The following is a 43,721-nucleotide window of genomic DNA, read 5'->3' on the forward strand; positions in this document are numbered from 1 at the left end:
CCACTGTCTAATAATAAAATCATTACAGACAATGGCTGCTTAACCTTGCAATAAGTACAGTTAGTATGACTACGTCAATACTTATTTAGGCAATAAAACTTTATCGATCACGTGCACAACACCATTGTTGGCAGCAATATCAGTTTTTACAATATTGGTTGTACGACCGTTTTCATCTTTCAATTGGCCTTGATCCGTTACCATCAATGTGTCTTTACTAAGCATAGCGATCGCACCTGGCTGTACATCTTCAGCATATACTGGTGCAGCGCCGTTAATCACATGATAACCCAATATTTTGGTCAGCAATGGCTTGTTGGCAAACAATTGATCTTTTGTCATACCTGTTTCTTGCAATACTTGTGCAAATGCTTCATTGGTTGGTGCAAAGATAGTGAAATTAGCATTAGGATTAGACAGTGGTGCAGCGAAACCTGCTGCTTCTACTGCTTCAACCAGTAATGAGAAGTCAGCATTGCTTTGTGCAATCTGTACCACGTTCATATCCGACACAGCTTGGCTACTTGTAGGGGTTTGAGTTGACGCATCTTCACTGCTACTTGGTGTCATATTATTACAAGCACTCAGTCCTGCAATTGAAAGTGCCAATGTACCCATAGTAGCAATTTTAGTAAGTTTCATAGTTATATCCTTAAGTATTGATGATTGAGTATTCTCAAATGATGGTAATGTCATCTTAATGGTTAATTTGCATTTCGTAGACAACCATTACGTCGATTAAAACGGCTTTAGTAAAAGCGATTAACACTCATTAGTAAGTATTACTTACGAAATGCTAATTCTTCTGAAATCAAATTAGCATCTCAAAAAAGTTTATCAAGATACCTTTACGCTGTTTTTGTAGTGGCGGTGTAAGTTCTGTCTGACTTTTAAGTGTCATGTTTGTCGTTAGTTTATACAAGCAAAGCTTTATGTAATTTTTGAGTGAATAATGATTCATTTATACCTATTTTTTTGTGCAACAAACTCTCATACCATATTCGAAATATAGACAGCATATTAAGGTATGTCCACAATCTAATCGGTAGTCATTTAGATGAATTGAAAATAGCTAACTCTTACCAAACAGTGCTAAACGATGTCGAATAACTGACTAATAATTCGATATTATTTGCGCTATCTTGCTTATTCAACTGCCATCTCTCTCATTTTTATGACCATTTATAAAATGAGGACATGCCCTAGTGATATTGCCAAAGCGGAATAAGCACGACACCATGTGATGTGTGATTTTCATGCTAAAATAGTGCTACTTTTTTATAAAAACCACACCCTACTTGTTATTCCTTCCTTTTATAACCTTGACGATATAAGCAGCGCTCCTATGACCCAAGCAACTGACTCACAAATCGATGCAACTTCTAGCCCATCACAATCTGCCGATGACTTTGTCCTGACGCCACCTGCCGTATTTCCTTATAAAGAGCAACAAATAACGGCACGGACACGTATCACCGAACAAATGGCGTCGCGCATTTTGATGCTAGATGGAGCGATGGGTACACAGATTCAGACCTATAAACTAGAAGAAGCTGATTATCGTGGTGAGCGTTTTGCAGATATTAGCCTAGACGTACGCGGTAATAACGACCTGCTGGTGCTCTCACAACCACAGATGATTAAAGAGATTCATGATGATCATCTTGGTGCTGGTGCAGATATCATCGAAACCAATAGCTTTAATGGTACACGCCTGTCGATGGCCGATTACGATATGCAGTATCTGGTGCCTGAGCTAAACAAAGAAGCGGCCAGACTGGCACGCGAGGCAGCCGATGCCTTTACTGCAAAAACACCAGACAAGCCGCGTTTTGTCGCGGGTGTGGTTGGCCCCACTTCACGTACCTGCTCGATATCACCGGATGTCAATGATCCTGCGTTTCGTAACATTACCTTTGATGAGCTAGTACTTAATTACCGTGAAGCGACATTGGCCTTGATTGAAGGTGGTGTCGACCTTATTCTGATCGAGACCATCTTTGATACGCTCAATGCCAAAGCAGCGATATTTGCGATCACTGGCGTGTTTGATGATATTGGTTTTGAATTACCCATTATGATATCGGGTACGATTACTGATGCCTCAGGTCGCACGCTATCAGGGCAAACGGCTGAAGCGTTTTATAACTCGGTTCGCCATGCCAAACCTTTATCAGTCGGCTTCAACTGCGCACTTGGTGCCGATGCGCTGCGCCCACATATTCAAACCTTATCCAATATCGCTGACACTTATGTCTCAGCCCATCCAAACGCTGGTCTGCCCAATGAGTTCGGTGAGTATGATGAAACGGCTGAAGAAACGGCAGCATTGCTAGAAGGCTTTGCCAAAGCAGGTATCTTAAACATCGTCGGCGGCTGCTGCGGTACTAGGCCAGAACACATCCGCCAAATTGCTAACATGGTAAAAAACTATGCACCGCGCGTGATTCCCGAAATCGCGCCTGCCTGCCGCTTGTCTGGACTTGAACCATTTACCATCGATACTGATAGCTTGTTTGTCAATGTCGGTGAACGTACCAACGTGACAGGTTCTAAAAAATTCCTACGCTTGATCAAAACCGAAGCCTACACCGAGGCGCTTGATGTCGCCCGTGATCAAGTAGAGGGCGGCGCACAAATCGTCGACATCAATATGGATGAGGGCATGCTCGACTCCAAGCAGGCGATGATTCACTTTGTCAATCTTGTATCAGGTGAGCCAGATATCAGCCGTGTACCGCTGATGATTGACTCCTCTAAATGGGACATCATCGAAGAAGGGCTAAAGCGCACGCAGGGTAAATCTGTCGTCAACTCTATCTCACTCAAAGAAGGTCATGATGAGTTTGTCGAAAAAGCCAAACTGTGTATGCGTTACGGTGCCGCTATTATCGTGATGGCCTTTGACGAAGACGGTCAGGCCGATACTTACGAGCGCAAAACTGAAATCTGCCAGCGCAGCTATGATGTACTGGTCAATGAAGTTGGTTTCCCATCCGAAGACATTATTTTTGACCCTAATATCTTTGCCGTCGCAACCGGTATCACCGAGCACAACAACTACGGTGCTGACTTTATTAATGCGACTAAATGGATCACTGAAAACCTGCCTAATGCCATGGTATCGGGCGGTGTGTCTAACGTATCGTTTAGTTTCCGTGGTAACCCAATCCGTGAAGCCATCAACTCGGTATTTTTATTTCACGCGATCAAAAACGGCCTGACCATGGGTATCGTCAACCCTGCCATGCTTGAGTTATATGATGATATTCCAAAGGAAGCGCGTGACGCTATCGAAGACGTCATGCTCAACCGCAATCAAGGCGAGACTGGTCAAGATGCCACCGAGCGTCTGATGACCATCGCTGAAAACTATCAAGATGGCGGTAAGAAAAAAGACAGTACAGTCGATATGAGCTGGCGTGAAGGTACAGTAGAAGAGCGCATCGCCCATGCTCTAGTCAAAGGCATTACTACATTTATCGAAGCGGACACTAAAGAAGCGTGGGAGAAATACCCCAAACCACTAGAAGTCATCGAAGGCCCATTAATGGACGGTATGAATATCGTCGGTGATTTATTTGGTGCAGGTAAAATGTTCCTACCGCAAGTGGTCAAATCTGCCCGCGTAATGAAGCAGTCAGTCGCTTGGCTCAACCCGTATATCGAAGCCGAAAAGGTCGAAGGCGAAGTCAAAGGTAAAATCCTCATGGCGACCGTCAAAGGCGACGTGCATGATATCGGTAAAAACATCGTCGGCGTGGTGCTCGGCTGTAATGGCTACGACATCATTGACCTCGGCGTGATGGTGCCTTGTGAGACTATCCTCGATACCGCGATTAAAGAAAAAGTCGATATCATCGGTCTGTCTGGTCTAATTACCCCAAGTCTCGATGAGATGGTCTATGTGGCCAAGCAAATGCAAGAGCGCGACATGACCCTACCGCTTATGATTGGCGGTGCGACCACTTCTAAAGCGCATACCGCGGTTAAGGTGGAGCCGCAATATCAAAACGATGGCGTCATCTATGTCACTGATGCCTCGCGCTCAGTCGGTGTGGTGACCAAGCTGCTCTCAAAAGAGCATCGTCAAGCGCTGATCGATGAGACCCGCGAAGAGTATACCAAGGTACGTGAGCGTCTGGCCAAGCGTAAGCCAAAAGCGGCAAAAATCACCTATGCTGAGTCGATTAAAATGGGCTTTAAAGGTGACTGGGACAATTATGTGCCACCAGTGCCTAATAAACTGGGCCAAGTGATATTGAATGACTACCCTATCAGCAACTTGCTACCGTATATTGATTGGACGCCTTTCTTTATCTCTTGGGGACTGGCAGGTAAATATCCAAAAATCTTGCAAGATGATGTGGTCGGTGAAGCGGCTCGTGACCTGTTTAATAATGCCAATGAGCTGATGCAAAAGATGATTGATGAAAAATCAATCGTCGCTAAAGGGGTATTTAAACTCATGCCCGCTCGCCGTACTGATGCAGATACCGTGACGGTCTATGACAATGCGCCTAATGATGGTGGCAGCCCAACCTATCAGTTCGAGCATTTACGTCAACAGAGCGATAAAGCAAGTGGCAAGCCGAACTTTAGCTTGGCTGACTTTATCTCACCATCAGAGACACATACCGATCACTTGGGCGGCTTTACTGTCTCTATCGTCGGTACAGAAGCACTCGCTGAGCAATATAAAGCGGCAGGCGATGACTATAATGCCATCATGGTACAGGCATTGTCTGATCGCCTAGCAGAAGCATTCGCTGAGCATCTGCATGAGCTAATCCGTAAAGAGTATTGGGGCTATCAGCCAACCGAGTCACTCACCAATGATGAGATGATTAAAGAAAAGTATGTCGGTATCCGCCCTGCGCCTGGTTACCCTGCTTGCCCTGAGCATACGGAAAAAGGCAAATTGTTTGATTGGCTGGGTACGGTCGATGCTATCGGTACGACGCTAACCGAAAGCTATGCGATGTGGCCTGCGTCGTCGGTCAGCGGATTCTATTACTCTCATCCTGAGAGTGAGTACTTCAATGTCGGTAAGATTAGCCGTGATCAGTTAGAGAGTTATGCTGAGCGTAAAGGCTGGAATATGAAGACTGCTGAGAAGTGGTTAAATCCGAATTTGTAATCGATTGGCTAATCAACTTATAGAAAATTAATAGTAATTTTTTGGCTTATTCATTTAATATGAGTAAGCCATTTTTTATGGCACTTTCTTTATTTGTCATCAGCAAACTTATCGCTACGTTCATAGCAAAATACTTTTATCATTTACTAGCAATAACCATGCTAGATTATTGTCTATTCTATTATTTTTATCTTTGTGAGATAGGCTATGAATCAGATTGCATTACTTTCTAGTTGGATTGGCAAAACCTTTGCAATCTGGGCATTGGTCAGTGCTGTTTTAGGATTTATTTTTCCTACATTTTTTGCCTCATTGGCTTTTTTGATTGTGCCGATACTTGGCATTATTATGTTTGGTATGGGTATGACGCTCAAAACGGAAGATTTCCTAGAGATTGTCAAACGCCCCAAACCTGTACTAGTAGGACTGTTGGCACAGTTTACGCTCATGCCCTTGATCGCTTACCTATTAACCGTCATCTTTAACCTTGACCCTTTAATCGCGGTCGGTGTCATTTTGGTCGGGTGTTGCCCTGGCGGTACGTCTAGTAACGTAATTACGTTCTTAGCCAAAGGTGATGTGGCATTGAGTGTGGCTATTACTTCTATCTCTACCTTACTAGCACCTTTTTTGACCCCTATTCTATTAAATGTGTTTGCCGGTCAGCTCATCGATATCGACCTAGCCAGTATGATGATGACTATTACCAAAATCGTTATCCTACCCATCTTATTGGGTATTATTTTTCATAAATTTTTGGGTAAAAAGACCGAGTTCGTCACCGAGGTATTGCCGATGGTGTCGGTATTGGGTATCTCTATTATCATCGCGGCAGTGGTTGCCGTATCTAAAGCGACTATATTGGATAGTGGTGCTATCGTATTTATCGTGGTGGCCTTACATAATATGCTGGGTTATAGCTTGGGATATGTGCTCGCGCGCTTGTCTGGATTTACGGAGAGACAACGCCGCGCCATCATGGTGGAAGTGGGTATGCAAAACTCTGGTCTAGGCGCTGCCCTTGCGGCAACTTATTTCAACCCTGTCGCTGCCCTGCCGAGTGCGATATTTAGCGTGTGGCATAACTTTAGTGGCGCACTGGTTGCGAATATTTTTGCGAAGAGAGATGCAAATTAGTCTGTAGTAAATGCATTCAAAATTATGGCTGACTATAGGTATGTGATTATAAAAAATCACACACCTTTTTATTAGAGACAGTTTTCTATTGAATTTTGACTAAAATCACTGCCTTATACTTTCATTTCGTTGTACTTTCCTTATCCTTCCCACGCCGACACCGCTCAGAACAATACACCACCTGCTCCCAATCTTTCTCCCACTTCTTACGCCACGTAAATGGGCGCTGGCAGACGGGGCATGTTTTTTGCGGTAGGTTTACTTTTTTATGTGCCATCGTCTGCTCCCTTATCTTTATCTTTTCAAATTTTTATGACTAAACCTGAACTTTATTTCTGATGCTCGACACCCTCATACTTCTTAACTCGGCGGCACTGGTCTGAGCAATAAACCATATTGTCCCAGTTTTTGTCCAACTTCTTTGTCCAGCTAAACTCGCGCTCACAAACTGGACATTCTTTTTTGCGGACGTTCTTCTTTTTGTGCGCCATAACTTTCTCATTGGTTTGTTTATTACATTAGTCACTGGTCACTATAGTCTACTAATCATAATCGTCAAATATCTTATTTAGGCGATTGAGACTGTTGACAATTAGCTTGCCAGATTGATCAGTACTGGTATCAATCGCCAGCTTCTCATCCATACGCATCGTCAATGGCGCCAGTGCTTCTTTGAGAGCATTTACCATCAGTGCAGTCTGCTGCTGCACATCAGGTATATCGCTCTCTGCTAGCTGGTTGTCATTTAGCTGATTGTCATTATTGCCAACCAAGCTGTCTGCCATTTTTTGCGCTAGTTGCTCTACCGCATTGACCAGCTGCACCATGAGCTGTTTTTGTACATATTGGTTTTGCTTGAGATGCTCGCCTTCAGCTTTATGATCATGCTTATAGATTTGTATCAGCTGGCTCATACTCTTCTCAAAGCCATTGTCGATGCTGTCGCTGACCACTTTGGCATTGTTCATGAGGCTATCGGCGAGGACTTTTTGTGCTTCTATCTGCGCCTCAATCTGAGTGTCTAACTGCGCTTGTTGTCCTGCTTCGCGTAAGCGAGCGATTTTCTCTGGATCATTTTTGGATAAGTAGGTTTCAAACTGGCTACTGATGGCATTGAAGCCACTGGCCAAGTCAACCAGTTGGGCGACGATACGCGCACCTGTATCACCATTTTCACCGCCCATTGCTTTGTTACGTAAGAAGTCCGCTTTGATCTGCTCCCAACGTGCTTTTTCTTCTTCGCTCAAGGTGCCGCGCATCTCACCAAGTTTGAGTAAGTTGCTCTCCGCGCCTTGGGTCAATAGCTGCGACTCGCCCAGATAGTGATCATCTATTAGCTGGTTCAGCTCACTTTCATTCATGACCGCCGACAGCTTTTCGGTCACCTTATTCATATTACGATAACTGCCTTGCAGCTTAAATATCGGCTCAACACGGTATTTATCATCTTGTGAAGCAGAGGCGATATAGGCCTGATTGACGTCCAAAATAACCGATTGCACAGCAAACATATGACGCAAGATCGCGACAATTTCATTAATCTCTGAAGTACTATACGGATAGGTCAACTCGCTACTTTGTGCTTGGGCAAGGTTAGCATTGTCCGCTTTTGCCATTTTAATCAAACGATGTACATCGCTTAAATCACGGTTGGCCATTGGTGCAAGTACCGTATTAGAAGTCAGCGAGTTTTCGATATAACTGAGGGCAAACACCTCTTCCATACCGCTCATGATATCGCCTAAGTTGTAGATATCGGCACGGTTGGCCAGCATATCAGGCACTTTAAATGCCTCGCCGCTTTCGGTGTATGGGTTACCTGCCATGACCACGCAGAATTTTTTGCCACGCATGTCATAGGTTTTGGTTTTACCTTGCCAGACGCCATCGATACGGCGTGTGCCATCACCCAATGAGATGAATTTTTGCAAAAACTCCGCATGCGTATGCTGAATATCATCGAGATAGAGCATGACGTTATTGCCCATCTCAAAGGCTAAGTTGATTTTATTTAGCTCTTCTCGGGCGGTCGCATTTGGCGCTTTTTCGGGATCTAACGAGGTGACATCATGACCGAGCGATGGACAGTTAATCTTCATAAAGATTAAGCCCAAACGGTTTGCCACGTATTCCATCAATGTCGTTTTACCATACCCTGGTGGCGATATCATCATCAGGATACCCATCAAATCGGTACGTTTATCTTCACCGACCGTACCCATCTGCTTAGCGAGGTTGTCACCGATAAGTGGCAGATAGCTCTCATTAATCAGGCGGTTACGTACAAATGAGGACAACGGACGCGGCATAAACTCGTCGAGTCGTAACGTCTCTTTTGAGTCATGCAGTATCTCTGAGCGCATGGCCAGATAACGTCTATAAGCAGGAATGACTTGGGTATCATGATGGTGTAGACGATTGAGAAAATCATCAACGGCAAAGGTTAAGGTCTGCTGATGAATACGTGGATGCTCACCCAACAGGTTATTGACTTGTATTTCAAGCGATACCTTGCCCGTACTGCGCTCAAAGCTTTGCACTTGATTGAGCGGATTATTGATACTGGTCAATGACGTGATCGATGAGGTGGCTGATGAAAATGACAAGGCCGATGGTGTAGCATTCACACCTTGATTATCTATTTTTTTACTACCTTGCCTTTTATTAAAAGCCCCTTTATCAAAGCTGACACCTGAGTCAATCAGTCGCTGCACCAAAGCTTCACGTTGGGCATCGTTCAGTTGAGTGAGTAAAACAGCAATCGCCTCTGGCACATAATGACGGCCACTCTCTAGCTGCTGCTTGCGTAGCGCTTCTTTTTCTGCGGTTTCGGCCAGCTGCTCTTCACTGAGCTCGCCGTCTTCATCGGTACCATCAGCTGCTGCATTGGCCGAGTCAGTATCACCGTAAGTTTTATCAAGTAACGCATGAAACCATGTGCTCAATAGCTCATAGGCTGATTTTGGCTGAAAGCCAAGCTTGCCGATTGAGAATTGTAATTGATCAAAACTAGCAGTCGCTTGCATACTAGCTGATGAAGCGCTTAGTGTTTGGCTTAGCTGCTCACACAACTGCTGCGCTTGTTGGCTGGTTTGCCAGTGTATTTTATGTGTACTGGCATTCGGGGTAACGGCTTGCATTGACTGCCCCATGACACTAACCAGATACTCACAGGCCAGTTGCACATAGCCTAGTTTAAAGATACTAGCACTGTGATCGTCACTTATATTTTCATCTGTGTCTACAGTTGACTCTTTAACAGCTTCATCACTACTGTCGTCGTTATAGGTGCTCACAAAATCACGCATCACTTGAGCCATGTCTTCGACCAATAGCGATTTGGCCTTATCACTACCCAATGCACGGCGTAGCTGCTCGGCAGTCGCGGCTCGATCCGTCCAGTTACTCGCGCGCGTTAGCACAGATTCATTTAACCAAGCGTCATAACCGAACTGACGTAAGCTGTCTAAGCCAAGCGCTTGTACGATATTGAGCTGCCAATAAAACAACTGCGCCAATGCTCGTACTTGCGGGGTATAAATCAGCAGCCCTGCCTCACGTAGCGTCGGCAATATCTGCATCAGTAATAACGTCGCATCATGATCATGAATGCCTTTATCATAACCTAGCTGATAGCGAGGGGTGGCATACGCTTTGACCAATTTGGATAACGGGCTGTCATCATCAATATCACCATTAACATCGAGAGTAATGATGGTCGCATCGTATGCTTGATATAGACGCTCTTCGGTTAGGCCGTCCTGACTGTTTTTGGCGCTCTCAATGATGCTGTAGGCCAAATACTCAGCGCGGTACACCTTGTCAGACTCAGAAGCGATATTCATGTCCCAATACGGGCGCAAGGCGTTCAGCTCAGTATTATTGAGCACTTCATAATAGTCTGTGCCCGTTAGATGCAGGTTTAATACACGTGTGCCATCTGACTGCTGACGGCTCAATAAAGTCAAATCCAATGGCTGAGTATTGACCGAAAAACGGTGCTTGCCTAGTTTTATGATCTGACCACCATCTTCAAACAAGTCCGACTTGTCTTTTAGACTCTTATAACTCTCGATTTGAATGGCTTTTAGGCGAGCGTCGATGTCATCTGCTTTGACGCTAAAGTCCATCGCTTGTAACTCTTTTGCGATGTTACGGACTTTTTGCACCAGACCATCAGCCGCAAAATACGTATTGAGCGCTTCTTCCTCGGTAAATCCTGTGACACCAGTGCTTTGTGTCCGCTTCTTGATACTTTCGAGCATTCGCAGCGCGCCATCACCTAAGTTTTGCGCTTTACGGTTACGAGCATCGAGCAATTGCTGCTTGTGATTTTCAAAGGTCTCGTAAATCTCTTCACGCTTACTGATGATATCGGCTAAAAACTGATCGCCGCTGTTGGTCTCTGGATCAGCGAACTGGCTTTCTAATTCTTCTAACTGTACTAGCAACTTTGCCATTTGCTCATCTGATTTCTCAGGGGTATTGGCAATAGATAACGCATTGGCAATCGACTGCCCAAACAGCTTAAACTGCGCACCAAATTGCGCCACAGCCTCAGCCGAGCCTAAGTTTTTACGCTTATGATTAAGCTTGGCTTTGCTCTGGTTTAGACTGGCATAAATGGTCGATATGTCGTCGATAATTTGCGTACGCACCGTGGCATCGGCTACATCTAACGTGCCCAGCAGCTCAGTTAGTAGATCCAAACCTTGCGCGGTCTCATCGATTTTCTCTAGTACTGGCTTTAGCTCCGCATTGGTTTCAGCGGTATTTAAGCGCTCACTGACATCGACTAATATACCTTCGTAGCTTGATAGTGCCTCTTCACCACTCAAAAACAGTACGGTCTTTTCAGCCAACTCGCTCTCGGCTTCTTCTAACTGCGTCTGCAATGCTTGTAGTTTATCGGCATCTAAATAACGCAAATCCTCCAAACTAACCAAGCGGCCTTTTTGGCGTCTTAATGCGGACAACTGATCGACATAATCACTGGCAGACTCAAAGCTAGTGATGCGTATCTGCCGCAAAATCTCACTTTGCTGCGTATCGGCATCGCTTAATGCGGTTTGGGTTTGCTTTTGGATGCTTTGTACTTTAGCGAACTCGTCAATGACCAGCTCAGCCGTGGCCGTGACTTCTTTAATACTGCTGGCGACTTCGCTCAGCTCAGGCTCAGACAACCAGTAATAGCTGTCAAAGAGTCGGCTAGTATTATTGGTCAGCTCTTCATAGAGCTTCTGTGACACGCTTTGATTATCAATCAGGCGCGTGATGCTATATAGATCGGAGATGCCGCGTACCAGTTCTTTATTACCAATTTTGCCATAAAAACTGGTGCTCTCAGGCAACTCACTCACATATTCGTGTGAGGCATAAGGCGTGTGCCATATCTGCATCGGATGAATGCGAGATGGCTCACTTTGGTCGCTAAACAGTACCAAACGCCCATCCTCTGCCAACGCCATACCGTTACAGTAAATAGGGTTTGCCAATTGCTTTTTAATCAAATTATAAGGAAACAGGCCTGTAACGCCCAAGTCTCTGTCATAGAATAAGAATAGTACGTCTTCTCCATTTGGCGATACAATTTTACGCTTAAAGCGCAGGTCGGTAGCGCCAACATTATTCGCCTCAAACAGCTTATACTCACCGGTCTGTAGGTAATAACCACCCGGAAACATAATGCCATGGTCTTCTGGTAGCTGAACACACGACTGTCCAATCGCATCCAACCGCATAACCGCTTCGGTCAAAGTGTTATAAACAAAATAACGGTAGTCCTCTTCGCGATAAGGCAGTATTTTGAGCAGTATTAGACTGCCGACTTTGGCATAAGCAATCTCAGCATCAGTCAGCGATTGGGTGCGATCATTGACCGGTTCGCTATAAATCCCCTGGCCGGACTGCGTATTGTCCTCAATTTTTATGGTCAGATCGCCACCGACCGTTTCCACAAATATCGTATCTAAGATATTCATATGTGGGTATTTGCCATTGATCATCTGATCACGGGTGGTCTCAATCCAGTCGAAATCATAGGCAGGCGGCAACTCGATATCACGCTCACCTCGATTATCCACATAAGCGACTTGCGCCGACTCTGGCGTACCTTGACTAAAATCTAGCGCAAAACGGAACACTCGAATATCAGTGATGCGCTCACCAATCTGAAACGCCAACAGTAGCTTACTGTCTTTGACTGTTATTTGAATCAGGCGCGTTTGCTTGTAATAGCGATATAGCTCATTGAAGTCTTGGACAAAAGCATCTTGATCTAAAAAAGCACCCTTTAAATCGACTTCTTCGAGCTGATATTCTTCTTCGTTACCAGCTGGCTCGTTCAGACGATATAGCGACAATACATCCTTAATATTGCTCGCACGCTTGAGTCCCATAAAGACGTTATAACCAAATAACAGATAATCACCAACCTGCACCATATCCTGCGCCACACAATTGTGCTCGGTACGAATACGAGTACGGGCGATGACTTGCATCTGGGTGCTGCCAAACTCTTCGAGACGCGCGTTATTTAGCGTCGCAGTCTGCTGCTCTAAACGGCCGCCTTGTTCCGTCAGACGTTTTTTGATTAGCTCATAAGCATTGCCTGAAGCAACTGCCTGATCGGTTTGGTTTGCTTGATTAGCATTATTATTCTCGTTGCTATTATCGTTGCTATCTGAGTTCTTTGAAGTTTGCGTATCCGCCATCGTTGCTCGTCCGTTTCTGTTTTTACATAATAAGAGAATGTTGGGCAATAAGGGAAATAAGGCATTTAGGGCTTGTTGAATATGCCCTAATAAGTAGCACTTGGCTAATCTAAGAAAACGAAACATCACTGCTGTTTTTTTAGATTAGCCAACTCATCGTTATTCGTCGTTTTGAATCACCCTGAGTTAGCCAAAAAAATCTGCCGCCTAAACGACAGATTTTGAATTGCAGAGAATATTACTTATTCATACTGTTTGATAAAAACTTACTCATTAGTATTTGCCTGCTAATACCTGCCTATTAATACTTGTCTGCTAATAACAGGCAGTCAGTCCCTATTAATAAGTCGTTTTATCGTCATTTTGCTGGTTGGTTTTCATAGCTTGACTGGCCATCACACCGTTGATGATACCGCTCAATGTGTCTGACTTACCCGCTAAGCCATCAATGGCTTTACCGATAGACAGTGACTTGGCAAAGTTGTCAAAGAAATGCGCTTCGCCGCCAACAATATCAATTTTGGCTTTCTGTAGCGCCACTGCCAATACTTCAGCATTTTCTTTGGCAATCTCTTTACCAGCGTCAATAGAAGCAAGCGCTTCTTGCAAGGCAGTTTCAAGCCCCATGCGGAACTCTTCGTGCTCACGCGCTTCTTTATTCATACTACCCATAGCATTGAATTTTTCGACCAGACCATCTGCTTCGGCTTGGAAGTGCGCGCGAGTAACTTCGGCTTTTGCCAATCCAACTTCGCGTTCTGCTTTGGCACTAGACTCACCGCGAGCCGCGATGATTTCAGCATCGACCATGCCTTTTTCACGCTCAGCTCTGGCGGTAGATTCGCCGCGAGCCGCGATAACTTCGGCATCTGCCATGCCTTTTTCACGTTCTGATTGCGCTTCGGCTTGTCCTGTCGCTTTGATGATGTTGGCTTTAGCGATGCCTTCTTTTTCAAGCGATGAAGCCTTGGCTTCTTGAATAGCGGCTTCGGCGAAACCATGTGCCGACTTTTCTGCTTTGATACCTTCGGCCATTTTAATTTTGGCTTCTGAATCTTTGGCTGATGCTTCAAGATTAGCGGCAGCAAGCGTCGTAATTTCAACAGCTTTGTGCTTAGCAGACAACTCTTCTGCTTCTGCTTTTTTGACCTGACGTACTTTGAGCTCTTCGGCATCGGCTTCGGCTGCTAAGACGCGAGTTTGCTTATCTCGATCCGCTTCACTAACTTCACGAACCTCTTTGATGCGCTCTTCTTCTTGTGCCACAGTTTTGTCTACCGCGATACGCTCACGAATCACATTGGCGATTTCTTTTTTCTCAAGCTCAATGGCACGTTCTGCTTCGATACGTTGCAGATCAACTTCACGTTCACGAGAGACGACTTCTAAATCACGAGCACGCGTGACTTTCTCTTCTTCGATAACGACGGCGCGCAAACGATTTTGGCCAGCCACTTCGATCTCACGCTGCTGATTTTCACGCTGAATCGCCAAGTCTTGCTCAACCGTGATAATCGCGGTTTCAGACTTTTTGCGCTCTTCTTCTTCAATTTTGCGAGTTTCGGCCGTTTCTCGAGCTATCACTGACGAGATTTCGCGCTTCTGCTTGGCTTCCGCATCAGCTTGTTGACGCTCAAGCTCTAGCATCGCCTCTCTGGTTTCAACGTTCTTTTTCTTGACCGCTAGCTCTTCGTCACGCTCAAGCTCATTGGTAATAACATTTTGCGTGGCAGTTAACTGGGTAATCTTTTTGATACCTTCAGAATCCAAGATATTACTTGAATCTAATGACATTTTTGGCGTTTGCTCTAGATAATCAATCGCGACATCTTCTAGGACATAGCCGTTTAGATCGTTACCAATTTCTTGAACGATACTGTCACGAAACTCACTGCGATTTTCGAACAGTTTGACGAAGTCTATTTGCTTACCAACGGTTTTTAGTGCTTCAGAAAACTTGGCATTAAACAGCTCATTAACAGCGACTTTGTCTGAAGCTCTCTCAACTCCGACTGATTTGGCAACTTTTAGTACATCTTCTTCGGTTTCATTGACGCGTAAATAAAATGCCACAGTGATATCAGCACGCATGTTGTCTGCGCAAATCAAGCCTTCTTTACCACGTCTATCTACCTCTAACGTGATGAGCGAGATTCTCATCAGCTCTTTTTTATTGATAACTGGCCAAACAAAGCCACCATCAAAACGTACGGCTATTTTGCTCACACCATTGATAATTAGCGCTTTGCCCTGCTCAACCTTGAAGTAAAAGGCTTTGAGCATTAATAGTGCTGCCATCACGAAAACAAACGCCAGCACCACAACCACGCCGACGATAATGAGTATGTCCATGTTTATTCCTTTAATTAAAACATTCTATAATCAGTTCTATATCCATCAAATGCTCAGTAAAGCTTGCTCAATCTACTCCATGTAGTAGCTTCACTTGCCTTTCTCATATCTGGACTAATTGAACCGATAATGACCAAATTTAAAACCGTTCTTATGATGTAAAAAACAGAAACTTTTTAGCTAACTTGCTGTTTATTGTTCATCATCGCTTATCCAATTTTCGAGTCTACTCTATGCTAAAAGCGATGATAAAAAGTCGTGTCGATTAAATAATTTATAATTATTTGTCTTTAATAGGAGCGACTCGATAGGTGTTTGCTTCTTCTAGGTACTCTACCAACATCACTCTATCGCCCTTTTTGAATAAGCTGGTACTATTATCTGAACGAACCTTAAGTATCAACCCTGCACCGCCATCATTCAATTCTGCCTCACCGTGTTTGTCCGTCACACTAAGTGTGCGTACAATCGCGATTTTACCGATATTATTAGCAGAGTTACGTTTAGGGATTCTGGCAATGTTTTTTCGGATGGGTGAAATAATAATACCTGTTAGCCACATAGAAATGACCAATACGAATATCAGTGCCCCTGTGCCAAAGATATAATACAGAACACCAGAGTCGAAGTTTTGATGTAAGAAACTGGTATACAAATAGCTCAGTAGCCAACCGATTAAACTAATAAGACTTAATATAATGATTAACGGTACACCGTAAAGACCAAACTTCAGCATGAGGCCTGTAAAAAAACCGGTCGACGATAAATCAGAAACCGCAGCATCGCTACCTGGCTCCCCAAAATCCACACTATCCATATCTGCCATGCCGAGCAAAGATACCACCCAATATAAGGTAACGAACATCACAAGACCGGTGAAAACAATCGTCGGATATAAACTTATTTTGGTGATAAACACTAAAAAAGCCTCTTGCATTATGCGGGTTCTCCCTTTATCAACCTAATCTGCGATTTGTAGTAACCTACTACAAAAGCTCGTACTCATCGCTTAATTTTTATAAACTTATGTTCTTTTACAAACAAGTATATATACATATCACGGCATAAGACATATTTCTCTAACGGCCCCATATCGGTGACCGTACGACTTCACCATTCTGACCGCTAATAGCATAGCTGGTATTGCCTGACAATGAGTGAATAACCAAACTGCTACTACTTTGGCCTGCGACTTGCCCGCCTACATTTAAACGACGAGTTGGATAGACAGCATAATTGCCAGAGGGAGATAAACGTGCAGGCTCATCAAGTCCTGTTTCCGCCAAGTTGACCACCTGTCCAGTTGTCAAAGTCATGATAGCCGCCTTACGACCATTTAGATAAGCCATACGCTCACCATCCAAGCTAAGCTGCGGACTGGCCACATAGCCATTTGTTAATATAGGTGTCGCATTGCCCGTAGCAAAGTCATAACGATAAATTCTCGGTCGTCCAGCACGGACTTTATCACTGGTATAGACAAAGCTCTGGCCATCCGCAGCATAACTTGGCTGTACCTCTGTACTAGGTAGGGTCGTTAACTGCTGGATATTCCCATCACTCAGGCGCATTTTATAGATGTCAGCATTACCACCGACAGTAGAGCTATAAAGCAAATCTTGACCATCGGGTGAGAATGACGCCGACATATTGCTACCTTCAGCATTCACTACTAGGTTGCGCGTATCGCTACTACGATCATAGATATAGATTTTGGGATGCTCACGTGGGGCTTGTTTGCTATAGGCAAGTAGTTGTCCTTCTGCCGACCATGCTGGCGCATAGATATAGCCATTAAGCTGATCGATGAGCTGACGATCGCTACCATCAGGACGAATACTATAAAGTGTTGATACTTTTGCCGTCCCTACACCCTGCTCTTCTATATAGGCAATGTGTCCTTGGCGATCAATCACAGGCATACGTGCCGTCAGCGGATTGGTTTCGACTGTGCTGACAGATGTACTGACTGGTTTGTTGGGTAATGTCTGGCAACCGGTTAGCGCAGCAAATACAACGATGGCAATAGGTGCTTTTATCATCAAACTATCTATAATCGCTCTAGATAGGTTTTCTTCACATATGGTTGTTTTATTTGTGGCAGTTTTTAGCATAGCGTCATACCCAACAGAGTTTGATGATAAAAGTGTGATAAATATCTAAAAAGACGGTCGGTATCGATACAAACTCGAAACCACCACCCAACGATTTAAAACCTAAAGATATTACAGAAACACTACACTAGTGTATCTTAAATTGGACTAAGTTTTAGATAAAAAAATGCCCCACTTATTAGTGAGGCATTTTGTCTTTTAAGAAGCGACATTTCAATTGAACAACTTCAACCGATTGATTTCACGAACCAATCCAAAATTTTTACTCGATCATTACGCTATTTAGAAATAGCTTTAAAATAAGCGACTTGATCATCATTTTTAATGGTCAAAATAGGCACATTGTTGGCATTCTTGCTAAGGCTATACTTACCTTGTACAGTGGCCAGTGCAGCTGTATCAAAGCTGGCTTGCGGTTCAGGACATGCCATCATAGTACTAATGCCGTTTTTAATCTCTATCTCACCATTTGTGACACTATATCCAGCACCCATGCTATTGCAGGTATTTATGAATGCCACGTAATCTCTACCGTTATCATTCATAAAATTCAACGTTAGAGGCTTTTCTGGGTCAAAAAACAGCTGAGTTACTTTATCACCATTGCTACGTTTGGCATCAACGAGCTGCCAGTTATGTGCCTGCAAGACATCTGCAGTGATTGGTTGGCTGACTGGCGCAGGCAAATTCGTCGTCTGACAACCCGCAGCAAGCGTACCAACTGCCAATGTCGCGGCCATCATTACTTTAGTCATATTCTTCATATCAACTCCTCGCTTTATTGCATCCGTTACTTTTACTAAACATACTATCTGTATGAGCCATTAGCTCTAATAGACAATCGGTAAGCTCTAATAAACATAGTAAAAGTTCAGACTTATTATGATTCATTTATTGTTTTATTTGATACTCTAAACAATTGCACTATTGTGCATGAATCATAGTGAGGTGTCATCATAAACTGGGTAGTTATTCGGAATGCACTTTGTACGTGCAGATATCTGACTACTTGCTCTTGCCAGTACCAAGATGATCTGCTGACTACATACCGCTAACGCTATCCATCCATATCAACGATAACTATTGATGATAACTATTGATCACTACTGACGATAATTATGGATTATTCACAGCTTGCTGTCGTTGCAATGCTGCATAACCATCTAGACGCTTACGCTCAGTATCGTTAAATAATTGCTGTTCCAGCTGATTGATTTGAATTTGCGTTTGGGCTGCATCGACACTTTGGCTCAATAAGCGATTTTTTTGAGTTTCATACTGGGTGAAGCGTTGATCAAAATTAGCGTCTTCTTGGTCTACTTGTGCCAGCCTTTTTGCTGCTGGTGCGCCTACTAGCTCTCGGCGCATATTATATAGCTCCTCAGGCGTTGCACCGCGAGCTTTCATCTGTTCGGTGCGAGTTATCAATTCGCTAATATTGGCTTGTTGCATGATATTGGCTTTAGTAGCACTCTCTGGCAATCGACTGATATATTCCTGACGGGCAGCTTGTTTTTGCACGTCAGACATCTGCTTATCTTGGTCAATTCTGACCATTTCTATACTATAATTATCGTAATCATCTTCTGCGCCAAAGAACGCTGTAATCGTTGGCTTATCAAAGTACTGCTGACGTAGATTAGCGATATCTTGTTTTTGCTGAGCAACTGCGTTCAAATCCAGCTTACCACTTTTGGTCGCTTGTAGTTGCAGATTACCGTAGCGCTTTTCTATCTCAGGAAGTGCTTTAAGATAGGCAACATATTGATTAAAAATAGTGACCGCTTGGCTAGCGGCAGGCTCTGGTGTTTGATGGCGAATATAACTTTCCACACGTGCAAATATAGTAGCTTCTTCTTCCTCACCTAATGCTGATAAAAAATAATCAAACAAACGCCGCAGACCTTCAGTAACGACTAACTGTTTATTTTCATCGATAATAATTTCACCATCGATTTGAGTGCCCTGTAATGAGCGTGGTAAATTTTCCAATCCTGTGACAAATTGAGACTGGCTAGGTGTCGTTATAGCTTTTACGACTTGTCCCGCAGCCAACTCAGTTGTCACTAACTCACTATTCTCATTATCGGAGACAGAGGGCTTGGTCGAAGCTGAATTTATATCATTACTATCAGGTTTGAACCACAAAATAACCGCCGCTGTGGCTATGACAACCACAGCGATGATAGCAACTGTTACATAGATTTGACGGCGGTTATGTGACATAAACGATATTTCTCAATCAATGAGTATTCTTATTTTGCGGTTCAGCTTATAGGTTAGCGTTTTTCAGGCGGTTTACCTGAGTACGATAGATAGATTTTGGCTCAGACTCTCCCCATGCCGTCAGACCCAAGACTTGATCAGCGGAATCCAAATGGTTCATTCTATAGTTATCACGAATCACATAACCAAGACGACTTGAGCAGGCAGATACCAGTCCATCGTTAGACTCACCTACAAACGGTACGCCCGTTGCGACCAATAGATAATCGCTAGGGTCAAGTGCGCTTGTTATTTGCCCAACGCCACTAAATGAATAATACTTGATGCCATTAACCGCAGTATTGGTCGGCTGACCACAGTAGTTTTTTGGCATTGCTGCAGGAAATTTGGCATTAAATGTAGCGGCACCATCGGTCGATAGAGCCACGAGCGCTTGCCAGCCATCTTGTTGTTGAATTTGATTAAAACTGATACCCGACCCAATATCTGTAAAACCACCGATCAGATTAAACACACCTGATACTAACTGGGTGGTGACATTGGATGGTTCTCCCGAAGTATTATTTGGCTCAAGGACACTTTTAACAAAATCAGCGGTTTTTGATCCTTGCTCTGGACTTGATACTGCGGTTACCGAAGCCACGTACTTTGGCGCGACGCCAGCGACATAACGGATATCTATACCGCCCTGACTGTGACCAAATAAATTGACTTTAGACTCACCTGAAATCGCAGCAATGGTCTTGACCTGTTGAAGCAGTTGCTCACCTCGGACTTCGCTGTTATTGACCGCTGATGTTTTGGTGGTATATACCTCTGAACCACCTTTCATCAAGTCTCCAGGAATTCCGTTGAAGTAATCAATGACCCCGAACAGTGTCGTAAAGCCGCCAAGACCGTGTGCTAAGACGACTGGATACTGCGTTTTAGTGTAACTAGATGTGAAGTATTTACTATCCACCAACTTGCAGCCGTTAGCATTGGCACAATTATAGTATTGGCCTGCAGCTTGTGCAGAGGTGGTTTGCATAGTCATTAGAAGGATACCCGTACTGACTGAACCCAGTATTGGTAAAAACGTTTTTGGTGCGATAGCTGCACGAATGTACAAAGCAAGCGTCATAACAACATCCTTGTTATCATTGATTTTAATTATCCCTACTGCCTAAAACCAGCAAACATAGAAACAGTAAGAATTGCCGCTAATTCCGTTAGCAGTCAAACTTACAGTACTGATATATTCTTCAATATTCAACTAATTTGTCAAAATATGAATATATTGATTTGACTAGCAAGTCATACAAAGGCTAACCATACTGTAAAGCAATTATTATCAAAGATGATGTTAGGGTCACTATCACTTAACATCAAAGTGTCGCCAGTACGTTTATGGTATAATCTAGCCACAACGAACCCATAATTATAAGATATATTATGATGACTAAAAAAACTCTTATTCAGTCCCCAGAAGCCATAGAAAAAATGCGCGTGGCCGGTAAACTTGCTAGTGATGTCCTTGTGATGCTCGACGAGCATGTCAAAGTGGGTGTCAGTACCGAAGCGCTCAATCAAATCGCGCATGACTATATCGTTAATGTGCAGCAGGCTATTCCTGCGCCACTTAACTATAATGGTTTTCCAAAATCTATCTGTACCTCAATCAACCACGTTGTCTGTCACGGCATTCCAACTGAAAGCAAGCTGCTAAAAGATGGTGATATTATCAACATCGACGTAACGGTTATCAAAGACGGTTACTACGGCGATACCTCAAAAATGTGGATCGTTGGCAACGGCTCTATTATGGCACAGCGTATTTGCAAAGTGGCACAAGATGCCCTTTATGCAGGTATGAGCGTGGTCAAAAATGGTGCTCGTTTGGGTGATATTGGCGCGGCTATTCAAGCCGTTGTCGAGCCTGAACGCTTTAGTATTGTTCGCGAGTTCTGTGGTCATGGTATCAGTGACGAATTTCATCACGAGCCACAAGTCATGCACTATGGCAAAAAAGGCACTGGTTTTGAGCTAAAAACAGGCATGACGTTTACCATTGAGCCTATGATTAATCAAGGCACGTGGCAGACTAAGATTTTGCCAGATGAGTGGACAGCGATTACTAAAGACCGCAAACTATCTGCCCAATGGGAGCATACCATGGTCGTGACAGACAATGGTTGTGAAGTATTTACCACTCGTCCCGAAGAAGATTTGAGTTTCTTGACACAGTAGTACAATCAAAGATCGCTCAGGCGGTCTTTTTTTTGGCCTTTAATTAGAGCATATTGAGTATTGTGCTTATGTACGTTTTGTCTTTATACTCAGATGACCTAATAGCTTGTATTGATATACTTATTGGCACATTTATTAGCCATCAGTATGTTAGTTACCCCATAACTCTCAGCTCAAACGTTCTATTTCTAAACTCTTAACTGGATAACACTCATGTTTAATTGTGATATCGCCTCTGTTGATTTGACGCCTTTACCGATACTACCGAACGAGGTCGCGACAGACTCATCTCCACTATCAGCCAAAAATACGACAGACAAGAATCTTCTCGGTATACCTGAATGGTTGGCACAAATCAACGACGATATCAGCCGTTCACTAGAACGTGGCACCAACATTCGCCAGTTGGTTACGGCGCGTGCTTGCGCTATCGACAGTCTATTGATTGCATTGTATAAATGGTTTGAGCTGGATAAGACTGATTTAGCATTTTTTGCGACTGGTGGCTACGGACGCGGTGAGCTATCACTTTATTCAGACATCGATATTTTACTGTTGTCTCCCGATGAAATAGGTGCTGAGGCCAGTAGCAAAATTGATAAATTAGTCGCGCTACTATGGGACATAGGATTAGAGCCTGCTCTCTCTGTCCGTAGTGTTGATGATGCGCTAGAGGCGGCGCTTGACCATACGATTGCCAGTGCGCAACTAGAGGCTCGACTGTTAATTGGCAACGAAGCATTGCAAGACATGCCTGTGCAAATCGTCAATAAACAGTGGTCTCCTCGCACCTTTTTTGACGCAAAAATGGAAGAATCCAAAACGCGTTATTTGCAGCACAATGCAACCGAGTTCAATCTTGAACCCAATATCAAAACAGCTCCTGGCGGGCTACGTGATATTCATATCATTGGTTGGGTCACTAAGCGTTATTTTCGTGTAGGCAAGCTATATGATTTAGTTCAACAGAACTTTCTGACTGAAAAAGAGTTTGATGAGCTGAGCTTTGCAGAAGGATATTTATGGCAAATCCGTCATTATTTACATGTACTGACGGGCCGTAATGAAAACAAGCTGTTGTTCGATTATCAGCGTGAAATTGCTCAGCTAATGGGTTATGAGACTCAACCAGATGACCAGCCTAATGCTGCGGTCGAACGATTTATGCGAGATTACTATCGCTGTGCTATGCAGATATCGACGCTGTCAGAGATGCTAACCAACCATTATTATGAAACGATTATAGAACCGCAGCTACCGGACGACGAACGTCCAAAAAAACAGCCTATAAATGCACGATTTAACCGTATTGGCAACCAGATTGCCATTGCACATCATCGGGTTTTTGCACAACATCCCGAGTCAATCTTAGAGATGTTCCTATTAATGGGGCAACATGGCATCGATAAGGTTCGTACCCACACCCTGCGCGCACTCAAGATTGCCGCACGGGGCATTGATCAGATATACAGAGATAACCCTACTCACAAAGCGTTGTTTTTATCAAATCTAAAAGAACAAAACTACCTATTCCATCGTCTACGTACCATGAATCGCTATGGGGTATTGGGCAATTATATTCCTGCTTTTGCGCAAGTCACTGGCTTGATGCAATATGATTTGTTCCATCGTTATACGGTAGATGCGCATACTTTATTTTTAATCAGAATCCTGCACCGATTTACAGATCCAGCTTTCCATGAAGAGTTTCCGCTGGTCAGCTCTATCTTCCAGCGTATCGAGCGTAAAGAAATTCTGGTACTGGCAGCGATGTTCCATGATATTGCTAAAGGGCGCGGCGGTGATCATAGTGAGCTTGGCCAAACAGAATCGATTGAGTTCTGCTTATCACACGGTATGAGCTTGGCCGATGCGAATTTGGTTGGTTGGCTTACGCGCTACCACCTTCTCATGTCAATTACTGCCCAGAAAAAAGATATCTCGGATCCTGAAGTGGTGACTATATTCTCTGATCTCATTGGTAACGTTACGCATTTAAACCATTTGTACGTATTGACCGTTGCTGATATGAATGCGACCAACCCACAGCTTTGGAACAGCTGGCGGGCAACCCTTATGAAACAGCTATATTCACAGACTCGTCGTATTTTGCGCGCTGATATCGATGCGCCCACCAATCGTCAAGATATGATCAGTGCCACACGCAAACAAGCTTTGACGATGTTAGACAATGTCAACAACCAACATATGAATCGTGATGAAGTCCTGCGTTTATGGGATGATTTGGGCGATGAATACTTCTTGCGAGAAATTGCAGAGGATATCTTATGGCATACCGAAGCTATTTTGAATCATCCACCGATTGGTCTTGCTTCTAATGCGGATAGTCCGCCGTTAGTTGTCTTGCGTGAGCATCGTGAGCTGGCGCTCGATGCGGTACAGGTCTTTGTCTACACTCAAGATCAGATGAACCTATTTGCCGTTACTATGGCGGTATTTGATCAGATGAATCTTGATGTGTTAGATGCACGTATTATCACAGCGACCCGTGACTTTGCTTTAGATTCTTATGTGTTACTTGACCCTAGCGGCACACTGCTCGTCGATGAAGACAGCCAGCAAGAGCTGAAACAACGCTTAATTGACTCATTTAAAGACCCCACTGTATTAAAGCTGACAAACAAGCGTATGCCGCGTCAGCTGAAACACTTTGAAGTAAAAACAGTAATTAACTTCGAATTTAATGAGGCGTCAGATCAACATATCATGAGCCTAGAGACACTTGATCAGCCAGGACTATTGGCGCGAGTTGGACATGTATTTTTGCAGGAGCAAATCGAAGTACATGCTGCTCGTATTACAACGTTAGGTGAACGTGCAGAAGATATGTTTTATATCAGTGATCAAAACGATGAGCCACTATCTGCAGACAGGCTTGATGCACTAAAGGCCGCGCTGTTAGCCAGTCTCACCGTCCAAAAAGAGCATAATAGCGTAATCTATTTTTGATACGATTAGAGAGTTTTGATTAACCATCATTTTGAACATTAACTAGCAGAATTAGTTTGATAGATATCATAGAAGCACACTTTATAACGTGCTTCTATATGTTATCTCGCTGGCATGTTCGTTCAGTTCATCATCAGCAAGATCTGGCGGTAAAACCCCTACTTCTAGCGGCTGCTGCTGCATTATTAGACGCCCAGCGTCGATTTCTTTTTGCAACAAACATTGCAAGCTGGCTAAATGAAACTGCCCGTTGAGATAGTCATCTAACGCTTCTAAAGAAATAGGTGATCTGGCATGTACATCAGGGTAAAGACTGTCTTCTGCCAAAATAACCATTTCATTTAGTGCTTCTTCGCTCATCAACTCATCATTATCTATTTTGCGTTGCAATTTATTTGCCAATTGGCCTTTAGCAGCAAAAGCGACAATAAAGATTAAGGTCTGCAACACAAACAATGAAACATACTGCCATAGCGTTAGCGATACATTTAGCATGTTATTGAGTAGCATCAGTGCCATGGCCACGACCACATAACCGACTAACTGCCATAGTAACCACATGATAAGACTGTTCTCGCCAAACCAAAACACTTTCTTTTCTTGACGATCGATTAGTTGCTGGCGCGCTTGCCACCAGCATTGCTCGCGCTCTTTGAGGAGTTTATAGAGTTGGGAACGCTGTAAGCTGTCATCGAGGTTTTCATTATTGATATCTATAGCGATGGAGTCATCATTATTTAGCGCACTAGACATATCAAATTATCCTTAAAACGATCTAACCCTTTTTTGAGTAATCATTTTTATGTTGTTATAGGTTATAAATGACGAAAGTTTCACAAGGCTTCTCGACGGCTACATATTTATGAGCCGTACGTTGAATAGTTTACGTTTGGTAAAGACCTATTCACGGTATAAGAAGAAAAGGACAAAAAATTAGAGAAGTGCTACACTGCTCTAATGTAAACTTTCTTTATAACTTTATTATTAATTGTCTATTATAGTTATCACACTTATGAATCACAACTTATCGTATTTGCACCCTTATCCGTTCGCAAAAATGGCCGCATTGCTTGCCGATAGCAGTCCTACCAACGGTTACAGCGAAATAAAGCTCGGTATTGGCGAGCCAAAACATGAGCCACCAGCATTCGTACTGGACGTCCTACGCGAAAACTTGGACAAAATAAGTCGTTATCCAACCACAAACGGTATGTTTGAGCTGCGTCAAACTATTGCTCATTGGTTAGAGAAGCGGTTTTTTCTGAATCATGTCGACGCCAATGATCAAGTATTACCCGTAATGGGTACACGTGAAGCAATTTTTAGCTTCGTACAAGCAGTTGTTGATCATGATACAACTGATAAAGAGAGCAACTCTGTATCATCTGATACATCGCCTACCGTTGTCATGCCCAACCCGTTTTATCAAATATACGAAGGTGCGGCGATACTGGCACAAGCAACGCCTTACTTTGTCCCTTGTACTTCAGATAATGACTACAAAGGTGACTATCGCGCGGTACCAAAAGACGTCTGGATGCGTACGCAGTTATTGTTTGTCTGTAGTCCAAACAATCCAACAGGCTCCGTCATGACAATGGATGATTGGGAATATCTCATCCGTCTGTCAGATCAATATGGTTTTATCATCGCCAGTGATGAGTGTTATAGCGAGCTGTATTTTGATACAGCACCGATTGGATTGCTCCAAGCTTGTGCGGCCCTTGGTCGTCGTGATTTCAAAAACTGTATCGTGTTTCATTCTTTATCCAAACGTTCAAATTTACCGGGTTTACGCTCTGGATTTGTGGCCGGTGATGCCAAAATATTGCAGGCTTATTTGCAATATCGTACTTACCAAGGTTCTGCGATGCCGATACCTCATCAGCTCGCCTCTATCGCTGCGTGGCAGGACGAAAAACATGTCGCTCATAATCGCGCGCTGTACCAAGAGAAATTTGCCCTATGGATGTCTGAGCTTGGGGAGTTGCTAAAGTTACGTATGCCTGACGCTGGGTTTTACTTTTGGGTCAAAGTGCCTGAGCAATTCGGTAGTGATGATGAAATCTTTGTCAAAGCATTGTATGAGCAAGCCAATATCCATGCATTAGCAGGACGCTATTTGTCACGAGAAGTTGATGGTCACAACCCTGGACAAGGTTATGTCCGTATCGCTCTGGTCGCGAGTGTCGATGAGAGCCGAGAAGCGATCAGTCGTATTCGAAAACTACTAGGTGCTTAGAGCCAATGTAGAAAGATTCTAATGTAGCTGAGATAAATATATCTATATCGAAAAGCCTTCAATAACCACAATATAAATAGGGTTATTAAATGCTTTTTGTTTTATTAATGCTATAGTAAAGTCTCTACCGAAATATGCCATCAAGGATGATGCCATGCCCCATCTTGATTTTAGCCAGCCACCCTTTGATGTGTTGAGCTTGGCCGAGCGTCAAAGTATTAGAAAAAATACCCAGATACGTTACCTTGCCAAAAACGAGATCTTGCCTGTAGGAGAACTGCAATGTCTGTATGTGGTCATCAAAGGGCAAATCGAGCAATCACTAGATGGTGAGTTTGTCGCTTCTTATGTAGGTAGTAACCACGCTGACGGTCTGAATAATAATGACTGGTTTGATAGTCGCCGCCTGCCTGAGTCATTTACCAAAGATAATGAGCTAGAGAATGAAAGTACGCCCATACAGCCCTATCAATTCCGAGCTAATGAAGAGACCTTACTACTCCAAGTCGCTGGTGATGCTATCGATAAAATCAGCGCACAAAATCATTTGGTACGCCAAATGCTATCAGACAAGCTGCCTGAACGATTAAAAGCATTGCGCCAGCGGCGTCATAATAAAACACTAAATCCTGCCAACTACACCAATCAACAAGAAGTACAGCAAATCATGCTGCAACCAGTAGTAGATGTTCATCTATTGCCAGTTCACATTGTCGATGCCAATGACAGCTTGTACAAAGCCGCTCGAATCATGACCGAAGCTGGATTAAAACATGTGCTGGTCCGACCGCTACATGGCTTACATGATTTAGATGACTTACAATCAGGTGGTTTAGATAGCTCACAAACAGCGCAACTTGAGACAAAATTACTCTTAGGAATTTTGACCGATACTGATATTTGCCGCGCCGTAAATGACAGACAAGATCCGGCTACCACTCCTTGCCAGCGCTATGCGAATTTTAATCTACGTACCATCAAAGCCAGTGATGAGCTTGGCGATGCGCTGCTGACCATGACTCGCTATCGTATTCATAGACTACCAGTCATTGATAAGAATGGCGATGTCGTCGGTGTGCTGGGGCAAAGTGATATGCTCGCTCACATTGGCCATCATTCACAGCTCATTAGTATTCAAATCGAACAGGCTCAAGATCTATCAAGCCTAGGTACCGCTGTTGAACTAATCGGTCGCTATATTCGTGCACAGCATCATAATGGTGTCAAAATTGGCAATATCAGTCGTATGGTACAGACGCTAAATGCACAGGTATTTACCAAGCTATGGCAGCTAATCGTACCTGATGAATTGATAGCCAACACGTGCCTTATCGTTATGGGTTCAGAAGGTCGCGGTGAGCAAATCATGCGTACCGATCAAGACAACGCGCTTATCATTCGTGATGGCTATACACATCCTGACCTAGCACAGTTCGCTGATACTTTTAACCATCACCTAGCAACGCTTGGCTACCCACTATGTGATGGCAATATTATGATGACCAACCCTATGTGGCGACAACCGCTCAAGCCATTCATTGCACAAATTGACTTATGGTTTAGAAACTCCGACCCGATGCACGGCATTTACTTGTCTGCGATACTCGATGGTGAATATGTCTGCGGCGATGAGTCACTGCTCACGCAAGTACGTCAGCAGTTAAAACCTGCTCATCAAAAAGCAGATCCTATGTTTGTTAGGCAGTTTGCACGGGCAGCGCTACAGTTTGGTGATGTTAATCAATGGTGGCAAAAATTTGTGCCTTTACTGAGTGGTAAATCAGCATCATCTGATATTGACCTAAAAAAAGCCGGTATCTTTCCATTGGTTCATGGTATCCGCACCTTAGCATTAGAAAACAATGTGCTCGAAGCACCTAGTACCAAAGCGCGTTTAAAAGCCTTAGTACAAGTTAACGCTATGACTCAAGAGCGCGCCGATACTCTGCTAGAAGCGCTAGAGTTTTTTATGGCGCAGCGCTTATCTGTGGCGCTCTCAACCGACGATAAGCATGCACGGCAAGTAAATCCAACGACTTTGACTGCGCTTGAGCGTGATCTGCTCAAAGAGTGTCTGGCTGTGGCCAAAAGCTTTAAAAACCAATTGCGTCAACACTATCAGTTAGAAATCGTATGAATGTAGCAGTCTTAATACAGAGGCTTCATGAATAAAGAAAGGTCTCAAATACAAATACAACATAGATGAATGAGCGATTAATATGAGCTGGTTACAGCAGTTATCGTACGCTTGGCAAAAGACGCAATTGCAGCGTCCAGAGTTGGCCTCAATGTTTACGACACCTTCGGCTGAGCAGTGGGTGGCTATTGACTGCGAAATGACAGGGCTAAACTCCAAAAAGCATCACCTGTTGTCTGTAGCAGCGATACATATCAATGGCAATACCATCGACACGGGTAATGGCATGTATTTAGTTTGCAGACCTCCTGTGATGCCAGACCGCGACACCATTGTCATTCATGGCCTGCGTACCGCTGACGTTGAGCATGGGATGAGTTACGATGATATGTTGGCACTACTGCTACCATTCATAGGTAATCGACCAATTGTTGGATTCTGCACAAAGCTAGACATGGCTTTTTTAAATCCTTTGGTCAAACGCTATATGGGAACATCTCTACCAAACGAAGTCATAGATTTGCGGCACTTGTACAGTCGACGTATCAGTGGACATACACAAGGTTTATCTAGCCAAGCTCAACATCTGAGTCGTATCCTAGCCCATTACAACATTCCTGAACTGGGCGCGCACGATGCTTATAATGATGCTGTCATGACGGCGATGGCTTTTTTACATGTGCGTTAGCAGTAAAGCATGCTCGCAGTTCAATCGATAGTTAGAGTTAGTTATCTAAATAAGGACGTCGTTATTGCTAAAATTGTGCGGCTGACCTCGTGTGCGAAAACAGCAACTCATGTTACCATAGACTGTTTTTGCCACCTGATGAAAGATGCTCATGCGATACCCTTCTAAACACCGTCATTACTCTACTGCTGCCACCAAAATTACTACGCTTCGTCGTCATTTGCGACCGCTAAATAACCTTAGTAAACGTCTACCTAGATTAGCGTTATTGGCAACGGTGATGGTCGCACCAATACATGCACAAGCCGTGTTACCCGCAGCGATTCAAAAAGCCTTGGCGCGTGCCAACTTAACAGAAGCGGATATCAGCATCGTTATTACACCTGTGGGTGATAAGGCTGCCAGCCGTCTGCCTACTCCTATTCAAGTCATTGATAATGATGAGTCTGACAGACAATCTGTATCTAATACAATATCTGATCATCAGACTACCAATACATCTACAGATACAAGTGTCAGCGATCCGAGCCATCAGAGCGCACTAGTCACCATAGAGCAGCGTACCATTGAGAAGCACGAGCGAGAAATACATACTTATACCGACGACCCTTATACTTATCAGAGTGTAGAGAGCATTCCAACGGTTATCCCTGACGAGCCTCAGCATACGCTTACTCAGAACGGCAAAGTCCAAGACACCGCTAGCAAAAAAAAGGCTTCTATAAATATTTCATTTTCGCCTGTGCTAGATCACCAGTCCGAAATCCCTCGTACGCCTGCTAGCACCATGAAAATCGTGCCCAGCTTCATTGCCTTAGACACTTTAGGAGCCGACTTTGTGTGGCATACGCGGGTATATCATACAGGTATTGTCATCGGTGACCATCTACATGGCGACTTGATTATTCAAGGTAGTGGCGATCCAAAAATGACCCATGAGCGGTTAAAGCAGTTGCTGTACAAAGTACAAGCATCAGGTATTCATCACATCGATGGTGACATCATTCTCGACAGCGCAGTTTTTAACAGTATCACTAAAGATCCTGCCGCCTTTGATAACTCACCACTACGCCCTTATAACGCCAGTCCTGATGGGTTTTTGGTTAACTTTAGTACCATTGGTATCAAAACTTATCCTCAAGATAATGGCCAAGCAAGTGTGACTTATAAGCCGCAGTTAGCAGACTACCAACTGCCTGCTACAATAAATACTCGTGCAGCCAGCTGTGGGCAAGCAAGCTATAGTCTAGCGCCGCAGTGGCAGGATACGCAGCTCGTATTAAATACCAGTCTGCCAGAGAGCTGCGGGGAACATGTCTTTTACGTGGCACATCCTAATGCCAAAGAGTTTGCCGCACATGTCGTCGCTGCCAAATGGCAAGCCTTAGGTAATACCTTGAGTGGGCAGATAATCTCGCAAGAAACCCCTTACGATATGACCAAAACGACAAAACGAGCGCACGGGCTTACGGCTATCGCGATGTCCCCTCTACCTATGGTCAGCTACCCGTCGTTAAATTTGACAAAGCAGATTCATGACATTAACCACTTTTCAAACAATGTTATGGCTGAGCAAGTGGCGCTATCTATAGGCGCTTATGACAAAGAAAGGCTGGATCAAATAATATCGTCTAGCACAACTGCGACTAGTCCAAGCAGTCATAAAGCCAGTGCTAGTAATGAGATGGATAATAAAATAGTGGCTGTTCAATCTAGTAGCAAAAAGGCTGATAGCTTATATCAGTTTGGTAAGCCTGCTACAACAGATTACCCTGCAGCCTTACAAACCATCAATCAATGGTGGCAAACCAACCTCAGTACACCGCCTCCTTATTTGACCAATGGTTCAGGACTTTGCCGTGAGTGTACTATCACTGCCGCCAATCTAAGCGAGCTACTAACTTATGCTTATAGTCGACCAAATTTTGAGGCCTATGTCGACTCATTGGGTGTCGCTGGAGTTAGCGGCACTATTGCCGCCCATAGCGATCGCTTACCAGAATCGGCCGCTACTGGACGTGCATGGATAAAAACTGGCACGCTCAATAATGTCACGTCAATGGCAGGTTATGTCAAAGGATTGTCAGGACAGGATTATGTTGTCGTCGGTATCATTAATACCGATCAAGCATTAAATCCTTATGCAGCACGGCCTGTGTTAGATGCCATGCTCGACTGGACGGCAAAGCGCTAATTTTTTAATTAATACTTTAAATCGATGTTTAACAGACCCTAATATTCTATTTTTCACCTTTATCAAGGTTAGCTTATGTCACTCCAGACAACCAGTCTTAACAAACCTCAGACGCCTCTACAAGCTCAGCCTAAACTGGCCCGATATGTCGGTTTTTTTGCGATTGGGTACACGCTCGCCAGTGCCATATTTATGATAATACAAACCAAACTAGCGCTTAACCCACAGTTGGTCATGGTGGTTTCTATTATCATAGGTGCCTACATCGCTGTCAGCAAATTTATCAAACATCAAAAGCGAGCACTAGCGCGAGATGAAATTAATAAATTGATGTGGGGTGGGGTTATTATTGTCTGGATATTAACTGTCATTTATTTTTCAGCCATTTGGCTTTGGCTATTTGACGCGATAAGCCGCGAAGTCCTGTTTGAGATGGCGATGCAGCGCCCACTGCCGTTGCTCTCATCACTGATGCTAATGCTGGTGCTCACTTTGGTCAGCGCGCGTATAAGCCTATGGGCTGTCAATCGATTATTAGACCCTATACGCAGACTAACGTAAGTACAAATCATCATCTACAAGGTGCTACAAAGTTTCCCTCTACTCATGCGTAAAATCCGTTAGGCTAACGTTAAGGCATGTCTTTATCTTCAAAATGATATAAGAAGCTTACAAGTCACAACTGTGTGAGCTCTTACCCAAGTAAGTATGCTGTTAGCGACGCACTATTTTATTTTGATAATAGGAGCCAACCTCATGGATATGTTTTTTTTCGATAATATAGACAAACTTAGCCGCATCATTTCGACGACAATTATTGTTTATATTTTGATTGTACTGGTAACCAAAGCTTCTGGTAAACGCTCCACCTCTCAGCTCAACAATTTCGACTGGGTCGTTACCGTCATGATCGGCTCGTTGGGTGCCAGCACGATTTTACTTAAGGAAATTCCTCTTATCGAAGGATTCTCATCTATTTTGGTATTGTATCTTTTGCAGTTTTTGGTGACAAAATACGCATCTATCTCACCGCAATTTAGTGATTTTATTTTGTCAGAGCCACGTATTGTTTTTTATCAAGGGCAGTTTTTGCCAGATGTTATGCGTGATGAGCGCTTGACTCGTCAGGAAATTGAGTGTGCCATGCGTACGGAAGGGATTAATAGTTTCGATGATGTCGAAGCTATTGTCTTTGAGTCTGATGCGAAGCTTACTGTCATTCAAAAGCCAAGCCAAGCAGATAAGAGCGACGATGGTCAAAGTACAAGTAGCAAGGTATCAGAGACAATTAACCCGCTGATGTAAATTATAGACAGTAAAAAAATTATTTAGGACACACCCTAATAAGCTTGAATTTAATTATCGAGATGGTAAGCACTATGAAAGTAAGAATTTTGACCGTTGGTAATAAAATGCCCAAATGGGTGCAGACGGGTTTTGACGAATATTACAAACGTATTCAACCAATGCTAAGCACAGAGATTGTCGAAATTGCGGCTGCAAAGCGAGCAAAGAACCCTTCAGACGCCAACTTAGCACAGTACCGTGAGCAAGAAGGTCAAGCAATACTAGCCGCTCACAACGTATCAAGCCGCGAGCAATTATGGGTGTTAGATGTCAAAGGCAAGATGATTTCAACAGAAGGACTAGCAGGTAAGCTCGCTGATGGTATGCAGCAAGGTGATGATATCGCCTTGGTTATCGGTGGTGCAGATGGCGTATCGCCAGAAGTACTGGCAAAGGCTGACGCAAAGTTATCTCTATCAGCACTAACATTGCCACATCCACTAGTTCGCGTCGTACTCATGGAACAATTATACCGTGCGATGAGTATCAATAATAACCACCCTTATCACCGTGGTAACTAAATAAAAGACTAAGCTGTTTTTTAGTTTAAGACATCAATCACAGAATAGATTGAAAAACTGGCGTGCGCCCTAATAAATACAGCATGAAATATCCAAAACGTGCGACACCCAACGCCTCTAAGCCCTCTTATCAACGTGATGACAATCAAAATGTGCAGACGCCTATCATAGCGGCGGCTGCATGGGAAAACACGTCTGATGTGGCAGCAAATACCTCTAAGTTACCAGCGCTCTTTATCTCTCATGGCGCACCTACGCTTGCGATTGAGCAATCTGCTACAACCAGCGCACTGGCGCGTATCGGCCAAAACTTACCCAAACCACGTGCCATAGTCATTATGTCAGCGCATTGGCAGTCAGCAAAGCTAGAGATTAGCAGCAACCCACAGCCAAAAACGTGGCATGACTTTTCAGGGTTTTCGTCTGAGCTTTATGATATTCAGTATCCTGCTGTAGGCCAGCCAGCGCTGGCTGAGACCCTTGCTCAGCAGCTCACAGCACATGGTATTATTTGCAGTGTCAATCCAGTACGTGCCTGTGACCATGGCGTTTGGGCACCGCTCAGACATTTATATCCAGAAGCAGATGTGCCTATCGTGCAAGTGTCTTTGCCGCAGCATTATGACAGCATTGCTTGCTATCAGTTGGGCTCGCAGTTAGCGCACCTGCGTGATGAGCAAATCCTTGTCATCGGTTCAGGTAATATCACGCATAACCTGCAAGCATTACGCTGGGAAGCTGACAGCATCGATCAAGCAGCCAAAACCTTTAAGCAGTGGTTGCTGCAACAGCTCAAGATAGATATTCCAGCGGCGCTTGATTGGCAGCAATACCCAGACTACAAGAACATTCATCCGAGTGATGAGCATTTGCTACCGCTGTTTTTTGCATTAGGTACTGGTCAACGTGTCTCTGTCGTTCATCAAAGTATGGCCCACCATAGCTTAGGTATGGACATCTACCGCTTTGATTGAGTGCGACCAATATAGCTTCATCCTACTTTTCAAAAGCGTGTTTGGTAAATAAGCCAGCGCGCTCCATCTCGCCCGCCACGCTAAATAACGCCGCTTCATCATTCATACGCCCGATTAATTGCATACCAATTGGTAGACCTTTTTTACTCATACCGACAGGTACTGACATCGCGGGTAATCCTGTAACATTACCCAATAGTGTAAAGCCCATTTTACCTAGTACGGGGGCACTGAGCTTTTCGATCATGCCTGAGCTAAAGGCATATCTACCCATATTCAAGCCTTTGTTAAGCACCTCAGCGCTACGCATCATCATCTCATCCATACGGCTAGGCGGTAGCACACCATGCTTCACCGCAGGCGTAGGTACCGTCGGGCATAAGATCATATCGTAGTCTTCTAGTAATAGACCCGTCTGATACTGGCTATGATGCCAGCCATGTTTGGCATGTGCTAGATCCACGGCTGACAATGAGCGTCCGAGCAATGCCATGTTGTAAGTTTGCGGCTCTAGGTTTTTGATATGGTCAGCACCAAAATCGCGCTCGAGATTATCAATCGTAAAGGCTGTATGCGCACAGACCACAACGATAAAGTCATGCCAGAACTGATCGATATTAATATTTGGCTCGGCCGGTACCACCTCATGACCCATAGACTCTAGTTGCTTAGCCGTTTGCTCAAGTACCGCCAGTACTTCTTTATCCACCGGCGTATTGGCTATCAAAGGCTGCTGATGCAAAGCGATTTTTAGCTGTCGCGGTGCACGCATTGCTGCTTGTAGAAACGTGCCATCTGGCGGAGCTATAACGTAAGGGGCACCAATCTCCGCACCGCTAGTAGCATCTAGCATCGCCGCACTATCGCGTACCGAACGCGTAATAACATGGTCAGCCACGGCCCCCTCCCAGCCTTCACCAAGATTAGGGCCCATTGGGTTACGCCCGCGGCTTGGCTTTAACCCAAACGTACCGCACCAAGCAGACGGAAAACGTATTGATCCACCACCGTCACCGCCGCCTGCCATCGGTACAATACCGCTCGCAACTACCGCAGCGCTACCACCTGATGAGCCACCCGAGCTATAGCCTTTTTTAAAAGGATTGTGAGTAGCGCCATGCGCTTTTGGTTCAGTGGTGATAATCAGACCGAACTCAGGGGTGTTTGTTTTACCAAAGGTGTTGACGCCAGTCGCCTTCATCCGTTTAACGATTTCGCTGTCTTTTTCTGAGATGATATTAACGCTGCGACTGCCCATCGTAATGGGCTCGTCGGCGAAGCTAAATGATAAATCTTTTAGCAAATACGGTACGCCAGTAAACACACCTGAAGGCAAGCCTGCCTGCGCAGCATTGTAGGCGCGCTCATCGAATCGATGCACGATAGCATTTAGCTTAGGGTTGATCTGATTTGCTTGATGGACAGCAGCATCAAGCAATTCCTTTGCACTGACATCACCTGAATTGACTAATGCCGCTAAGGCTAACCCGTCATACTGAGTATATTCTTTAAACATAACTGACCTTCCTTAGAGAATAACTTTATTAAGATTGTCTAAAGCTCATTTTTTAAAATTACAGACTATCTTTTCATACACTCCTGTCAGTTTAGTATAAAAAACCATGCCTGATATTTGATAAACGGACTCATTAGTCATCTGGTCGATTTCGCTAGTTAATAAGCTAGTATACGAATCTACTCTTCGCGCCCTAGAGCATATTGAACAATAAGAGTTTACTTCTAAACCCACAATTTATAAAAGCCTTATTAGATTTCTTCCACAAAAAAAACGAGCCACTTTCATGACTCGCTTTTTCAATATTGACTTCATATTTAGCATGCTTACATTAGCAGCTCACGCTTACCACTTTTGCCCATTGAGCTGACCAATCCAGCTTCTTCCATAGAATCGACAATACGCGCAGCACGGTTATAGCCAATACTAAACTTACGCTGAATACTGGAGGCCGAAACCTTACGTGTTTCCATAATAAAGGCGACAGCATCATTATATAGATCATCATCTTCACCAGAGGCATTGCCTGAGCTACCACCACCTGGGCTAGACAATTCAAAGTTACCTGCCATGTTATCGATATAATCAGGGGCACCGCGCTCACGCCAAGCGTCACAGACACGGTTGACCTCTTCGTCACTGACATAGGCACCATGCACACGATCGGGCTCAATCTGCCCCGGTCCCAAAAACAACATATCACCATTGCCTAGCATATCTTCTGCGCCGCCACTATCCAAAATCGTGCGTGAATCGACTTTTGAGTTGACTCGTAGTGCCGCACGCACAGGGATATTGGCTTTAATGAGACCCGTAATGACATCTACCGACGGACGCTGAGTCGCGAGCATTAAATGAATACCTGCCGCCCGCGATTTTTGTGCCAAGCGTGTGATAAGCTCTTCGGCTTGTTTACCAACCTGCATAATCATATCGGCAAACTCATCGGCGACGATGACAATCATTGGTAACGTTTTAAGCTTAGGTGCTTGGCTAATACTCACGCTGTCATTTGGGCGCCACAAAGGATCAAGCATTGGATTACCAGACTCTTCAGCTGCGATAACCTTTTTATTAAACTCATTCAGCTTGCGTACCTTGAGTAAACTCATTAATTGATAGCGGCGCTCCATCTCGGCCACACACCATGACAAGCTACTCGCCGCTTCCGTCATATCAGTGACCACCGGCGTCAATAGATGCGGAATGTCATTATAGTTAGCAAGCTCTAGTTGCTTTGGATCAATCAAAATAAGACGCAGGTCATTTGGTGTGTATTTAAGTAGCATCGATAATAGCATTGAGTTGACCAATACTGATTTACCAGAGCCTGTCGTACCAGCGACGAGCATATGCGGCGCACGAGCGAGGTCGGTAATGATTGGGTTACCACCGATGTCTTTACCCATCGCCATGCTAATCTGCGCTTTCGGATCTTTAAATGTTTCAGTATTGAGCAGTTCAATCAAACGTACCATTTCACGTTTCTTATTCGGTACTTCAATACCAATATATGGTTTGCCTGGAATCACTTCGACCACACGCAAAGAGGCCATTGATAATGAGCGCGCCAAATCGCGCGAAATACCAGTTACTTTACTAGCTTTCACCCCAGCAGCTAACTCTACTTCAAAACGAGTGACAACAGGTCCTGGAATAGCATTAACCACAGAGGCTTTTACGTTAAATTCTTGTAGCTTAATTTCTAATAACTCAGACAGCTTCTCAAGCTCAACCACGGTATAGCTAGGCTTGCGGTCAGGATCGGGCTTATCTAATATAGAAACTTCTGGAATAGGCGTTAGACTGCTGCGATAGGCTGCCGTTTGCATCGAGCGTGACTTTTGACTGAAAGCGGCATCATCACTAATATGCGGCATGATTGGTACGTTGGTATCGTCGTTGTCGCTCTCTGGCATCATATCAGTGATATGGTTACTACTATCACCCTCTGGTACAGCGAAGCTAACAGACGGTTGCGCAGGCGTTCTAGGCTCAGGCACGTTTGAAGTTGGACTAGTCACTTCTACTGTTAATGCTGCTTTTGGATTAGCAGGAGGCGTATTGGTTGGTGTCATATCTGAAATATCTGACACTGTAGAATCCTTTTCCTCTACTACTGAAGCAACTGTAGGCTCAGAAATTATTGCTGCCTTTGCAGTATCTGGCAATTCTACAGGCGTGTCAGACGATTGATTGGCTGGCTCCTCTGCAGAACTCATCTTCTCTTCTGCGATAGGTTCTGGAGTCTTCACTTTTACTATTGGCTCAGCTGCTATCGCTTCCTGAATGAGATTAGAATCTTTTGGCGTTTCTACAATAGACTCTGTAGGCTCTGATATTTCAGCATGCTCTGCCAACCATGCTTCTGCTAACTTATCTACTTTCACCGTCTCATTTGTCGTAGGTATTTTAGACTCAGTAGGTTGAATGACTGGCTGACTGGCTAAGTCCTGGTGCACTGGCTCATCGACTGATGACTGAGCTAGTGGTTCTTTATCGTGCACAACTGGTTGAGCAGCCGCTCTCATCGTGGTAGTTACTGCAGTTACAGGCACTGCTTTATCTAACGCTGCCGTGGTACTAGTACTCGTTTGGGAGTAGTTAGGGGCGGGCATAGCAGAACTGTCCACACTATTGGCACTGTAAGCCATTTGTTCACTTGCGAGCAAGTCATCGACAGTATTGGCATCATTCCACGCAAAGCTTGGCTCAACTTTGCGCGCGACAGGTGCGGTCGAGTTTGAAGCTAATGGCTGGACTGTATTATCAGTAGAGTTATTAAGCGAACCTTTATCGGTATTGTCCTGCTCACCTTTTAAGCTATTAGATGTCGCCACTGCTTTTGCTGCGATGACAGAAGCCTTTACGCTGTCGGCCAGTCCTGATGTTGATAGAAAGTCCGACAACACATTACTGAAACGCCCACCACTGCTAACGTCTTGAGTACCGCTAGTGTTTTCAGCAGACTGCAACTCAAGTGGTAGCTGCTCATGCTCTTCTTTTTGAGCTACAGGCTCATCTGCAACTTGGGTATCATCTTGTGAGGTATTACTTGGTTGAGTAGTTTCAATGGTATCCTGATTTTCTACACCTGAGCCAAACCACGATAGTGCACGAACCTTTTGATATATCGTTATCCAGTGAATATTAAAGGCATACGTAGCGGTAATCACAACAAATACTGCTAAGAAAATCACACTCCCCCACTGCGATAGTAGCTGTGCCAACCGCGCCTGCAACTCTAGCCCGATGATACCACCAGAGACACCTTCGAGTCCGATTGCGTCAGGGTTCGTAACTTGTTGAACCAGAGAGACCAATTGTGCAAACAATGCGCTAGCACTCAATAACAAAAATACATAAGCGACCAATCGCATAAGCCAAAACGTTGGCTTATTTTCCCACCAAATCAAGATAGATTCATAAACCACAAATGCCAAAAACCACCAAGCACCAAATCCAAAAAAACTATAAAGCAAATCGGATAACCAAGCACCTGCCTCACCGCCCATATTATTAATCGTGGTCATATCACTACTAATATGCGACCAACTAGGATCGTTACCCGTATAAGTTATCAAAATGACAAACAGATAAACGGCTAGTATTAACCCAAGGAGGGTAAACATTCCCTTTTTTAAATATTCAATAAGCGGTGCTGATATCACGTAAGATCTGCCTTGTTATTAATACTAAATAGTCGCCAATGCATGACTAAGCCTAATCATGCTGACATAGAGTGTTGACATAAATTTATCGAGCAAAGTATTTTTTTGATAGGTACCGACTGTAGAACCCTGCAACAACCGTTATCGCTTGGCCCCTACGACACTTTGCATAACTTCTTATAATAACAAATACATAGGTGCAGTGGCGACAGTCTTATCAAGAAAGCGTATAAGAAAGTAAATCAGCAGACACTTTGCGTAAGGAAACAGTTGGTTAGCGAAACACTAATAGCAAAACATGGCTAACTTTGTGGCCTAAATTCTATAAAACACCCACCGTTTTTGCAGTTATATTCCCAAGTTATTTATTCTTTGATTCTAATGATAACTATGTTTGTTTTAGCAAACTTGCACTTTGTGCTCTGTGCCCTTATGTTATTATCACACAACAATTAGAAGAAGCATATTCGTAGTCATTTTTGATATTCCTCTTTTATTATATTTATAACTTACACTCTTAATTCGTATATTTAGCAAGGAACAACTCATGGCAACTGACACTACTGCTCCACGTCACGAAAAGCTCATTATTTTAGGCTCAGGTCCTGCTGGCTACTCTGCAGCAGTTTATGCAGCACGCGCTAACCTTAAGCCAGTTATGGTTACTGGTATGGAAGTCGGTGGACAATTAACCACCACCACCGAAGTCGACAACTGGCCGGGCGATGCGCATGACTTGACGGGTCCTGCGTTGATGGAGCGTATGAAAGCACATGCTGAGCGTTTCGGTACTGAATTGGTCTATGATCATATCAATGAAGTAAACTTAAACGAGCGCCCTTTTCAACTGACAGGCAATAACGGTAGCTATACTTGTGACGCGCTCATTATCTCAACTGGTGCGTCTGCACAGTACTTAGGCCTAGAGTCAGAGACTAAGTTTAAAGGTCTTGGCGTATCAGCCTGTGCTACATGTGATGGTTTCTTTTACAAAGATCAAAAAGTTGCGGTAATTGGTGGTGGCAACACAGCCGTCGAAGAAGCTTTGTATCTCTCTAATATCGCTTCTGAAGTGACGCTGGTACATCGCCGTGACAGCTTGCGTTCTGAAAAAATCCTTCAAGACAAGCTATTTGAAAAAGCTAAAAATGGTAATGTCAAAATCGAATGGAACCATCAAGTAAAAGAAGTGGTCGGTGATGACATGGGTGTCAATGGCGTCGTCATCGAATCAATGGTTGATGGCAGCACCAAACAACTAGATACAATGGGTATGTTTGTCGCCATTGGTCACAAGCCAAATACTGACTTATTCAAAGACCAGCTAGATATGAAAGATGGCTATCTGACCGTCAATAGTGGCTTGAATGGTAATGCCACCCAAACCAGTATCGAGGGGGTATTTGCTGCAGGTGACGTAGCCGATCACGTTTACCGTCAAGCCATCACTTCTGCTGGTACTGGCTGTATGGCTGCTCTTGATGCTGAAAAATACTTGGATGCATTGGGCGAGACCGTCGCCCGCGATCACACTTACGATTCAACACTAACTGAAGATAAAGAAGCCTAAATGGGTAACTTGACTCAACAGAACGGTAAACTCATCACGCCTGAGACCTTAAAAAGTCTTGGGCGTTATGACTTTCCTGATCCAGTTTCTATCGACCCTGATGGTATTGGTATCGTCGCTATGGGCGGTGATCTGGCTCCTGAAACGCTGATATCAGCCTATGCACAAGGTCTGTTTCCTTGGTTTAATGAAGATGAGCCGATTGCTTGGTGGTGTCCTGAACCGCGTTGTGTGATCATTCCCTATGCCTATCAACCAAGCAAGTCTCTACGCAAGCAAGCAAATCGTGAACGTTGGCAAGTGACGCTTAATCAAGCCTTTGATGATGTCATACATGCCTGTAGCTTACCGCGTAGCGACGGCCTCAATGACAATCAGCCCGAAGGCGAGCATACTTGGATTCATGCTGAGATGATCGATGCCTATACCAAACTGCATGCGCAAGGCTATGCTCATAGCATTGAAGTTTGGGATGAAGCGGGTCAACTTATCGGTGGATTGTACGGGTTGAAGATAAATGGCATCTACTTTGGTGAATCCATGTTCCACCGTGCCTCTAATGCTTCAAAGCTAGCATTTTGGGGCTTGATGCGCCTGTGTGAACAAAGTGATGTTGCACTCGTTGACTGCCAGCTACCAAACGACCATTTGATGAGCTTAGGTGCGACGACCTTACCACGTACTGATTTTTTAACTCAGTTAGACAACCTGATAGGTAGTCATTCTGTGCCATGGCAAAAGCACTCTCATAAATCATTGGCCGTATCGCGCTTGAATAGCGAAGCGCCTTGGCAGTTAGAAATATGATTATTCTAGTGGTAAAAATACGAGGTTATTATGGCACTTGATACATCGTTTCTATTGATTGGAGAGCTAGCAGCAAAAGCCAATACAACCAAAGACACCATTCGCCATTATGAGCAACTAGGCCTACTAAAATCTCGCAAGCGTCAGGCAGGCTCACGCCTATATACTGAGTTTCATCCAGAATGTATCGAACGCATAGAGCTGATCAAAAGTGCGCAAGCCATTGGCTTCACATTAATCGAAATCAAAAATAGTTTAAATGATTATTATGATGGCCACTTAGATATCGATTCGCAGCTTGCACTAACACAGCGAAAATTAGAACAAGTCAAAAAACAGCAAGCCAATATCAGCATCATGATAGAGTTACTGAGCGAACGTTTAGACATTTTAGGGCAAATGAAAGCAGATAGTGACTATCAACTTGATGTGGAAGTCTGTAAAAAGAAGATACCTTTACAATAGAGTTTGAGGCTTATTTGGTTTTGTATCTATATTTTGGCTGTTATAGCTATTTCTATTGTGACCGCTTACTTTTTATCAAGTCTTACTCTCTCTATTAAATATAAGTATGCTGCATGATTAATGCATCGACTGCTGGTTTATGTGGCACTTTATAATAGCCTTTGCGTCTATGAATGATGCTAAATGCCTGTTGATCGTATAACGCTATTGCCGCAGTATTGTCTGCACGTACTTCTAACAGGAGACTCTCTACCTGATTAAGCGGTAGTATCTTATGTAATTTATTCAATATTTTTGACGCAATGCCTTGGCGTTGGTGTGCTGGATCAGTCCCAATACGCAGCACCTCTGCTTGCTCAAACGTCATTTGATATAAGCAATAACCAACTATCTTACGATGAGAGTTACCCTTTTCTTTTGCTTTATCGTAAGCAATCAACATACTAATACTGTCTTGCTCAAGCAATTCAGCCAACGTTTTCTGATTCCAAGCATCATCTGGTTGCACTATCACTTCGATACTGGCAACAGCTTGAACCACCGTTTCGATCTCTGCTGCATTTGTTGATAACGCTTCTATCGTAAACATGACGTTCCTTTTACACTTATTATTAGACTGGCTTTACTATTGTATTGCGCTTATATTAAAACTTGCCGTACATCTGATCATGTGATTATACAATCAAATAAATGGATAACCATTCCTCC

At 43.9% G+C, this 43,721-nt stretch carries 29 protein-coding genes; 15 read left to right on the top strand and 14 right to left on the bottom strand.

Annotated elements, in window-relative coordinates; translation table 11 throughout:
- Window positions 1-81 precede the first annotated feature (81 nt).
- The gene (locus tag ACT3QQ_RS09700) at window positions 82-642 is read right to left on the bottom strand and encodes a fasciclin domain-containing protein (protein ID WP_444527854.1); all 561 of its coding nucleotides are present in this window, start codon (window positions 640-642) and stop codon (window positions 82-84) included.
- 811 nt (window positions 643-1,453) lie between these two features.
- On the opposite strand from ACT3QQ_RS09700, the gene metH reads away from it, so the two are divergent.
- Both metH and ACT3QQ_RS09710 read left to right on the top strand, forming a co-directional pair.
- Window positions 1,454-5,140: a methionine synthase gene (gene metH, locus ACT3QQ_RS09705; protein ID WP_444527876.1), complete on the top strand. Its 3,687-nt coding sequence runs from the start codon at window positions 1,454-1,456 to the stop codon at window positions 5,138-5,140.
- A gap of 207 nt (window positions 5,141-5,347) precedes the next feature.
- Window positions 5,348-6,277 carry a bile acid:sodium symporter family protein gene (locus ACT3QQ_RS09710; RefSeq protein ID WP_444527855.1) on the top strand — a complete coding sequence of 310 codons (930 nt, stop codon included), beginning with the start codon at window positions 5,348-5,350 and terminating at the stop codon, window positions 6,275-6,277.
- 121 nt (window positions 6,278-6,398) lie between these two features.
- Here ACT3QQ_RS09710 and ACT3QQ_RS09715 read toward each other — a convergent pair whose 3' ends face one another.
- The 9 genes from ACT3QQ_RS09715 to ACT3QQ_RS09755 all read right to left on the bottom strand — a co-directional run bounded on the left by ACT3QQ_RS09715 (window position 6,399) and on the right by ACT3QQ_RS09755 (window position 20,805).
- Window positions 6,399-6,554 (bottom strand): DUF2256 domain-containing protein, encoded by a 156-nt coding sequence (locus ACT3QQ_RS09715; RefSeq protein ID WP_444527856.1) that lies wholly within the window; start codon window positions 6,552-6,554, stop codon window positions 6,399-6,401.
- 52 nt (window positions 6,555-6,606) lie between these two features.
- Window positions 6,607-6,768 carry a DUF2256 domain-containing protein gene (locus ACT3QQ_RS09720; RefSeq protein WP_444523689.1) on the bottom strand — a complete coding sequence of 54 codons (162 nt, stop codon included), beginning with the start codon at window positions 6,766-6,768 and terminating at the stop codon, window positions 6,607-6,609.
- 51 nt (window positions 6,769-6,819) lie between these two features.
- Window positions 6,820-12,990, bottom strand: a complete 6,171-nt coding sequence (locus tag ACT3QQ_RS09725) for a DNA repair ATPase (protein ID WP_444527857.1) — start codon at window positions 12,988-12,990, stop codon at window positions 6,820-6,822.
- Between the two features lie 339 nt (window positions 12,991-13,329).
- Window positions 13,330-15,342, bottom strand: a complete 2,013-nt coding sequence (locus ACT3QQ_RS09730) for a hypothetical protein (protein ID WP_444527858.1) — start codon at window positions 15,340-15,342, stop codon at window positions 13,330-13,332.
- Window positions 15,343-15,622: 280 nt separating this feature from the next.
- Window positions 15,623-16,279, bottom strand: coding sequence for a hypothetical protein (locus tag ACT3QQ_RS09735; protein WP_444527859.1), 657 nt, complete (start codon window positions 16,277-16,279; stop codon window positions 15,623-15,625).
- A 142-nt stretch (window positions 16,280-16,421) separates the two neighbouring features.
- Window positions 16,422-17,456, bottom strand: a complete 1,035-nt coding sequence (locus ACT3QQ_RS09740; protein ID WP_444527860.1) for a Xaa-Pro aminopeptidase — start codon at window positions 17,454-17,456, stop codon at window positions 16,422-16,424.
- Between the two features lie 278 nt (window positions 17,457-17,734).
- Window positions 17,735-18,220 carry an META domain-containing protein gene (locus ACT3QQ_RS09745; RefSeq protein WP_444527861.1) on the bottom strand — a complete coding sequence of 162 codons (486 nt, stop codon included), beginning with the start codon at window positions 18,218-18,220 and terminating at the stop codon, window positions 17,735-17,737.
- 352 nt (window positions 18,221-18,572) lie between these two features.
- A complete protein-coding gene (locus ACT3QQ_RS09750; protein WP_444527862.1) occupies window positions 18,573-19,682 on the bottom strand; it encodes a lipase secretion chaperone in 1,110 nt (369 codons plus the stop codon).
- Between the two features lie 46 nt (window positions 19,683-19,728).
- Entirely contained in the window at window positions 19,729-20,805 is a 1,077-nt protein-coding gene (locus tag ACT3QQ_RS09755; RefSeq protein ID WP_444527863.1) for an esterase/lipase family protein, read from the bottom strand.
- Between the two features lie 314 nt (window positions 20,806-21,119).
- Between ACT3QQ_RS09755 and map the strand changes: the two genes are divergently transcribed.
- Together map and glnD are read left to right on the top strand one after the other, a co-directional pair.
- Complete coding sequence (map, locus tag ACT3QQ_RS09760) at window positions 21,120-21,911, top strand: type I methionyl aminopeptidase (RefSeq protein ID WP_444527877.1); 792 nt, start codon at window positions 21,120-21,122, stop codon at window positions 21,909-21,911.
- Between the two features lie 213 nt (window positions 21,912-22,124).
- On the top strand, window positions 22,125-24,881 hold the full coding sequence (gene glnD / locus ACT3QQ_RS09765; protein WP_444527864.1) for a [protein-PII] uridylyltransferase: 2,757 nt from the start codon (window positions 22,125-22,127) through the stop codon (window positions 24,879-24,881).
- A gap of 81 nt (window positions 24,882-24,962) precedes the next feature.
- On the opposite strand, the gene ACT3QQ_RS09770 is transcribed toward glnD, so the two are convergent.
- On the bottom strand, window positions 24,963-25,634 hold the full coding sequence (locus ACT3QQ_RS09770) for a hypothetical protein (RefSeq protein ID WP_444521724.1): 672 nt from the start codon (window positions 25,632-25,634) through the stop codon (window positions 24,963-24,965).
- A 259-nt stretch (window positions 25,635-25,893) separates the two neighbouring features.
- Between ACT3QQ_RS09770 and dapC the strand changes: the two genes are divergently transcribed.
- The 8 genes from dapC (at window position 25,894) to ACT3QQ_RS09810 (ending at window position 34,984) form a co-directional block, all read left to right on the top strand.
- Window positions 25,894-27,123 (top strand): succinyldiaminopimelate transaminase, encoded by a 1,230-nt coding sequence (gene dapC / locus ACT3QQ_RS09775; protein WP_444527865.1) that lies wholly within the window; start codon window positions 25,894-25,896, stop codon window positions 27,121-27,123.
- A 154-nt stretch (window positions 27,124-27,277) separates the two neighbouring features.
- A complete protein-coding gene (locus ACT3QQ_RS09780) occupies window positions 27,278-29,260 on the top strand; it encodes a DUF294 nucleotidyltransferase-like domain-containing protein (RefSeq protein WP_444527866.1) in 1,983 nt (660 codons plus the stop codon).
- An 82-nt stretch (window positions 29,261-29,342) separates the two neighbouring features.
- Window positions 29,343-29,948, top strand: coding sequence for a 3'-5' exonuclease (locus tag ACT3QQ_RS09785; RefSeq protein ID WP_444527867.1), 606 nt, complete (start codon window positions 29,343-29,345; stop codon window positions 29,946-29,948).
- A 151-nt stretch (window positions 29,949-30,099) separates the two neighbouring features.
- A complete protein-coding gene (locus ACT3QQ_RS09790; protein WP_444527868.1) occupies window positions 30,100-32,142 on the top strand; it encodes a D-alanyl-D-alanine carboxypeptidase/D-alanyl-D-alanine-endopeptidase in 2,043 nt (680 codons plus the stop codon).
- Between the two features lie 75 nt (window positions 32,143-32,217).
- A complete protein-coding gene (locus ACT3QQ_RS09795) occupies window positions 32,218-32,703 on the top strand; it encodes an ABZJ_00895 family protein (RefSeq protein WP_444527869.1) in 486 nt (161 codons plus the stop codon).
- A gap of 195 nt (window positions 32,704-32,898) precedes the next feature.
- Window positions 32,899-33,447: a DUF421 domain-containing protein gene (locus ACT3QQ_RS09800; protein WP_444527870.1), complete on the top strand. Its 549-nt coding sequence runs from the start codon at window positions 32,899-32,901 to the stop codon at window positions 33,445-33,447.
- A gap of 74 nt (window positions 33,448-33,521) precedes the next feature.
- The gene (gene rlmH, locus ACT3QQ_RS09805) at window positions 33,522-34,010 is read left to right on the top strand and encodes a 23S rRNA (pseudouridine(1915)-N(3))-methyltransferase RlmH (RefSeq protein WP_444521717.1); all 489 of its coding nucleotides are present in this window, start codon (window positions 33,522-33,524) and stop codon (window positions 34,008-34,010) included.
- 83 nt (window positions 34,011-34,093) lie between these two features.
- The gene (locus tag ACT3QQ_RS09810) at window positions 34,094-34,984 is read left to right on the top strand and encodes a DODA-type extradiol aromatic ring-opening family dioxygenase (RefSeq protein WP_444523682.1); all 891 of its coding nucleotides are present in this window, start codon (window positions 34,094-34,096) and stop codon (window positions 34,982-34,984) included.
- Between the two features lie 22 nt (window positions 34,985-35,006).
- On the opposite strand, the gene ACT3QQ_RS09815 is transcribed toward ACT3QQ_RS09810, so the two are convergent.
- Window positions 35,007-36,500 carry an amidase gene (locus ACT3QQ_RS09815; protein ID WP_444527871.1) on the bottom strand — a complete coding sequence of 498 codons (1,494 nt, stop codon included), beginning with the start codon at window positions 36,498-36,500 and terminating at the stop codon, window positions 35,007-35,009.
- Between the two features lie 326 nt (window positions 36,501-36,826).
- Complete coding sequence (locus tag ACT3QQ_RS09820) at window positions 36,827-40,132, bottom strand: DNA translocase FtsK (protein WP_444527878.1); 3,306 nt, start codon at window positions 40,130-40,132, stop codon at window positions 36,827-36,829.
- A 586-nt stretch (window positions 40,133-40,718) separates the two neighbouring features.
- On the opposite strand from ACT3QQ_RS09820, the gene trxB reads away from it, so the two are divergent.
- From trxB to ACT3QQ_RS09835, 3 genes are read left to right on the top strand one after another with little or no spacing between them, the layout of a single operon-like run.
- A complete protein-coding gene (gene trxB / locus ACT3QQ_RS09825; protein ID WP_444527872.1) occupies window positions 40,719-41,741 on the top strand; it encodes a thioredoxin-disulfide reductase in 1,023 nt (340 codons plus the stop codon).
- On the top strand, window positions 41,742-42,548 hold the full coding sequence (aat, locus tag ACT3QQ_RS09830; RefSeq protein ID WP_444527873.1) for a leucyl/phenylalanyl-tRNA--protein transferase: 807 nt from the start codon (window positions 41,742-41,744) through the stop codon (window positions 42,546-42,548).
- Between the two features lie 30 nt (window positions 42,549-42,578).
- The gene (locus ACT3QQ_RS09835; RefSeq protein WP_444527874.1) at window positions 42,579-43,013 is read left to right on the top strand and encodes a MerR family transcriptional regulator; all 435 of its coding nucleotides are present in this window, start codon (window positions 42,579-42,581) and stop codon (window positions 43,011-43,013) included.
- 94 nt (window positions 43,014-43,107) lie between these two features.
- Here the strand turns inward: ACT3QQ_RS09835 and rimI are convergent, their stop codons facing one another.
- Window positions 43,108-43,602 (bottom strand): ribosomal protein S18-alanine N-acetyltransferase, encoded by a 495-nt coding sequence (gene rimI / locus ACT3QQ_RS09840; protein WP_444527875.1) that lies wholly within the window; start codon window positions 43,600-43,602, stop codon window positions 43,108-43,110.
- Between the last annotated feature and the right edge of the window lie 119 nt (window positions 43,603-43,721).

The sequence above is a fragment of the Psychrobacter sp. AOP7-A1-24 genome, from assembly GCF_052376235.1.
In the GTDB taxonomy this organism is placed as follows: Bacteria; Pseudomonadota; Gammaproteobacteria; order Pseudomonadales; family Moraxellaceae; genus Psychrobacter.

Bases quoted from the DNA above. Each gene is read 5' to 3' on its own strand.
- ACT3QQ_RS09780 (WP_444527866.1), top strand. From the start codon at position 27,278: ATGCCCCATCTTGATTTTAGCCAGCCACCCTTTGATGTGTTGAGCTTG.
- ACT3QQ_RS09740 (WP_444527860.1), bottom strand. From the start codon at position 17,456: ATGCTAAAAACTGCCACAAATAAAACAACCATATGTGAAGAAAACCTA.
- ACT3QQ_RS09720 (WP_444523689.1), bottom strand. From the start codon at position 6,768: ATGGCGCACAAAAAGAAGAACGTCCGCAAAAAAGAATGTCCAGTTTGT.
- ACT3QQ_RS09785 (WP_444527867.1), top strand. From the start codon at position 29,343: ATGAGCTGGTTACAGCAGTTATCGTACGCTTGGCAAAAGACGCAATTG.
- ACT3QQ_RS09820 (WP_444527878.1), bottom strand. From the start codon at position 40,132: ATGTTTACCCTCCTTGGGTTAATACTAGCCGTTTATCTGTTTGTCATT.
- ACT3QQ_RS09745 (WP_444527861.1), bottom strand. From the start codon at position 18,220: ATGAAGAATATGACTAAAGTAATGATGGCCGCGACATTGGCAGTTGGT.
- ACT3QQ_RS09815 (WP_444527871.1), bottom strand. From the start codon at position 36,500: ATGTTTAAAGAATATACTCAGTATGACGGGTTAGCCTTAGCGGCATTA.
- rlmH (WP_444521717.1), top strand. From the start codon at position 33,522: ATGAAAGTAAGAATTTTGACCGTTGGTAATAAAATGCCCAAATGGGTG.
- map (WP_444527877.1), top strand. From the start codon at position 21,120: ATGACTAAAAAAACTCTTATTCAGTCCCCAGAAGCCATAGAAAAAATG.
- ACT3QQ_RS09755 (WP_444527863.1), bottom strand. From the start codon at position 20,805: ATGACGCTTGCTTTGTACATTCGTGCAGCTATCGCACCAAAAACGTTT.
- aat (WP_444527873.1), top strand. From the start codon at position 41,742: ATGGGTAACTTGACTCAACAGAACGGTAAACTCATCACGCCTGAGACC.
- ACT3QQ_RS09790 (WP_444527868.1), top strand. From the start codon at position 30,100: ATGCGATACCCTTCTAAACACCGTCATTACTCTACTGCTGCCACCAAA.
- ACT3QQ_RS09770 (WP_444521724.1), bottom strand. From the start codon at position 25,634: ATGTCTAGTGCGCTAAATAATGATGACTCCATCGCTATAGATATCAAT.
- ACT3QQ_RS09810 (WP_444523682.1), top strand. From the start codon at position 34,094: ATGAAATATCCAAAACGTGCGACACCCAACGCCTCTAAGCCCTCTTAT.
- glnD (WP_444527864.1), top strand. From the start codon at position 22,125: ATGTTTAATTGTGATATCGCCTCTGTTGATTTGACGCCTTTACCGATA.
- ACT3QQ_RS09730 (WP_444527858.1), bottom strand. From the start codon at position 15,342: ATGGACATACTCATTATCGTCGGCGTGGTTGTGGTGCTGGCGTTTGTT.
- ACT3QQ_RS09750 (WP_444527862.1), bottom strand. From the start codon at position 19,682: ATGTCACATAACCGCCGTCAAATCTATGTAACAGTTGCTATCATCGCT.
- dapC (WP_444527865.1), top strand. From the start codon at position 25,894: ATGAATCACAACTTATCGTATTTGCACCCTTATCCGTTCGCAAAAATG.
- ACT3QQ_RS09735 (WP_444527859.1), bottom strand. From the start codon at position 16,279: ATGCAAGAGGCTTTTTTAGTGTTTATCACCAAAATAAGTTTATATCCG.
- ACT3QQ_RS09795 (WP_444527869.1), top strand. From the start codon at position 32,218: ATGTCACTCCAGACAACCAGTCTTAACAAACCTCAGACGCCTCTACAA.
- rimI (WP_444527875.1), bottom strand. From the start codon at position 43,602: ATGTTTACGATAGAAGCGTTATCAACAAATGCAGCAGAGATCGAAACG.
- ACT3QQ_RS09725 (WP_444527857.1), bottom strand. From the start codon at position 12,990: ATGGCGGATACGCAAACTTCAAAGAACTCAGATAGCAACGATAATAGC.
- ACT3QQ_RS09715 (WP_444527856.1), bottom strand. From the start codon at position 6,554: ATGGCACATAAAAAAGTAAACCTACCGCAAAAAACATGCCCCGTCTGC.
- ACT3QQ_RS09800 (WP_444527870.1), top strand. From the start codon at position 32,899: ATGGATATGTTTTTTTTCGATAATATAGACAAACTTAGCCGCATCATT.
- ACT3QQ_RS09835 (WP_444527874.1), top strand. From the start codon at position 42,579: ATGGCACTTGATACATCGTTTCTATTGATTGGAGAGCTAGCAGCAAAA.
- ACT3QQ_RS09700 (WP_444527854.1), bottom strand. From the start codon at position 642: ATGAAACTTACTAAAATTGCTACTATGGGTACATTGGCACTTTCAATT.
- ACT3QQ_RS09710 (WP_444527855.1), top strand. From the start codon at position 5,348: ATGAATCAGATTGCATTACTTTCTAGTTGGATTGGCAAAACCTTTGCA.
- trxB (WP_444527872.1), top strand. From the start codon at position 40,719: ATGGCAACTGACACTACTGCTCCACGTCACGAAAAGCTCATTATTTTA.